The organism is Streptomyces sp. NPDC048415, assembly GCF_040651675.1.
In the GTDB taxonomy this organism is placed as follows: domain Bacteria; phylum Actinomycetota; class Actinomycetes; order Streptomycetales; family Streptomycetaceae; genus Streptomyces.
In genome coordinates, this window is record NZ_JBEZKJ010000020.1 from 22,732 (window position 1) to 80,402 (window position 57,671).

Consider the following 57,671-nt stretch of genomic DNA (forward strand, 5'->3'; position numbering starts at 1 on the left):
GTCGCGCTGTCGCGCTGTCGCGCTGTCGCGCTGTCGCGCTGTCGCGCTGTCGCGCTGTCGCGCTGTCGCGCTGTCGCGCTGTCGCGCTGTCGCGCTGTCGCGCTCGTCCTCGAACTCCCCCACTCTCGGCTTCGCTCGAGCGGGGGCCCCACGACGGGCTGAGACGGCTCAGCTCACCGGCGCCTTCGCGCGCAGCACCGTGAGGAACTCGCGCATCCAGCGGGAGTGGTCCGGCCAGGCGCGGGCGGAGACCAGTGTGCCGTCCACCACCGTTTCCGCGTCCTGGAAGGTCGCGCCGGCCGCCTGCATGTCCAGTTCCAGGGCGGGGTACGCCGTGACGCGCCGGCCGCGCAGGGCGTCCACCGCCGCCGTGAGGAGGGGGCCGTGGCAGATCTGGGCCACCGGCTTGTCCGTGTCGAAGAAGGACTTGAGGATCTTGCGGAGTTCGGGGTCGTTGCGGAGGTACTCCGGGGCCCGTCCGCCGGGGATGACGAGGGCGGCGTACTGGCCGGGATCGACCTCCGCGAAGGCGAGGTCGGCGGGCCAGGTGTAGCCGGGCTTCTCCGTGTACGTGTCGAAGCCGGGTTCGAAGTCGTGGACGACGAAGCGGAGTTTCTTGCGGGAGGGGGCGGCGATGTGGACCTCGTAGCCTTCCTCGCGCAAGCGCTGGTAGGGGTACAGGACCTCCAGGGATTCCGCCGCGTCGCCGGTGACGATCAGGATCTTCGCTGTCATGTCGCTGATGCTCCTGTCAGGCGGGGGTGCGCTTGTGTGGGCCGTCCTCGTCAACGTGCCTCCCCGGGGAGGTCTTGCCAAGGGGGCCTACGCCTTTCGGGCACCGGGCGTGCGGGGAGGCACGATCGCCCACGCTACGTACGCGACTCCCGTCCCTTTCGTCCCTGTGCATACTGTCAAAGTTCCACCCCCGGTTTTGTACACATACGGCTCATGACGGGCCCCGGGTGGGGAGCGATAGCCTTGTGGCGTGATCAGCGCGATATCTCGCGGGGGCATCGTCGCCCCTGCCCTGCGCCCGGTGAGCACGGACGACATCCGTGACCGGGCGGCGATCGCTGATCTTCGCGGGCGGGCCGGGGTGGCGGCAAACGCCCTCCCTACGCCGAGGACTCTCCGGGAACGGACGTCGCCGAGAGCAGCGTCACAGTCCCCGGGGGTGCCGAGAATGGCCGATAACCCCCCGCTCATCTCACCTTGCGGCATAGCGTCGGAGCAGACCGGACACCCCGCGTCACGGCGTTACGTCGGAAGCGACGAGACCGTATTTCCTTCAACGTCACGCAACGGCGCGCGACAGGAGCCAGAGGACAATGCAGACCAAGCTGGACGAAGCCAAGGCCGAGCTGCTCGAGAGGGCCGCCCGGGTAGCTGAGAACAGCCCGGTCGGGGGGCACCTACCGACTGGGACGACGGGCGAGGGCACACCCGACCGGGACACCGTGCTCGCGTTCCTCCAGCGCTACTACCTGCACACCGCCCCGGAGGACCTCACCGACCGCGACCCGGTCGATATCTTCGGTGCCGCCTTCTCCCACTACCGACTGGCCGAGAACCGCCCCCAGGGCACGGCCAATGTGCGGGTCCACACGCCGACCGTCGAGGAGAACGGCTGGACCTGCAGCCACTCCGTCGTCGAGGTCGTCACCGACGACATGCCCTTCCTCGTCGACTCGGTCACGAACGAGCTGTCGCGCCAGGGCCGCGGTATCCACGTCGTCATCCACCCGCAGTTCGTCGTACGGCGTGATGTGACCGGCAAGCTCATCGAGGTGCTGCCGGGACGGCCCACCGCCGACGAGCTGCCGCACGACGCGCACGTCGAGTCCTGGATCCACGTCGAGATCGACCGCGAGACCGACCGCGCCGATCTGAAGCAGATCACCGCCGACCTGCTGCGTGTCCTGTCCGATGTCCGTGAGGCCGTCGAGGACTGGGAGAAGATGCGCGATTCGGCGCTGCGCATCGCCGACGAGCTGCCCAAGGAACCGACCGCGGACGACCTGCGCGACCAGGAGGTCGAGGAGGCCCGGGAGCTGCTGCGCTGGCTCGCGGACGACCACTTCACCTTCCTGGGCTACCGGGAGTACGAGCTGCGCGAGGACGACTCGCTCGCGGCCGTCCCCGGCACCGGACTGGGCATCCTGCGCTCCGACCCGCACCACAGCGGCGTCGACGACACCCACCCCGTCAGCCCGTCCTTCGAGCGGCTGCCCGCCGACGCCCGCGCCAAGGCCCGCGAGCACAAGCTCCTCGTGCTGACCAAGGCCAACAGCCGCGCGACCGTGCACCGGCCGTCGTACCTCGACTACGTCGGTGTGAAGAAGTTCGACGAGCACGGGAACGTCGTCGGTGAGCGGCGCTTCCTCGGCCTCTTCTCCTCCGCCGCGTACACCGAGTCGGTGCGCCGGGTGCCCGTCGTCCGCCGCAAGGTCGAGGAGGTCCTGCGCGGCGCCGGGTTCTCGCCCAACAGCCACGACGGGCGCGACCTGCTCCAGATCCTGGAGACGTACCCGCGCGACGAGCTGTTCCAGACCCCCGCAGACGAGCTCCGCTCGATCGTCACGTCCGTCCTGTACCTGCAGGAGCGGCGTCGGCTGCGGCTGTACCTGCGCCAGGACGAGTACGGGCGCTACTACTCGGCCCTCGTCTACCTGCCGCGCGACCGCTACACCACCGGCGTGCGCCTGCGGATCATCGACATCCTCAAGGAGGAGCTGGGCGGCACCAGCGTCGACTTCACGGCCTGGAACACCGAGTCGATCCTGTCCCGGCTGCACTTCGTGGTCCGCGTCCCGCCGGGCACCGAGCTGCCGCAGCTGTCCGACGCCGACAAGGAGCGCATCGAGGCGCGGCTCGTGGAGGCCGCCCGTTCCTGGGCCGACGGTTTCGCGGAGGCGCTGACCGCCGAGTGCGGCGAGGAGCATGCCGCCGAGCTGCTGCGCCGCTACGGCAACGCCTTCCCCGAGGGCTACAAGGCCGACCACACCCCGCGCGCCGCCGTCTCCGACCTGGTCCACCTGGAGCAGCTCACGCTCGACCAGCGCGAACACAGCAAGGACTTCGCGCTCAGCCTGTACGAGCCGGTGGGCGCCGCGCCCAGCGAGCGCCGCTTCAAGATCTACCGTACCGGCGCACAGGTCTCGCTCTCCGCGGTGCTGCCCGCCCTGAACCGCATGGGCGTCGAGGTCACCGACGAGCGGCCGTACGAGCTGCGCTGCTCGGACCGTACGACCGCCTGGATCTACGACTTCGGGCTGCGCCTGCCCAAGTCCCTGGCCGGCAACGGCGACTACCTCGGCGACGACGGCCGCGAGCGGTTCCAGGAGGCCTTCGCCGCCACCTGGACCGGACAGGCCGAGAACGACGGCTTCAACGCCCTCGTGCTGAGCGCCGGGCTGAACTGGAGGCAGGCGGTGGTGCTGCGCGCGTACGCCAAGTACCTGCGCCAGGCCGGTTCCACCTTCAGCCAGGACTACATGGAGGACACCCTCCGCAACAACGTCCACACCACCCGGCTGCTCGTCTCGCTGTTCGAGGCGCGGATGTCGCCGGATCGCCAGCGCGCCGGTGTCGAGCTGACCGACGCCCTGCTGGAGGAGCTGGACGCCGCCCTCGACCAGGTCGCCTCGCTCGACGAGGACCGGATCCTGCGGTCCTTCCTGCACCTCATCAAGGCGACGCTGCGCACCAACTTCTTCCAGGAGGCGCTGGGCGGCAAGCCGCACGAGTACGTCTCCATGAAGTTCGACCCGACGGCCATCCCGGATCTTCCGGCGCCGCGACCGGCGTACGAGATCTGGGTGTACTCGCCGCGTGTCGAGGGTGTGCACCTGCGGTTCGGGAAGGTCGCGCGCGGCGGTCTGCGCTGGTCCGACCGAAGGGAAGACTTCCGCACCGAGATCCTCGGTCTGGTCAAGGCGCAGATGGTGAAGAACACCGTCATCGTGCCCGTCGGCGCCAAGGGCGGCTTCGTCGCCAAGCAGTTGCCCGATCCGTCCGTGGACCGCGACGCCTGGATGGCCGAGGGCATCCGCAGCTACCGGACCTTCATCTCCGCGCTGCTCGACATCACCGACAACATGGTCGGCGGGGAAGTCGTGCCCCCGTTCGACGTCGTCCGCCACGACGAGGACGACACGTACCTCGTCGTTGCCGCCGACAAGGGCACCGCGACCTTCTCGGACATCGCCAACCAGGTCGCGGAGAGCTACAACTTCTGGCTCGGCGACGCCTTCGCCTCCGGCGGCTCGGCCGGTTACGACCACAAGAAGATGGGCATCACCGCCCGCGGCGCCTGGGAGTCCGTGAAGCGGCACTTCCGGGAGCTGGGCGTCAACACCCAGACGCAGGACTTCACCGTGGTCGGCGTCGGCGACATGTCCGGCGACGTGTTCGGCAACGGCATGCTGCTCTCCGAGCACATCCGCCTGGTCGCCGCCTTCGACCACCGGCACATCTTCATCGACCCGGAGCCGGTCGCGGCGACGTCGTACGCGGAGCGCCGCCGCCTCTTCGAGCTGCCGCGCTCCTCCTGGGCCGACTACGACACCGCGCTGATCTCGTCCGGCGGCGGCGTCTTCCCCCGTACCGCCAAGGCCATCCCGATCAACGCGCACATCCGCGAGGCCCTCGGCATCGAGGCCGCTGTCGCCAAGATGACCCCGGCCGATCTGATGAAGGCGATCCTCAAGGCGCCGGTCGACCTGCTGTGGAACGGCGGCATCGGTACGTATGTGAAGTCGTCCGTCGAATCGCACGCGGACGTCGGCGACAAGGCCAACGACGCGATCCGGGTGGACGGCGCCGATCTGCGCGTCCGGGTCGTCGGCGAGGGCGGCAACCTGGGCCTGACCCAGCTCGGCCGGATCGAGTTCGCCCAGCACGGCGGCAAGATCAACACCGACGCGATCGACAACAGCGCCGGCGTGGACACCTCCGACCACGAGGTGAACATCAAGATCCTGCTCAACGCGGTGGTGGCCAACGGCGATCTGACCGTCAAGCAGCGCAACAAACTGCTCGCCGAGATGACCGACGAGGTCGGCCAGCTGGTCCTGCGCAACAACTACGCGCAGAACGTGGCGATCGCCAACGCGCTCGCCCAGTCGCCGAGCATGCTCCACGCCCAGCAGCGGTTCATCCGCCACCTGGTCAGGGAAGGGCACCTCGACCGCGCTCTGGAGTTCCTGCCGACCGAGCGGCAGATCCGTGAGCGGCTCAACTCCGGGCAGGGCCTGACCGGCCCCGAGACGGCCGTCCTCCTCGCCTACACGAAGATCACGGTCGCCGAGGAGCTGCTCGCCACCTCGCTGCCCGACGACCTGTATCTGCAGGGCCTGCTGCACGCGTACTTCCCGACGGCGCTGCGCGAGAAGTTCCGCGAGCAGATCGACGCGCACGCGCTGCGCCGCGAGATCGTGACGACCGTCCTGGTCAACGACACGGTCAACACGGGCGGTACGAGCTTCCTGCACCGCCTCCGGGAGGAAACCGGCGCCTCGCTCGAGGAGATCGTCCGGGCGCAGACCGCGGCCCGCACGATCTTCAACTCCAGCGCTGTGTGGGACGCGGTGGAGGCGCTCGACAATGTCGTCGCCGCCGACGTGCAGACCCGGATCCGGCTGCACTCGCGCCGCCTCGTCGAGCGTGGCACGCGCTGGCTGCTCAACAACCGGCCGCAGCCGCTCCAGCTCGCCGAGACGATCACCTTCTTCAGCGAGGGTGTCGAGCAGGTCTGGTCGCAGCTGCCCAAGCTGCTGCGCGGCACGGATCTGGAGTGGTACCAGCAGATCTACGACGAGCTGTCGGGCGCCGGCGTACCGGACGAACTCGCCACTCGGGTGGCCGGGTTCTCATCCGCCTTCCCGGCGCTGGACATCGTCTCGGTGGCCGACCGCACGGGCAAGGACCCGATGGACGTCGCCGAGGTCTACTACGACATCGCCGACCGCCTCGGCATCACCCAGCTGATGGACCGGATCATCGAGCTCCCGCGCGCCGACCGCTGGCAGTCCATGGCCCGCGCCTCGATCCGCGAGGACCTGTACGCGGCCCACGCGGCGCTCACGGCAGACGTCCTGGCGGTGGGCAACGGCACCTCGACTCCCGAGCAGCGCTTCAAGGCCTGGGAGGAGAAGAACGCGGCGATCCTGGGCCGGGCCCGCACCACCCTGGACGAGATCAAGGGCTCCGACTCGTTCGACCTGGCGAACCTGTCGGTCGCGATGCGGACGATGCGCACACTGCTGCGGACGCATTCGTAAGAGGTACGACCATGGGGGCGCCCCGGGCCGAAACGGCTCGGGGCGCCCCCGCTCACGTACGCGGCCTACTCGCTGATCTTCCAGAGGGTCATCGTGCCCGTGACGGAGGGCACTTCCCAGCTGTAGTCGCCCGGCGTCAGACCGGTGATCTCGTACATGGCGAGGTTGCCGTCCTTGGTGACGGTGCACAGCCGGGTGCCCTCGCTGATGAGCCGCTTCTCGCCGAACTCGGTGGAGGCCACGGTGTTGGGCAGCACATCCGTCTTCGCGCCCTCATGGCACTGCTCGGCCGAGGCGCCCGCGCTCTTGCCCATCGTCGTCTCGAAGTCCCACTGCGCGTTCTCGACGGTCATGTCCCGCAGATCGGAGGCCATGGTGGACTCGGTGTCGACCTTCGGCTCGTCGAAGTCGACGTAGTTGGTGTTCGGACTCTCGGGCCTGCGGATGGTGAATGCCTTGCCCGCGAAGACCTGCTCATACGTCGCGGCGGCAAGCACCGATTCGGACTCCTCCGGGGACGGTGAACCGCCTTCGCCCTGCTGCGACTTGGTCGGAGCGGGCGCCGAAGTCGTCTGCCTGCCCTGGCCCTTGGACTCGTTCGCGCTGCCGCCCTTGTCCTTGCCCAGCAGCCACACGGCCGTGCCCGCGCCCGCGCCGACGGCGACGACGAGGGCGGCGGCGATCAGGGCCGTACGGACCCGGCGGCGCGACGGAGCGGCGGGGGCCGGGGCGAGGTGGTAGGTGTGGGGATCGGACGGCGGCGGGCCGTAGCCGGTCGCGGGGCGCGGCGCCGACGGGCCGAAGCCGGTGGACGGTGACGGTGTCGGCGGGCCGAAGCCGGTGGACGGCGGGGGAGTGGCCGGAGGCACGGACGGCGGTGCGGACGGCATCTGTGGGGCCGTCGGCTGGGGCGGGGCCTGGGCCGCCTGCTCGCGGCGCGCGATCTCCGCGGTCAGCGGTGCCGGCAGCCAGCCGTTGAAGTCGCTCAGGCCACGGCCCGCCAACTCCTGGCACAGCGCGGCCAGTTCCTCGGTGCCGACGCGCTGGGCGGGGTCGGCCGTGAGGCAGCGTTCGAGGAGGGGTCGCAACCGCTCGTCGTAGGAGGACAGTTGCGGGGGGCGCTGGGCCGTGTTGGCGATCTGCGCGGCGATGGTGATGGCGCCGCCGTCGCCGTACGGGTGGCGTCCGGTGGCCGCGACCGCCGCGATCAGGCCGAGCGAGAACACATCCGTGGCCGGTCCGACCGGCTCGCCCAGCGCGTGCTCGGGCGACATGTACTGCGGGGTGCCGATCAGCCCGCCGGACTGGGTGAGCTGGGTGGCGTCGGCGGCGCGGGCGATACCGAAGTCGATGACGTACGGGCCTTTCGCGCCCAGCAGGATGTTGCTGGGCTTGAGGTCGCGGTGGACGACTCCCGCCGCGTGGATCGCGGACAGCGCGCGGGCCGTGCAGCCGACCAGCTGGAAGACGGCGGCGGGCGGCAGCGGGCCGAACGCCACGAGCGCTTCGTGCAGCGGGATGCCGGGGATGAACACCGAGGCCAGCCACGGCAGTTCGCCGCTCGTGTCGTGGTCGACCACCGGCACGATGTGGTAGCCCTGCACGCGCCGGGCCGCCTGGACCTCCTGTTCGAAACGGCGCCGGAAGTCCGGGTCCTGGCCGTACTCGCGACGGATCACCTTCAGGGCGACGGGCTGGCCGCCCCGGGTGTGCGAGAGGTAGACGGTGCCCATGCCGCCCTCGCCGATCCTGGCCGCCAGCCGGTAGCCGGCCGTCTCGCGCGGATCCTGGGGACCCAGCGGGCTCAGGATGTCGCCGGTGTGCGTGGTGATGGGAGCCTCCCCGTATCGTGCCAACTCCTGTGCCACTGCTGCCCCTTCCGAGGCGGGACAGAGCTTATACGGCACCCGGCGTCGGTGGCTGTGCCCACCCGTTCGGCGGTAACGGCCGGACCCTCAGCGCTCCCCGCGCACCCGCCTGCGCCACTCCTCGTCCCGCACCGTCAGCGGGGCTGTCGGCGGCAGTGCGCGTACCGTCGGGGCCTCCGCGAGGGAGCCGAACCCTTCCACGGCGGTCACCTCGGCCGCGAGCGGGCCCGGCAGCCAGCCCGCGAAGTCGCGGACGTCGCGGCGGGCCGCTCCCGCGCAGTGCTCGGCGAGCGCGGCGGCGGAGGGGCGTGCCGCGGGGTCGGCGGTGAGGCAGCGCCGCAGGACATCGAGGAGGGGCCGCTGTAGGCCGTCCAGCGTGGGCGGCTCGTGGTCCGTGCCCGCGATGCGTGCGGCGATCGCGAGGCCGTTGCCGTGGCCGTAGGGGTGGCGGCCGGTGGCCGCCTCGGCGGCGACCAGGCCGAGGGTGAAGACGTCGCCCGCGGCGGTGACGGGGCGCCCGAGGGCGTGTTCCGGGGACATGTAGCGCGGGGTGCCGATCAGCCGGCCCACGGTGGTGAGCGTGGTGACGCCCGCGGCCCGAGCGATGCCGAAGTCGAGCAGCCAGGGGCCGTCGGCGGCCAGCAGCAGGTTGCCGGGCTTCACATCGCGGTGGATCACCCCGGCCGTGTGCACGGCGTGCAGCGCGGACGCGGCGCAGGCGAGCAGCTGGAGCACGGTGGGGGCGGGGAGCGGGCCGTGCGTCTTGAGGGCCTGGTCGAGGGGGACGCCGGGCACGTACCGGGTGGCGAGCCAGGGGCGCTCGGCGGTCGCGTCGTGGTCGACGACGGGGACCAGGTGGTAGCCGGAGACCCGGCGGGTGGCGGCCACCTCGCGGGCGAAGCGCTCGCGGAAGACGGGGTCGTCCGCGTACTCGCGGCGCACCAGCTTCAGGGCGACGGGCTGGCCGCCCCGGGTGCGGGAGAGGTAGACGGTGCCCATGCCGCCCTCGCCGATCCGCGCGTGCAGCGGGTATCCCGCGATCTCCCGTGGATCCTCGGCCCGCAGCGGCTTCGGTACCGCGCCCGGCATAAGTCGGCCCCCGCTCTGTCGGTGCGGGGGGAGCGTATCGCGCGGGCGTACGGGGTAGCGGGCGGCTTTCTTTCCGATACCAACGGTTTCTTTCCGATCCCTAGGGAAAATCGCCTCTGGGACTTACCTATTGCTGCTAAAAGGGACATTTGGGCTAGGGTTGGCCCGATTGTCGGACAGACGTGTGGAGGACTTGGACCCGTGACAGTGCACCTCTCCGAGGGGCGGGCGCCTGTGGCCACCCGGCCCGCCATCCGCCCCCGGGCGTTCACGAGGACCCGTCGGCTCGCTCTCGAATTGGCCCGGTTCTCGGTTGTCGGCGGCAGCGGAGTCGCGGTCAACATCCTCTTCTTCAACCTTCTGCTGCACGGTCTGAACTGGGCCCCGATGGCCGCCACGGTGATCGCCAGCTGCGTCGCCATAGGCACCAACTACGCCGGCTTCCGCTTCTTCGCCTACCGGGACCGGGCCTCGCGCACCCGGCGGCAGATCGCCCTCTTCTTCGGGTTCAGCGGCCTCGGCGTCGTCATGGAGAGTGCGCTGTTCTACGTCGGCTATCACGGCCTGGGTATGAGCGGCCCCTTCGGCTCGAACCTCGCCAAGGCACTGTCGATCGTCCTGGCCTCGGCATTCCGCTTCGTGGTGTACCGGACGTGGGTGTTCCAACACGCGAAGCACGGTCGATAACGCCGCGCAACCTGCCCCCATGTCTACGATTAATAGGATGAATGTGGATCAGCGCCATGCGCACGCCCTGTCCGAGGCCGTACCCGCCGTTTCCGTCGTCGTCATCGTCTACAACGACGCGGCCCGGCTGCCCACGGCCGTGCGCTCCGTTCTGGACCAGACGCTGCACGGCGTCGAGGTCGTCATCGTCGACGACCGCAGCACGGACGGCTCGTACGAGACGGCCCGGCGGCTGGCCGCCGAGCACCCCGACCGCGTACGCGCCTTCCAGCTGCCCGAGAACAGCGGCGGCTGCGGCGCCCCCCGCAACCGCGGCGTCGCCGAGGCGCGGGGCGACTATGTCGTCTTCCTCGACAGCGACGACGTTCTGGAGCGCAACGCCTGCCGCAACATGCTGGAGGCCGCCGAGAACACCGGCGCCGACCTCGTCTCGGGGCTGTGCGTGCGCGTGCACGTCGACTCGCGCACGGGCAAGGAAGTCAAGTGGTACCCCTGGCTGTACGAGCGCACCCGCACCCTGGAGTCGATCTCCGAGCTGCCGGACCTGCTGGTCTTCGACACCCTGTCGACGAACAAGTGCTACCGCCGGCGGTTCCTGCTCGATGAGGGGCTCCAGTTCCCCGTCGGCATCCACTACGAGGACCTGCTCTTCTCCGCCCAGGCGTATGTGGCCGCCCGCCGCATCGCCCTCATCCCCAACCGGGTCTACGACTGGCGCGTCGTCGAGAAGACGGCGGCGAAGTCCATCAGTAACCGCCGCGACGAGATCGCCAACTTCACGCACCGCATGGAGATCCACCGCCGGGTCGACCAACTCCTCGCGGACAATGGCCTGTTGGGGCTGAAGTTCGCCAAGGACGTCAAGTGGCTCAAGCATGACCTCGTGCTGCATCTGCGGGAGCTGCCCTTCCGGGACGCGTCCTACCGGCAGGAGTTCGCCGCGATCGCCCGCCAGTACCTGGAGTCGATCGACCGGGCCGCCTTCGACGAGACCGAGCCCATCCACGCCATCTGCGCCTATCTCCTCCAGCTGGGCGACTGGGACAACCTGCTGCCCGCCGTGGACACGCTCACCAACCGCGACAAGATCTCCTCGCCGCTCGTCGAGCGCGACGGGCGCGTGTACTGGTGTGCCGAGCACCTCGACGATCCCTTCGGCCGCCACGTCCTCGACGTCACCGAACTGGGCTATCACGCCAAGCCGGTCGAGAGGATGTTCCTGCGCAACGTGCTGAGCTCGTACGAGCTCAGCGGCGGCACCGTCCGGCTCGCCGGGCGCGTCACCAACCCGCTCGGCGTGATCCCGCCCGGCGCCCGGCTCGCCGGACAGCTGGAGTTCTACGCCCGCCGCCCGGGCGTGCGCTTCCAGACGTTCCGCTTCCCGGTGGCGAGCGTGCGGCACGAGGGCGAGACCCTCGCCTGGGAGGCCTCGACGGACCTGACGGCCGTACGGCCGCTGGGCATCGTGGACGCCGTGTGGGACGTACGACTCCATCTCGAGGTGGACGGCGTACGCACCACGACCCGGCTCACGGCCGCCGAACCCGGCCTGGTCGCGGGCCGCTCGCCCGTCCGGCCCCGCCTCACCCGTCTGGTCGCCGACCGTATCGAGCCGGTGGTCTCCTCGCGCGGCCATCTCTCCTTCCGGCTGGTCCCGGACAAGAAGGCGAACGAACTCCTTCAGCGCGGGGTGCACGGCCGGGCCGGTGTCCTCGCCAAGTCCGGCTACCGCAAGGCCAAGCGGCTGCGCAAGGAGCTCACCTCCGGGGACAGCAAAGTCAGGCTGTACCACGAGGTGTTCAGCCGGCTGCCGGTCAAGAAGGGCCTCGTCGTCTTCGAGAGCCATCTGGGCAGGCAGTACAGCGACAGCCCGAAGGCGATCTACGAGGAGATGCGGCGCCAGGGCCTGGAGTTCGAGGCGGTGTGGGCGTACGCGGGCAGTGCGGACGGGTTCCCCGCCGACGCCACCCTCGTACGCCGCTGGTCGCTGCCCTATCTGAGGGCCCTCGCCCAGGCCGAGTTCTGGGTCGACAACCAGAGCTACCCGCTGAAGCTCACCAAGCGGCCCGAGACCACGTACATCCAGACCTGGCACGGTTCGGCGCTCAAGCGGATGGGCTTCGACGAACCGGAGTGGAAGCTCAAGTCCCGCGAGGAGCAGGCCGAGCAGCAGCGCACCCTTGACCGGTTCGACCGGTTCCTGATCCGCTCCGAGCACGATGTGCGCACCCTCGCGCGGGCGTTCCGGCTCCAGGAGCGCACGCTGCTGCGGGTGGGCTACCCGCGCAACGACGAGCTGGTGGCGGCCAAGGAGCGGGAGGCGGCCACGGGGGGCCGTGAACGAGGGCCGCTAGCAGCCGAGTTGGGGATCCCCGAGGACCGGCAGGTTCTGCTCTACGCCCCGACCTTCCGGCAACGCGGCGGCGGGCAGGGGCAACGGCGGTTCGAGCTGCCCTTCGACGTGGAGCGCTTCGCCGACACCTTCGGCGACCGCTATGTCCTCCTGGTCCGCTCCCACTACCTCAACCACGTCGTGCTGCCGCCCTCGGTGCGCGGCCGCGTCATCGACGTCACCGCGCACCACGACATGACCCCGCTGCTGGCGCTCGCCGACGGACTGATCACCGACTACTCGTCGGTGATGTTCGACTACGCGCTCCTGGACCGGCCGATGTTCTTCTTCGCCTACGACTACGACGAGTACGTGCACGAAGGCCGCGGAACCTACTTCGACCTCTTGGAGCGGGCGCCAGGACCCGTCGTCCGCACCGAGGACGAACTGCACGCGGTCCTCGGCTCGTTGGAGGAACAGATGACCAAGTACTCGGCCAGACGGGAGCAGTTCACCGCCGAGTTCGGTGAGTACGACAGGGGCACGGCGGCCCGCAGCATCGTCGACGAGTTCTTCGCGCAGTGGAGGCGTGGATGATCGACCATCCCCAGCGGGACGTCTTCTTCGTCTCCAACAGTGTCAACGAACTGGGCGGGGTGACCAGTTGGTCGCACCAGATGGCCCGCCTGTTCACCGAGCGCGGCCACCGCGTGCACGTCGTCGGCATCACCGAGCCGGCCGTCGCGCAGGAGCTGGGCGAGGTGCCGTACCCCACCACGACGTTGTACGACGTCCACCCGCCGCGCGTCGCACCGGTGCGCGGGCTGAGGGGGCGGCTCGACGTCGCCGAGCGCAGGCTGCGCGCCGAGCGGGCGGCGGGCATGCGGGAGCGCGCCGCCAAGCTGACGGCGCTGCTGCGTGCCGCGCGCCCCGGCGCCGTCGTGATCGTCACGCAGGTGTGGGCCATGGAGTGGGTGGAGCTCGCCGACACGACCGGTCTGACCGTCATCGGCATGAGCCACGAGTCCTTCGAGTACTCCAAGGCGACCTCGCGCTTCGGGCGGGTGCAGAGGCACTACAAGGACGTCGACCGGATGCTGGCGCTCACCCGTGAGGACGCCGACCGGTGGATCGGACAGGGGATGAACAACGCCTCCTTCATGCCGAACCCGCTCCCGTTCATGCCCGACGTGCCGTCGCCGCGCACCGAGAACGTCGTCGTCAGCGTCGGCCGGCTGCACGACCAGAAGGGCATCGACATGCTCCTCGACACCTGGGCCGAGGTCGCGCCGCACCACCCCGAGTGGCGACTGCGGATCTACGGCTCCGGCGAGGACGAGGAGATCCTGAAGAAGCAGTGCACGGCGCTCGGACTCGACGCCTCCGTCGAGTGGATGGGCCGGACGAGCGACGTACCCGGCGCGCTGCGCGGCGGCTCCGTCTTCGTGCTCTCCTCCCGCGGCGAGGGCTTCCCGCTCGCCCTCATGGAGGCCATGGCGACCGGCCTCCCGTGCGCCGCCTTCGACTGCGCGCCCGGCGTCCACGAGATCGTCCACGACGGCGAGGACGGCCTCCTCGCCGCCCTCGGCAACACCGGCGAACTCGCCCGCAGACTCGACACGTTGATGTCCGACAAGGAGCTGCGGGACACCATGGGCGAGGCGGCGCGGGCGAACATCCAGCGCTATACGACGGAGGAGATCGTACGGCGCTGGGAGGAGCTGTTCGCGTTCCTGGAGCGGTGACGCACCGCGGGGCCTGAGGGGAGGCCCCGCGGTGCGCCCGACCTATTTGCCCGTGAACTTCTCGTACTCCTTGAGTACTTCCTCGGTGGGCCCGTCCATGCGCAGCTCGCCGCGCTCCAGCCACAGCACCCGGTCGCAGGTGTCCCGGATCGACTTGTTGTTGTGGCTGACCAGGAAGACGGTGCCCGCGCTCTTGCGCAGCTCCCGGATGCGGGCCTCGGAGCGCTTCTGGAAGGAGCGGTCGCCGGTCGCCAGGGCCTCGTCGATCATCAGGACGTCGTGGTCCTTGGCGGCGGCGATGGAGAAGCGCAGCCGGGCGGCCATGCCGGAGGAGTACGTCCGCATGGGGAGCGTGATGAAGTCGCCCTTCTCGTTGATGCCGGAGAAGTCGACGATCTCCTGGTAGCGCTCGCGGACCTGCTCGCGGGACATGCCCATCGCGAGGCCGCCGAGGTAGACGTTGCGCTCGCCGGTGAGGTCGTTCATCAGGGCCGCGTTGACGCCGAGGAGCGAGGGCTGGCCGTCGGTGTAGATCTTGCCGTTCTCCACCGGGAGCAGGCCCGCGACCGCCTTGAGCAGGGTCGACTTGCCCGAGCCGTTGGTGCCGATCAGGCCGATGGCCTCGCCGCGGTAGGCCGTGAAGGAGACGCTCTTGACGGCGTGCACCTTGCGGACGCCCGCCGCCTGCTCGGCCTTCCCGCGGCGCAGGATGCGGTTGAGGGCGGCGGTGGCGCTGCCCCGGCCGGCGCCGGTGCCGTTGACCCGGTAGACGATGTCGACGCGGTCGGCGATGACGGTGGGGACGCGGGGGTCGGCGGTGCCCGCCGGGGCGTCTTCGTACGTCTTGGTGATGATGTCAGCCACGGCCGTACGTCTCCTCAGCCTTCCAGAAGTAGATGAAACCGCCGACGCCGGCGACCAGCGCCCAGCCCGTGGCCAGCACCCACACGTGCGGCGGCAGCTGGTGCGCGTGGAAGCTGTCGATCAGCGCGAACCGCATCAGGTCGATGTAGACGGCGGCCGGGTTGCACTGGAGCGAGAGCAGGACGGCGTGCGGCAGGTGCTGGTGCTTCAGCATCTTCTCGATGCTCCACATGACACCCGATACATACATCCAGGTGCGCAGCAGGAACGGCATCAGCTGCGCGATGTCCGGCGTCTTGGCGCCCATTCGGGCCATGACCATCGCCACGCCCGCGTTGAACGTGAACTGGAGGGTGAGCGCGGGGACGACGAGCAGCCAGGACATCGTGACCGGCACCCCGAAGCAGAGCAGGATCACGACCAGTGCGGCCATCGAGAACAGCAGTTGCTGAAGCTGCTGGATGGCGTACGACACCGGCAGCGCGGCGCGTGGGAAGTGCAGGGCGCGGACGAGCCCCAGGCTTCCGGAGATCGCGCGGGTGCCCGCCATGATCGAGCTCTGCGTGAAGGTCCACACGAAGACGCCGGTGACCAGGAACGGGATGAAGTCCGGCACGCCCTTGCTGGTGCCCATCAGGATGCCGAAGATGAAGTAGTAGACCGCCGCGTTCAGCAGCGGGGTCATCACCTGCCAGACCTGGCCGAGCTTCGCCTGGCTGTACTGAGCGGTGAGCTTGGCCGTGGCGAAGGCGGTGATGAAGTGGCGCCGCGCCCACAGCTGGCGGACGTACGCGGGCAGGGTCGGCCGGGCGCCGCTGACGGTGAGGCCGTACCGGGCGGCGAGCGCCGCGGAGTCATCGGCGGGGGAGACCGACGTGGGGGGCGGTGTGTGGAGGACCTGGCTCACATCCGCTGCTTTCGCTCGGGGGTGGAGTGCGCGGGGTCCGTCCTTGACGTTTCTTACGTCGCTTTTGCCGTCTTCTTACGTCGGGACGGGACCGTATCGTCGCAACGGGAGCGTAGGCCTTCTCAACGTCGGAACGCAACCGTTTCGTCGTAACGGCCTATGCTGGGCGGTATGACGACGAACGCCGATGCCCCCAAGACGCGGCCGCGCCGAAGGGCCCCCGCCGGGGCGGCTGTCCTGCGGGAGGATGTGACCGAAGCCATCCGTGCCGCCGTCTTCGAGGAACTCGCCGCCGTCGGCTATGCCCGGATGTCCATCGAGGGCATCGCGCGCCGCGCGGGTGTCGGCAAGACCGCCGTCTACCGGCGCTGGCGCTCCAAGCTCCACCTGGTCCTCGACCTGGTCTCCGCCGTCGCGGTCCAGGGACTGCCCGCCCCTGACACGGGCTCCCTGGAAGGCGACCTGCGGCTGCTGTACGAGGTCACCTCACGCGCCCTGCGCCACCCCGTCGCCGGCCAGATCATCCCCGACCTCCAGGCCGAGGCGGCCCGCAACCCCGAGATCGCCGATGCCATGCAGAAGGCGCTGCGCGAGGGCCAGCAGAGTGTGGCGAGCGGGATCGTCGCGGCGGCGGCCGCGCGGGGTGAGGTCCGCGAGGACATCGACCAGGAACTCGCGCTCGACCTGATGTCCGGCCCGCTGTACTGGCGGGCGGTCGTGGTCCGCGGCCCCAAGCTGCCCAAGGGATACCTGGCGAGTCTGGCCCGGGCGACGGCGGCCGCGCTCGCGGCGCTGTGATCAGGCGTTCGCCCGGCGGCCCTTGAGGACGCGGCACGCAGGCCCGCCTGGTCTCCCTCTCGATGCGCATCGGTCTCGCGAAACGGGCGTACGACCGCGACCCGGAGGCCGCGCGCAAACTCCTCGACGACGCTCGGGGCCAGGGCCGAGGCGGCCCTCACGCAGCTGCGGCACGTGGTGCGCGGCATCCACCCTCCGATCCTCACCGACCGGAGCCTCGCGGGCGCGGTACGGGCGCTCGCGGCAAGCGCCGTAAGCGAACACATCGGCAATGTCTTCCAGAAACTCGGCCTGCCGTCCACGCGCAGCGGACATCGCAGGATGCTGGCGGTGTTGGCGTACCTCAACAGGGAGTGGTGAGGGCAGCAGGAGCCGACGCCCTCAGCGAACATCCCCCGCCCCCTCGGGCGCCGTACCTAGCCTCGACGGCATGGGAGCCGAGAGGGCAGGGACGACAGCGACGTACGACGAACACGCCGACTGGTACAACGAGTTCATGTCGCCGACGGCGGGCGGCGAGTACATCCGGCGAGTGCACGCCACGCTCGAGGAGCTGCTGGGACCGGGTGAGGGGACGTGCCTGGACATCTGCTGCGGCACCGGTGCCCACGCGGCAGCGCTGGCCGGACTGGGATGGACCCCGGTGGGCGTCGACCTGTCGGTAGGTCAACTGCGGCATGCGGTACGGCGGCTGCCGGTCGCCGTGGCCGACGCGACCGCCCTGCCGTTCGCCGACGCTTCCGTGCCCGCCGCCGCGTGCGTGCTGGCCCACACCGATGTGCCCGACTACGCCGCCGTCCTGCGTGAGATCGCCCGGGTGCTGCGACCCGGCGGACGGTTGCTGCACCTCGGCGTGCACCCGTGTTTCATCGGCGCGTTCGCCGACTGGAGCGACCGGCCGAGGGTCCTGCTCGACGAGCGGTACGACGACCGGTCCCGCACCTTCGACGCGTGGAACCCGGCGGGCGTCCGGGCCCGAGTCGGCGCCTGGCATCTCCCGCTCGCGGACCTCCTCAACGCGGCTGCGGAAGCCGGCCTGCGGCTGGTGTGCACGGCCGAGGCGGGCCCGGGCGGCGTTGCGGACCTGTTCGGGTTCCTCGCCGTGAAGGACTAGACGCGCGGCGGTTGGGGCACGTCCGGGGCGCAGCCCCGGAGCGTGTGGGCGATGACGTACTCCAGCGCCGTGGCCAGCGTCCCGGCGGGCAGTGTGCCGCTGACGGCGAGGGTGGCGAAGCCGTGGAGGGTGGTGAAGACCGGGGTGCCGATGCTCTCCACGGGCCCCTCGCGGACCTCGCCCCGGCGCTGGCCGTCCTCGATCACGCGTAGTGCCAGTACGGACATGCCCTGGGAAGCCTTGACCAGGGCATCGGAGGCGGCCGGGTCGTGCTTGATCGAGAACATCAGGTCGAGCAGTTCCGCGTTGGCGGTGGCGAAGCCGATGTAGGCGCGGACCAGGGCGCCGAGCCGGTCGGCGAAGGACTCGCCCACCGTTTCCTGGGAGGCCGCCAGGGCTTCGCCGAGGCGGTCGAAGCCGCCTAGGGCGAGCGCGTCCAGCAGGGCCTGTTTGTCCTTGAAGTGGCGGCTCGGCGCGGCGTGGCTGACGCCGAGGTCGCGGGCCAGTTCGCGCAGGGACAGGGCGGCCGGGCCCTTCTCCTTGAGTGTCTCCTCGGCGCGACTCAGCAGCGCGGCGCGCAGGTCTCCGTGGTGGTAGCGGCGAGGGCGGGTGTGCATGGCCGCAGTCTAGCCGCGATGTGACCGATGGCTACATAGTTGTCGATGCCATCATTGTTGTCATTGACAGCATTGTGGGCGGCGCCTACATTGCTGCCATGGCCAAGCCTCAGAAGTGGAACGCAAGCGACATCGCCGACCAGACCGGCCGCACCGCCGTCGTCACCGGCGCCAACAGCGGCCTGGGCATCGCCACCGTCGACGCCCTGGCCCGGGCGGGCGCCCATGTCGTCCTCGCCGTACGGGACCCAAAGCGCGGCGAGGCCGCCGCGCGCACCGTCGAGGGCAGCGTCGAGGTGCGCCGGCTGGACCTGGCGGATCTCACGTCGGTGCGGGAGTTCGCCGGCTCCTGGCACGGCGATCTCGACCTGCTGATCAACAACGCCGGCGTCATGAACATCCCCGAGGCCCGCACCAAGGACGGCTTCGAGATGCAGTTCGGGACGAATCACCTGGGGCACTTCGCCCTGACCAACCTGCTGCTGCCCCATGTCACCGACCGGGTGGTCACGGTGGCCTCCGGGGCCCACAGGATTCCCCGCACCAACCACATCCACTTCGACAATCTGAACCTGGCGGGCGAGTACGCGCCCATGACGGCCTACAGCCAGTCCAAGCTCGCCAATCTGCTGTTCACCCTGGAACTGCAGAGCCGCCTCGCCGCCGCGGGGTCGTCCGTACGAGCCCTCGCCGCGCACCCCGGCTGGGCCGCCACCAACCTGCAGGGCGGTGACGCCAGCGTGGTGCGACGCACCCTGATGGCGGTGGGCAACCGGTTCATCGCCCAGGACAACAAGGCCGGCGCCCTGCCCACGCTGTACGCCGCGACGCAGGATCTGCCCGGCGCGAGCTATGCGGGACCGGACGGGCTGGGCGAGCTGCGCGGCGGACCGACGCTCGTCGGCCGCTCGGCCGCCGCCAGTGACCCGGTCTCCGCGGTCCGCCTGTGGCAGGCCTCCGAGGAGCTGACCGGCGTCACGTTCCCCCAGCTGAGCGGGGCGAAGGCGAGGGTCTAACCGCGCGCCGCCCCCGGATGCAGCCGTACCCACCCCTCCCACGCCGACGTGATCATGTCCTGGACGTCGTACTTGGCGTTCCAGCCCAGTTCGGTGGCGATGCGGTCGGCGGAGGCGACGACGCGGGCCGGGTCGCCGGGGCGGCGGGGAGTGGTCACCGGTGGGCGGTCGTAGCCGGTAAGGGCGTTGATGTGGTCGATCATCTCGCGGACCGAGACGCCTTCGCCGCGGCCGATGTTGAGGGTCAGGCCGGTGCCGGGAGACTCCCGCAGGGCGCGGGCCGCGGCCACGTGGGCCTCGGCGAGGTCGACCACGTGGATGTAGTCGCGGACGCATGTCCCGTCGGGGGTGGTGTAGTCGTCGCCGAAGATGCGCGGGGGCGCGTTCTCCGTGAGCTTCTCGAAGACCATGGGGATCAGGTTGAAGACGCCCACATCGGCGAGTTCCGGTGTGGCCGCTCCCGCCACGTTGAAGTACCGCAGGCAGGCGGTGGACAGGCCGGTGGCGCGGCCCGTCGCGCGGACCAGCCACTCGCCCGCCAGCTTCGTCTCGCCGTACGGGCTCATCGGCACGCACGGTGTCTCCTCCGTCACGAGGTCGACGTCCGGCATGCCGTACACGGCGGCGGAGGAGGAGAAGACGAAGGAGGGGACCCCGGCGTCGGTCACCGCGGACAGCAGGACACGCAGGCCCTCGACGTTTTCCCGGTAGTAGTGCAGGGGAAGGTCGACCGATTCGCCGACCTGCTTCTTCGCGGCCAGGTGGACGACGCCGGTGACGGAGTGGTCCCGCAGCACGCCTGCCACCCGCTCGCCGTTCAGAGTCGAGCCGACCACCAGCGGGACGTCCGACGGCACCCGCTCCGCGATACCCGTGGACAGGTCGTCGTAGACCACGGCCCGCTCGCCCGCGTCGAGCATCGCGCGGACGACATGCGCCCCGATGTAGCCGGCGCCGCCGGTGATCAGCCAGGTCATGTGCGGACGTCCCCTTGTCAGTGAGCTCGTGGTGGTGCGGGTGTCGTTCGGTCGCGTGTCGGGGTCTGCGTCCGGATCCGGCCGGGTGGACCGGGGCGGACACAGGGTCTCAGTGAAGCAGGCGGCCGAGCCGACGGCGTACCACTTCGGTCATTCCTCGCCATCCGGGCGCCGTACGCAGGGCCAGCGCGCCCGCGTGCGTGCGGTACGGCTGCACCAGCAGGACGCCGCGGCGGACGTCCGGGACCGCGCTGCGGCGCAGCAAACCGGGACCCGCGAGCGCGTGCGCGGTGACCTCCCGGCTCGTGCCCTCACGGAAGCGGACCATGACACTGAGGTCCCATGTGCCCGCCCCCAGCGCCGACAGGTCCACCGAAGTGGTGGCCGACCACAGGTCGCCATACCGGTCCGGGACGAGCACCGCCTCGAGGTGCAGCCCCACACGGCCCTCCTCCCGGTGCACGAACTCCACCTCCACCGAGGCCGGACCCGCCTCGGCCACCCGCCCGTACAGCTCGTGCAGACGCACCTGCAGCCGGGCGCCACGCGCGCGTGGCCGCAGTTCCGCGTCGACGGCGAGGGGCAGCAGATGCGCGGGGCGCGTCAGGAAGTGGTCCACCGGGACCTGGGGAAGGTCGGTCGACCAGATGGGGGTGGAGTCGGAGGCGCGGGCGTACGGCGGGAGCAGCCGGGCCGGGCGGGCCGCGAGTTCCTTGAGGCGGGGCAGGTCGCGGGGTGCCGGCGAGGCGAGCACGACGCGGGCGACGAGGCGGCCGGGAGCGGTCGGATTGACGGCGAAGTCGGCCGCGTCGAACGTCGACAGGTACGCGCGCGTGAGGTCCCACCACGCGCGGCGGTACTCGGGAGTGCGCTGCTCCAGTTCGCGCGTGTACATCCGCAGCTCGTGGTCGAGGAACTTGGCGTGCACCGCCCGCGCGAGCCCCTTCTCACCCGCGCCGAGGAGGATCTCGTAGGCGGCCTGGTTCGCCTCGGTCCGCGCCCGCCAGTTGTCGACGTCCGCGCGGTCGAGCGAGATGGACAGCCGGGCGGCCGTGCGCCGCACGTGCCAGACGTACACCGTGTCGGGGATGAGCGCGATGCGCGGTCCCGCGGCCAGTACGCGCGCGGTGAAGACGAAGTCCTCGTAAGGGAAGCGGCCCTCGGGGAAGTGGATGCCGTGCTCGCGCAGGAAGTCGGTGCGGTACAGCTTGTTGACGCAGAGCGTGTCGTGCACCAGGCGGGTGCGCCGCGCGGGGTGGGAGACGAGGGCGGGCTTCGCGTAGAGCGCGCGCTCCCAGGGGATCTCGCGGCCCGAGGGCAGCTCACGGCGCACGCACAGTCCGGCCGCGACCTGCGCGCGCTGCCCGGTCGCCGCCGCGAGCAGCGCGTCCACCGCGCCGGGCGGCAGCACGTCGTCGCTGTCCAGGAACATCACGTACGGCGCCGCCGCGGCGTCGATCCCGTCGTTGCGGGGGCTGCCGCAGCCGCCGCTGTTGACCGGCCGGTGGATCACTCTCAGCCGTGGCTCCTCGGCGGCGAGGCCGTCGAGGAGGGCCGCGCTGCCGTCCGTCGAACAGTCGTCCACGGCGATCACCTCGCGGACGGCCGGGCCCTGCGCGAGCGCAGAGCGCACGGCGTCGGCCACATGGGGGGCATCGTCATACCCGATGACGACGACACTGACCTGCGAGGAGTGAGGGTTCATGGGATCCACGGGCCGGAATCGTAGGTGTTGCGAGTAATTTTCCGTTAAGAGCTGCTTAGGGTCTCGTGCGGAAGACGGCAGGAATCGGGTGCGGGTTCCGTGAGAGCCCGCCGGTTTGCGCCCGGTCTGTGGCGGTCTTGGAGGTCCCCGACCGCCACAACCGGGTAAAGGACAGCCCCGCGGCCGTCGCCAGCAGCCCGTTGCGTACGAGCATCAGCAGGCACCCCGTCCAGGTGCTGTGGACGACTTCCCCGTACTGGGCGGGGTACGCGACCGAGCTGATCGCCGTCGCCACCACGATCAGCGCGGCCACCGGGCGCTGGGTGGTGTGCCGCGAGGTCAGACAGACGGCGGACAGGCCGAGCAGCCACACCATGTACTGAGGGCTGATCACCCGGCTCGTCACCGTGAACAGCAGCACGGCGGCGAGCGCCGCGTCGTACGGGGTCGCCGCCGTCCAGTGCCGTGCCCGCACCCGCCACAGCAGCAGCAGCCCGAACGCGGCGACCGTCAGGGCCAGCGAGGCGGCGGCGACCTCGGAGACGTACGGGCCCACGAACTCCATCGCGCCGTACTGGTAGCGCACCCTCCCGGGCCACCCCGCGCGGCGCGCGAAACCCAGCACCGTGCCTCCGAGCGACTCGATCTGCACGCCCCGGCCGCCCTGCTGGCGCAGGAAGTCGAAGGGGCTGCCGAAGACAGCCGCCAGGACCACGAGCAGCGCGGCCGCCGTGACCGCCGCCGACGTCCAGATCTCCCGGGTCGTGCGACCCCTGGGGGTGCCGATCAGGATCAGCGCGGGCCAGACCTTCACCAGGGCCCCCATCGCGGCGAACGCGCCGCACGCGCGCGTGGAGCGCGACAACGTCAACAAGGAGATGACGGCGAACGCGGTGACCTGGACGTCGTACCGGGCGAGCGGGACATGCAGGAGGAGCGGCAGGGCCAGGATCCACAGGGCGGCGCCGCGCAGGCTGCGGCCCGGGCGTCCGCCCGCGCGGGCCAGCGCCCAGGTGATGACGGCGTCCGTGGCGAGGGTGAGGACCACGAAGGCCGTGAAGTACGTCAGCGCCGGCAGCAGCCCGGGCGCCAGCAGCACCGGGCCCGCGCCCGGCGGGTACTGCCACAGCCGGTCGCCCGCCGGGAAGGTGCCGTGCGACAGGACGCCGTACCAGCGGAAGTACAGGTGGCCCACCTCGCGCGAGACCCCGCCCCGGCCGAGCAGGACGAGGTCGTCGTGGGCGAGCAGCCACAGCATCAGGGCGCGGGTGGCCAGCCAGGCGAGGGCGAGCAGGCTGTGTTGTTTCTTCGAGGCGCTCATCAAGGCCGGATCGTAAACCGCATGTATGGATCGTGAGGCCTGATACGCCATCAATACCCAACAGAGGTTGGCTAATCGCACAAAATCACGCTCATGGTAAGTGCGCGCATGAGCCGGTGGCGGGTCAGACATGCCGGGGTCGCGGCCGTCCTCGCGCCCGTCCTCGTCATGCTCGGACTCGGGCTGTGGAGGCTCGACCGCGGTGGCATGTGGCGCGACGAGGCCGTCACCTTCCAGGTCGCGCGGCGCTCGGTGCCGCAGATCTGGCAGCTGCTGCACACCGTCGACGCGGTGCACGGCCTGTACTACCTCCTGATGCACGCCGTGCTCGCCCCGCACCCCGGCGAGTTCGCGCTCCGCCTCCCGTCCGTCTGCGGCGCGGCCACGACCGCGGGCCTGGTCGCCGCCCTCGGCGTCCGCCTGTCCCGCCCCCGGGTCGGCCTGTGGGCTGGCCTGCTGTACGCCGTCACGCCGATGGCCGGGCACTTCGCGCAGGAGGGCCGGTCCTACGCGCTTGTCGCGGCCGGGGCGGCGGGGGCGACGCTGCTTCTGGTGCGGGCGGTGAGCTCGGCGCCTCGGTGGTGGGCGTACGGGGCTACGGTCGCCGTCACCTGCCTGCTGCACGAACTGGCGGTGCTGTTGCTGCTCGCGCACGCCGGCACGTTGGCGCTCGCGCGGATGCCGCGACGGGTGTGGCGGGGGTGGGGGTGTGCGGCGGGGGCCGTGGTGCTTGTGCTGCTGCCGCTCGTCCTGGTCTCGCGGGGGCAGTCCGCGCAGGTCGCCTGGCTGGCGCCGCCCGGGGCCGGGAGCGTGGGGCGGCTGCTGGGCGCGTTCGCGGGGCCGGTGCAGTTGGTTGTCGTGCCGTACGTCGTCCTCATGGTGCTCGCTGTGCCGGCGCTCTTCCCGTGGCGCGGGGGGCTCACTCTTGCGGCGGTTGCTCTGCCCCTGTTGCTGGTTCCGCCCGCGGTGTTGATGACGGTGTCCCGGTTCTCGCCGCTGTACGACGAGCGGTATGTGCTGTATGCGCTTGCGGGGGCGCCGTTGCTTGCTTCCGCCGGGGGCGAGCGACTGGCTGGGGTCGTGGAGCGTCTGCGGGCCGGTGGCGGCCGTGTGCCCACCCTCCCCCACTCTCGGCTCATGAGGCGCCCCCGGCCACACTTGCCCTACACCACCGCCCTGGTCGGCGTTCTGGCCATCACCGTCGCCCTCGTGGTCCAGCTCCCCCTCCTCCGCCAGGACCGCACCCCCGATCACGGTGCCGACAACCTCGCCGTCGTCTCCGCCGCCGCCGCGCGTGAACTGCGGCCCGGGGATCCGGTGTTGTTCCTGCCGTCGATCGTGCGGCGGTCGGCGCTGGCGTATCCGCAGGGGTTTCGCGGCGTGCGGGATGTCGCGCTCGGTGCGCCGGGGCCGGTGTCGGGCACGCTGTACGGGCTGGAGGCGGGACCGGGGGAGCTGCGGCGGCGGCTGGCCCGGCTGGACCGGGTGTGGTTGGTGGCCGAGCCGTTCGCGCTGCGGCCCACCTGGTACCCGGCCCACCCGACCGAACGGCTCAAACTCACCCTGGTCGACGAGGAGTTCGTACGCCTGCGACAGGTCGTACGCAAAGGCGTGACCCTGCGCCTTTACGTCCGCCGCCCGGCCATGCCCTAGACGCAGCCGGGCGTCTCGTCCAGTGCCGCCGCGTCCAGTGCCGTCGTCAGGCGGTCGAGGCGGGCCCGGAGATCGCGGATCTCCTCGAGGTCGGCGCCCGTCGCCGCGGCGATCCGGCGCGGGACGGACCGGGCGCGCTGGCGCAGGGCCGCGCCCTCGTCGGTGAGGTGGACGCGCACGGAGCGCTCGTCGCGGGTGCTGCGCTCACGCCGTACGAGACCGGCCGCCTCCAGCCGCTTCAGCAGCGGCGACAGCGTGCCTGAGTCGAGCCGCAGATGTTCGCCGAGCTTCTTCACGGGCAGCTCGCCGTGCTCCCACAGCACCAGCATCACCAGGTACTGGGGATAGGTGAGCGCGAGGTCCTTGAGGATCACGCGGTAGACGCCGCCGAAGGCGCGCGAGGCGGCGTTCAGGGAGAAGCAGATCTGCTGGTCGAGACGGAGGTAGTCCTCGTCGGACGGGGCCTCCGGGCTCGGGGTGGGCGTGGCGGTCATGTCCCCAGGATAGCTCTTTCGGGCCATTAAATTGTGCACAACTGAATTGCGTGCTCTAATTGTGGACATGAGGCGGTCGGACCGGCCGCCCCGGCAAGACTTCGACCTGAGAGGGATGGTCCCCATGGACGCGCTCTACACCGCTGTCGCCACCGCCACCCACGGCCGCGAGGGCCGCGCCGTCAGCTCCGACGGCAAGCTCGACCTCCAGCTGGCCCCGCCGGTGGAGCTGGGCGGCAATGGTCAGGGCACGAACCCCGAGCAGCTGTTCGCCGCCGGTTACGCCGCCTGTTTCGCCAGCGCCCTCGGTCTCGTCGGCCGCGCGGCGAAGGTCGACGTCAGTGAGGCCGCGGTGACCGGCGAGGTCGGCATCGGCAAGCAGGGCGAGGGCTTCGGGCTGGCCGTCACCCTCCGCGTCGAGCTGCCCGACTCCGTCGACGAGGCCACCGGCCGCAAGCTGGTCGAGCAGGCCCACCAGGTCTGCCCGTACTCCAACGCCACCCGCGGCAACATCCCGGTCGAGCTCGTCGTCGAGTAGTCCTCGGGCGGTTCCCGGCAGGGATCAGCGCCCGACCCGCGCCAGCACCTCGCCCGTCTGCCGGCTCCACGCCACCACCGTCGCCTCCTCGGGCACCCGCCGCCAGCGCGTCAGCAGCAGCCAGCGGACGTGGTACCGGCGGGCGACGGCGGTGCGTTCGGCGCGGCTCGACGCCGGGTCGAGGTAGGAGCGGACCGCCGCGAGCCGCCGCAGCCGCTCGCTCTCGTCGAGGGCGGGGTCGGGCCAGGCGGGCGCGGCGAGGTCGAGGCCGTAGCCCGCGATCAGGTGGACCGAGTGGTACCCGTCGGCGATCACTGCCTCCCCGGGCCCGATGTGCCGCGCCGCCCAGGTGTACGTCGGCCAGCGCGGCGGCTGGTCGAAGCCGACCGGGTCGAGTGAACGCGGCACCACGGCCCCGGCCTGCACGGTGAGGAAGCCGACGCAGGCGCCGAGGGCCGCGGCCCAGCCCAGAAGGCGCCGCCGGTATTCCCACGGCCGCGGTGCCGCCAGCTCCACCCCGAGCGCGAACTGCAGCGGCACCAGGGTGAGTCCCAGGACCCTGCCGTAGGTGTAGTGCCCGCTGACCCAGCCGTACGCCACCGCCGCGCACTCCAGCGCGAACATCAGCACCAGCGGGTCGCGCGGCGAACGCCGTGCCCGCAGCCACAGCGCGGGAACCCCGATCAGCGCCAGCCAGAAGTGCCCGGTCATCCCCTCGTAGAGCCGCTCGTGCATCGCGTCCACGCTGCGGTTCCCAGTCAGCGCGAAGACGTCGAAGTACGGCCAGCGGTAGGCGATCAAGAGGGCTGTCGCCCCCGCCAGCAGCCACCGGCCCGCGACCGCCGCCCGCCAGTCGCGCTGCCACCCCGCCACGAACGCCACCGCGCCGAGCGCCGCCGCGATGAAGGTGATCGGGTGGACGAGCAGGATCAGCCCGTACAGCGCGCCCACCCCCGCGTACCCCCAAAAGCTCCTGAGTCCGCTCGGGCCGACGTACCGGACGGCGCCGCCGGTCCTTCCCGCGCGTGTGCCCGTCAACGCCCAGGCCCAGAAGGTCAGTCCGATGGCGAACGTCGACGGATATCCGAGGTTGCCGGTCATCGACATCAGCCCGAGGTAGCCGCTCCACCATGCCCGCTCGGTGCCCCACAGCAGCACCATCGCGAACAGCCCAAGGACCGGCGCCCATTGACGGCCCGTCAGTACGCGTACGAAGCGCCCGATGCCGGTCAGCAGCACCAGCAGGTTGAACGGACCGGAGAGCCGTACGACCTCCCAGCCGCCCAGGCCGGTCAGCCGGGCGAAGGCTCCCTGCGCCACGGCGTACGGGGAGTAGTACGGGCTGCCCGCGCCGGGCAGGTCCGCCATCGGGTGGAGGGGGTGGAGGAGATGCGCCTTGAGCCGTTCGACGACCGCCGCGTGCTGGCCGGCGTCGCAGCACGGCGGGACACGCCAGTACGCGAGCGACATCACCAGCCAGAACAGCGCGCCGAAGACCTGGTACGGCGTCGGACGCCAGGCGGCCCCGCCCCGCAGCGCCGTCGCGCCGCGCACGGCCCGCCGCACGAGGACGTCGGCGCTCACCGGAAGGAGGCGGGACGATGGGGCAGGGTGGAGAGGGCTGGGCGTGGGGCGGAGGAGGCTCGGCGCGGGGCGGATTGCGGCATTTGTCGTATATTCCCACCAGGGCAACGGGCTAGCCGGGTGTCACCTCATCGGGCGATCTCGGCGTTCCTGCGCGACGGCCCCGGCACCACGGCGCCCGGGGCCCGCACGCGTGGCCCTGCGACCTCCTCAAGGAGCAGCGGAAGCCCCACCACCGGCAGCAGCCACACCAGCACGATCAGCCGGTCGCCCCAGATGTTGATGTCGGGGTGCCCGGCCTGGTTGAGGACCCCGGTGAACGCGGCGGCGAGCAGAAAGCCGGCGAAGGCCGGGCGCCGCCGGAGCGCCCCCCAGGCGGCGCTCACCAGGGCCGTCGGCAGCAGTGGCTCCCAGAGCTGGCGGCGCAGCCACTCCACCCAGAAGTTGAACTCCAGGCGGAGAAACTCCGGCCACACCCGGGCGCGGTCGGGGCGCGAGAAGTGAGCCGTGAGCAAGTCCTGGAGGCTCTCCGACTCGGACGGATAGCGCAGCACCCGCGCAAGGAGGACCGTGGCCACGGTCGCGCCGCCGGCCACCACCGCCAGCGCCCGAAGAGGCCCCGCCCACCGCCCCCGTCGCACGCGGATCACCGTGCACGCGCCGGCCAGGCACAGCCCGAGGAAAAGCGCCTGTGAGTGCTTCACCGTGAAGAGCAGGACCAGGGACGAGCCGACCAGCCAGGTTCCCGCCCGCGCGCGGCCCTCGAGCACCAGCGCGCACCCCCACAGCGCCGCCAGGGTCAGCGTCATCAGCAGGCCCTCGGTCATCGGGCGCATGGCCGTCGTACCGCATGGCAGGACATAGAAGAGGGCCTGCCCGGTCAGGGCGGCGCGGGTGGAGGCGCGCAAGGTGCGCAGCACGAGGAAGGCGAGGACGCCCCCGGCGACCGTGATGACGACACTCGACGTCCACAGACCCCACTTCACGCCCAGCACCGTGATGAACGGCACCAGCAGCGCGGGATATCCCGGCCGCACCTCGAAGATCCGCATGAAGCGGGGCGGCATGAACGGCACGGTGTGCCCCGTCGTCTCGCCGGCCCGCAGCCGCTTCGCCACCCCCGACCACTGGTCGCGCCGGCACTCCTCCATGACCCGCTTGGTGGGACTCGGATCGTGGAAGCGCAGCACGTCGACGCTCTGGTCGCGGCGTGCGCTGGACGCGTTGCCCGCGCAGGCGTAGTCGATGGTGAGCGTGGCGGCATCCCGCTTGCTCTCACCGCGCAGACTCAGCGCGTACGACAGGTAGTTCTTGGTGTCGGGGGTGTCCCGCCCGGTGATGTTGGCCAGCTGGAGGACGGCGAAGACGGCGGCGATCACGACCACCCAGGTGCGTGGCCTCACGACGACGCGAGGACGTCGTGTCCCGCCTGCGCCGGCAGCGGGACGGCGGGGGCCGGCTCCTCGACCTTCTCCCCGAGCATCACCGTCCGCACCACCCGCTCGGCGGCCCGCCCGTCGTCGAATGCGCAAAACCGCGCCCGGAACCCGGCCCGCAGCCGCGCCGACTCGCCGTCCCGCCACGCCCCGGATGCGAACAGCCACGCCAACTCCCGGTAGGAGCTCGCCACATGGCCGGGCGCGTCGGCCGTGATGTCGAAGTAGGCGCCCCGGCTCGCCGCGTACGCCCCCCAGTCGTCCGTGTAGAGCACGATCGGCCGGTTGAGGTTGGCGTAGTCGAACATGAGGGCCGAGTAGTCGGTGACGAGGACGTCGGAGGCGAGCATCAGATCCTCGACGTGCGGTTCGTCCGTCGCGTCGACCACGACGTTGCGGCGGTGCAGTTCGGACAGGCCCATTCCGCGTGCGGGACCGTCCGCGAGCGACGGATGCAGCCGTACGACGAGGGTGTGATCCTCGCCGAGGTCGTCGGCGAACCGGGCCAGGTCGATGCGGTCGACATGGCCGCCCCGGATGTAGTCGCGGCGCGTCGGCGCGTACAGCACCACCCGGTGCTCGGCCGGGATGCCGAGACGGGCGCGGACCGCCGTGCCGTCCTCGGGCCGCGCGCGGACGAGGACGTCGTTGCGGGGGCTGCCGGTGCGCAGCGAGGTGAAGTGGCAGGGATAGGCGCGGTCCCAGACCAGCTCGGAGTGGCGGTTGGCGACCAGGCTGTAGTCCCAGCGGTCGGCGCGGCGCAGCATCTGCGGCACGTCGAGGCCGTGCCGGGCGCCCGGCTTGTCGAGCAGATCGGCCGCCATGTACTTCAGCGGGGTGCCCTGATGGGTGTGGATGTGGATACTGCCGGGGCGTTTGACGAGCGTGCCGGGCCAGTTGACGTTGTTGACGAAGTACGTGGCCCGCGCGGTGACCCGGCGGTAGGGCAAGGAGTCGAGGAGCACGTGCTCGACCCCTGGAGGCAGCTGCGCCGCCTCCTCCTCGTCGCGCACCACCCACACTCCGCGGACGTGCGGGGCGATCTCCCGCGCCTTGTGGTACACGGCCGCCGGGTCGCCGAGCGCCCCCCGGTGCGAGAACGCCGAGTACACCGCCAGGTTCGGGTCGAGTGACCGGTGTTCGTGCAGGACGGACCAGCCGCGCTTGACCCGGGCGGCGGCCGCCTTGCGTACCTGCATCCCGCGCCGGCCGAGCTCCCGGCCGGCGCGTTCCGTCTGCCGCCACGCCTGGTACAGCGGGAATCCACCTTCCAGGACGCGCAGTTCGCGCGGCACGGGACCGCTCTTGTGCTTGCGGAAGAGCGCGGCCGTCAGCCGGAAGAACTCGGCCTTGTCCTGCTCGGGCAGCCGGTCCGGCTTGGAGAGGATGTCCAGACAGTGTTCACCCATCTTGCGGTGCAGATAGGGACGCCAACTCGCGAGGGCGGGGCGGGAATCGAGGAAGGCGAATACCCGCTCGTACTGGTCGTGGATGTCGAAGTGCTTGCGGCTGGTGGTGGACAGGATGTTGCCCTGGCGGCGCTGGCGGTAGGCCAGACAGATCCGGTCCAGCGTGGCGATCCGCTCCGCGCTGAGCATCACCGGGAAGGTCCAGGGCGTGTCCTCGTAGTACCCGGGAGGGAAGGTGAAGCCCTCTCGCTCGACGAACTCGCGGCGGTAGACCTTGTTCCACACCACCATCAACAGCTCGAGGATCTCCGGGTGTTCGGCGGCCGTGAAGGTGCCGTCACCCGCCTCGGCGAGCACCTTGGCGAGGACGTTCCTGCGGGTGCCGCCCCACCAGTAGGTGCGCGCGTAGTCGAAGACCAGCACATCCGGGTCGGCGGTCTCGTCCAGCCGGTCGGCGACGGCGCGCAGGGCGCCGGGCGTGAGCGTGTCGTCGCTGTCGAGGAAGAAGAGGAAGTCACCGGTGGCGTAGGGCATTCCGGCGTTGCGGGCCCGGCCGAGCCCCACGTTCTCGGGCAGGTGCAGCACCCGTACGCGCGGATCGCGGGCCGCGTACTCGTCGAGGATCGCGCCGCAGCCGTCCGGCGAGCGGTCGTCGATGGCGATGACCTCGAGGTCCGTGTACGACTGCTCCAGGACCGAGTCGAGACACTCGCGCAGAAAGCCCTGCACCTTGAAGACGGGGACGATGATGCTGAAGCGGGGCACGTCAGCTCCTTACGAGGGTCGCGGCGGGGGCCGGGGTGCGCTCGGCGAGCGGCACGATGGGCGCGATCGCCTCGGGGGGCTCGCCCAGGAGCACTCTTCGGACGACCCGTTCGGCGGCCCTTCCGTCGTCGAACTGGCAGAAGCGCTCACGGAATTGAGCCCTCAGATCACGCGATTGCGCGTAGGAGCCGTCGCGGAAGACACGGGCCAGCTCCTGCGGAGTACGCGCCACCGGCCCCGGCGGCGCCTTTGTCACGTCGAAGTAGACGCCGCGCGTCTCCCGGTAGACCTCCCAGTCGTCCGCGTACACGACGATCGGGCGGTCGAGGTTGGCGTAGTCGAACATGATCGACGAGTAGTCCGTGATCAGCGCGTCGGCGGCCAGGCAGACGTCCTCCGAGGAGCGGTGCCCGGTCACATCGATGATCCGGCCGCTGCTCCTGGCAGAGCCCTGGTCGTAGAAGTAGTGGGCGCGCAGCAGGACGACGAAGCCGTCGCCGATCTCCTCGCAGAACGCCTCCAGGTCGAGGCGGGAGTCGAAGCCGGTGCTGTAGTCGCGGTGCGTGGGCGCGTACAGCAGGGCCGTCTTGCCCTCGGGAACACCCAACCGCCGTCGTACATCGGCGACGTCCGAGGCGGTCGCCGTGTAGTAGACGTCGTTGCGCGGATAGCCGTACTCCAGGGCCTCGTACGTCGCCGGGAAGGCCCGCTCCCACATCTCCGTGGAGTGCCGGTTGGAGGAGAGGTTGTAGTCCCAGCGGTCCACCCGGGTCAGCAGCTTGGTGAAGCTGCCGGTCGCGGCGGCCACCACCGGGTACGTCGACTGGTCGACTCCCATCTTCTTCAGCGGGGTTCCGTGCTGCGTCTGCAGGTGCACGCTGCCGGGGCGCTTGACGACCTCGTCCGCGAAGTTGGCGTTGTTGATCAGGTACTTGGCGCGGGCCAGCATCTCCCAGGAGCGGCGACTGCCGATCACCGCGTAGTCCAGGCCGTTCGGCAGCGCGTCCACCGCGTCCGGCTCGACCAGGAACACCGAGCGGATGTGCGGGGCGAGTTCACGGGCCTTGGCGTGGATGGCGGCCGGGTTGCAGGCGTAACCGCGGCCCCAGTAGGCGCAGTAGACGGCGAGGTTCTCGTCGAGGGGGCGGCGCAGCTGGGCCGCGTAGAGAGCGCGCGTACGCAGCATGGTCGGGCGCGGCACCAGGGCCGCCGCCTTCGCCGCCGCCTGGTTGGCGCCGCGCAGCGCCCGGAACGCGCTGTAGGCGCCGGTGGCGAGCAGCCGGTGCTGCACTCCGAGACTGCCCGCCGGGGGCCGGAAGCCGGCCGGGCGGTGGCGCCGGTAGAGCCTGCCGGCGCGGCGGAAGAAGGCCCGGCGGCGGCGCGCGGGCACCCGCGTCGGATGGGCCGCCGTCTTCAGCACGAGGGCGAAGAGCCGGTCGAACAGCGCCCGCGCGCGGGCCGCCGACACCGTCTGTTCGGCCGCGTGGGTGAGGACCAGTTCGACCTGGTCAAGAAGCTCGAACTGGTGCTCGCCCGGTGTGTTGAGCCGGCTGCCCTGACGGCGCAGGTGATGCCGTACGCACACCGCGTCCAGTGCCGCCACGCGTCCGGTCGCCAGGGTCACCAGACCGCCCCAGCCGGCGTCCGTGAAGTGGCCGTCCGGAAAGGTGAGCCGGTGCTCGATGAGGAAGGCGCGACGGTAGGCCGCGCTCCACGCCGGGACGTGTACGCCGATGACGTCCGGGTCCTTGTCCAGCGGGGGCGTGCTCGACTCGCCCTCCCACCAGTGCACCCGCTCGTGCCCGAAGCAGAGGACGTCCACCTCGGTCCGCAGCCCGGCGTCCAGATTCGCCAGCGCGCCCGGCACCAGATCGTCGTCGCCGTCCAGGAAGATCAGATACGTCCCGGTCGCCGCCGCCATCCCGGCGTTGCGCGCCGCGCTCAGCCCGCCCGACGGCGGCGAGTGGACCGGAGCGACCCGGGAGTCCCGCGCGGCGTACGCGGCGGCGACCGTCCCGGCCGGGGAATCGGGCGCGTCGCAGACCGGGATCAGCTCGAAGTCGCCGTAGGACTGGGTGAGGACCGAGTCCAGCGCATGGGCCAGTCGCCCGGCGACTCCATGGGTGGGCACGATCACGCTGAAGCGGGGCATTCTGCTCTTTCTCTCAAGGGCGCCTCGTTCTCTCCAGGGGCGCCGAGGTGGGGTCTCATCGCCCCGGTCGTCCGGCGGGCCGCCAGGTGGCGGGCCGGGTGGGCGTGGGCCGCGACGGGCTCGAGGGCACGCGGACTCCGGTTCAGAGGGCCTCGGTGACGGGGACCGCTCCGCCCGGGGACGGCACGGTCGCGACCGGAGCGGTGGGGCGGGCGGCGGCGGCCGAGGGGACCGGGTGGCGGTCGGCGAGCGGGGTGAACGACGGCAGACCGGCGCTCTCGCCGAGCACCACCCGGCGCACCACGCGCTCGGCGGCGCGCCCGTCGTCGTACGGGCAGAACCGCTCGCGGAACGCGGCCCGCAGCTGCGTGGAGCGGGAGCCGCGCCAGTGCCCGGTCGCGAAGATGTCGATCAGCTCGTCCTCATTGCGCGCGACCGCGCCCGGAGGGAAGGCGCGCAGGTCGAAGTAGGTGCCGCGGGCCGCCTCGTACGCCTCCCAGTCGTCCGCGTGGATGACGATCGGCCGGTCCAGGCCCGCGTAGTCGAACATCAGGGACGAGTAGTCCGTGATCAGCGCGTCCGAGGCGAGACACAGGGACTCGATGCTCGGATGGTCGGACACATCGATGACACGGCCGCCCGCGGCCTGTGTGAGCGGCGCCTCGTAGGAGTGGTGGGCGCGGGTCAACACAACGAAACGCGGGCCGAGTTGGCGCAGGAGGCGTTCCAGGTCGAGGGTGCGGCGCTGGGTGCGGCGGTAGTCGCGGTACGTCGGCGCGTACAGCACGGCTACCGCGCCCGCGGGAATGCCGAGCGACTCGCGCAGCCGGGACACGTCCGCCGAAGTCGCACGCTGGAACACGTCGTTGCGGGGGAGGCCGTACTCCAGCGTGGTGTACCCGGAAGGGAAGACGCGCTCCCAGACCAGGGTGGAGTGGCGGTTGGCGGACAGGCAGTAGTCCCACTTGTCGGCGTTGCGCAGCAGCTCCGCGAAGTCGGTGCCGCGCGCCGCCGCCGGGCGGTCCTGGAGGTCGAGGCCCATGTGCTTGAGCGGAGTCCCGTGCTGCGTCTGGATCATGATCTGGCCGCGGCGCTTGACCAGCCGCCGGTCGAAGTTGACGTTGTTCACCAGGTATTTGGAGCGGGCGAGCGCCGTCCAGTACGCCGCCGTACCGGGCCGCAGCCGGCGCGTGGAGGCGGGGATCGTGTGCTGGTGCTCGGGGTGCGCGATCCACGCGGTGCGGATGTGCGGCGCGACATCACGGAACGCGGACTCCAGGGCGCCCGGGTTGCAGCCGTGGCCGCGGCCCCAGTAGCTGGAGAAGACGGCGCGGTCGGCGCGCAGCGGGAGACGCAGCTGAACGCGGTAGTGCAGCTGGAGCGCGGCGCCGCGCGCGGTGCGGAGCACCTGGGAAGTCAGGTGATGGCCACGTCTGTTGAGGGACGCCGCCGCGGACAGCAGCCGGTACGCGCGATGGGCGCCCAGCCTGACCAGCGCGTGCCGCAGCCGGGTGCGGAGGCGGACGGGGGCGCCCGGCACGCGGTATCGGCGGTAGTGCGCGCGCGCCGCCCGCAGAAACGCGGCGCGCGCGCCGCGCGGAAGCCGGCCGCGCTTGACGAACACCGTCGAGAAGTGGTCGACCATGCGGCGGAACAGGACGGGGCGCCATCGGGCCAGCTCCGGGTGCGCGTCGATGTGCGCGAAGACACGGTCGTACTGCCCGAAGATGTCGAAGTGCTTACGGCTGCTGGTGCCCAGGATGCTGCCGTGGCGCCGCTGGCGGTAGTGGACGCAGACCCGGTCGAGGGTGGCGATCGTCTCCGCGGACATCAGCACCGGGTAGGTCCAGGGCGTGTCCTCGTAGTAGCCCGGCGGGAAGGTGAACCCCTCGCGCTCGACGAACTCCCGGCGGTAGGCCTTGTTCCACACCACCATCAGCACCCTGAGCAGCCCCGGCCGGTCATCCAGCCGGAACGGCGCCGGGCCCTGCTGCGAAAGCTGCGCCGCGAACTGATTGCGGACGGCCTCGCCCGACCAGTACGTGCGCGCGTAGTCGTAGACCAGGACGTCCGGTTCGGCGGTCTCCTTCAGCCGGTCGGCGATGGCGCGCAGTGCGTCCGGGGTGAGGCTGTCGTCGCTGTCCAGGAAGATCAGGTAGTCGCCGGTGGCGTGTTCGAGACCCGCGTTGCGGGCGCGGCCCAGGCCCACGTTCTCCGTCAGATGTACGGGGCGCACGCGGGCGTCGCGGGCCGCGAACTCGTCGATGATCGCGCCGCACGCGTCGGGCGAACAGTCGTTGACCGCGATCAGCTCGAGATCCGGATAGGACTGCCCCAGGACGGATTCCAGGCACTCGTGCAGGTACGCCTGAACCTTGTACGCGGGGACGATGACACTGAACCTGGGCAAGGGACATCCATGGGTCGGCGCGGGCATACCTGCCCGGAAACGGCCGAAGGGGTGAGTTGGTTACGCCAGATGTGGCATACGGGGGACCCCGCGTGAACGCGAAGGGGCGGGCCGGTGTCCGGCCCGCCCCTCAAACGCCGTCGACCGGCGGTTATTTCACCGCGCCCGCCATCACGCCGGACACGAACTGCCGCTGGAACGCGAAGAACACGGCCAGCGGGATCACCATCGAGATGAACGCGCCCGGCGCGAGCACATCGATGTTGTTGCCGAACTGGCGTACCTGTGTCTGCAGCGCGACCGTGATCGGCTGGCTCCCGGAGTTGGAGAACACCAGCGCGACCAGCATGTCGTTCCACACCCACAGGAACTGGAAGATGCCGAGCGAGGCGATCGCGGGACCGCCGAGCGGCATCACGACCCGTACGAACAGGCGAAGTTCACCCGCGCCGTCGAGGCGGGCCGCCTCCAGCAGTTCTCGCGGGATCTCCGCGAAGAAGTTCCGCAGCAGGAACACCGCGAAGGGCAGACCGAAGCCCACGTGGAAGAGGACCACGCCGATGATCGTCCCGAAGATGCCGATCTTGCCGAAGAGTTCGGCGATCGGGATCAGCGCGACCTGAACCGGAACGACCAGCAAGCCGACCACGCCGAGGAACCACCAGTCTCGGCCGGGGAACTCCATCCAGGCGAAGGCGTAGCCCGCAAGCGAGCCGATGGCGACGACGAGGAGAGTCGCGGGGACGGTGATCAACACCGTGTTCACCAGCGAGTTGGTGATGTCGCTGTTCTCCAGGAGCTTCTGGTAGCTGTCCACGGTGAGCTGCGAGGGCTCGGTGAAGACCTTCCACCAGCCGGACGCGCTCATGTCCGCCGGCTTGCGCAGCGAGGACAGCAGCAGCCCGATGGTCGGCACCAGCCAGAACAGGCCGACCAGGAGCAGGAACACGCGCAGGATGCCACCGCTGACCCCACTGGCCAGGCGTGAGCCGAGCGATGGCTTGGCCTTGCTCAGGGCGGTCGTGGGCGCGCTCTTCGTGACACTTCCGGCGTGCGTGGTCATCGCCGCACCTCCCGCCTGAGCCGTCGGACGTTGCTGCGTTTTCCCGGGGGCGCTGACATCAGCGGCTGCCGCCGCGGGCCCCCGGACCCCCAGCCGAAAGACGGGCGCGCTGTCATCGCCGCACCTCCCGCCTGAGCCGTCGGACGTTGAACAGCATCACCGGGATCACCAGCAGCAGCAAGAACACCGCGATGGCGCTCGCGATGCCCGGCTGGTCCTCGGAGAAGCCCTTGCGGTACAGCTCCAGGGCCAGCACGTTGGCGTCGTCCTGGGACGAGCCGGGCGCGATGATGAAGACCAGGTCGAAGACCTTCAGGACGTTGATCATCAGGGTGACGGTGACGACCGCGAGGACGGGCGCGAGCAGCGGCACCGTGACCCTGCGGAACACCTGCCACTCGTTCGCGCCGTCGACCCGGGCCGCCTCCAGCAGCTCGCGCGGCACACCCGCGAGCCCCGCCGCGATCAGCACCATCGCGAAACCCGCCCACATCCAGATGTACGAGCCGATGATGGCCGGCGTGACCAGGGACGGGCCGAGCCAGTCCAGGCCGTTGTACGGCTCCTTGAAGTTGCTTGCCGGAAGCCGGAGTCGGGCTCCGTCGGCCATGTCCGACAGCGTGAACGTACCGTCGTCGCGGACCTTCGTGGAGTCGACGACCTTGCCGTCCTTGACGGCCTCGATCCGCATGCCCGCGTAGCCCAGTTCACCCGCGTCCACCTGCCCGAGCTTCCCGACGCCCTTGCCGCGGGTGAAGTCCTGCCAGGCCGTGCCGGTGACCTTGCCCGGCTCGGTCCTGGCCTGCACGGCCTTCTTGGCACTGTCGGGCATCTGGTCCGGGGCGACACCGACGAGCGGGAGGGTGACGGACTGCCCGGCGTGGACGGGGTTCTTGGTGAGGAACCCGCCGCTTCGAGGTTCGAGCGGCGACTGCCGTCCGGGGTGGGCTTTCGGGAACGCCGACGACTGGGCGAAGGTGTCGTGGACCCCGACCCACACCGCGTTGGCGACCCCCTTGTGCGGGTCCTGGTCGTACACCAGCCGGAAGATGATGCCCGCCGCGAGCATCGAGATCGCCATCGGCATGAAGACGACCAGCTTGAACGCCGTGCCCCAGCGCACCCGTTCGGTGAGCACCGCGAAGATCAGACCGAGCGCGGTCGCGACCGTCGGCGCGAACACCACCCAGATGATGTTGTTCTTGAGCGCGGTACGGATGCCGTCATCGGTGAACAGGGACTTGTAGTTGTCGATTCCGGCGAAGCCGTCGCCGGACTGGTCGTAGAAGCTGCGGACGACCGAGTACCCGATCGGGTAGACCACGAGCGCGCCGAGCAGCACCAGGGCGGGCAGCAGGAAGAGGACCGCCACGGTCCTGCGGGTGCCGGTCACGCTCTTGCGTGTACGGGCCGGAGGCACCGGTGCGGTGCCTCCGGCCGTTGCCGACGTCATCGCCGGATCAGCCCTTGTAGGCCGCGGCGGCGTCCGATTCGAGCTTCGCCTGTGTCCCCGCCACGTCCTTCGGGTTCTTCAGGAAGTCCTGCAGGTCCTTCCACTCGCCCTTGCCCGGCGTGCCGCCGAAGGCCTGCGGGGCCTGGTCGGACATGTCGAAGCGGAAGTCGTCGCCGGCCGCGATCAGGGCCTTGGCCATCTTCTGCTGCACCGCGTTCGGGTACGCGGACAGCGCGACGCCCTTGTTGGGCGAGAGGTAGCCGCCGAGCTTCGCCTGGATGGTCGCCGCGTCCGGAGAGGCCAGGAAGGTGGCCAGTGCCTGGGCCGCCTTGGAGTCCTTCAGGATGACGGCCGCGTCACCACCGCTGACCACGGGCGCCTTGTCGCTGACCGCCGGGAACGGGAACACCTTGGCGTCCGTTCCCACCTTGGACTTGGTCTCCGCGATGTTGACCTGCGCGAAGTCGCCCTCGAAGACCATGCCCGCCTTCGGCTGCTCGCCGCCGGTGAACGTCTGCGTCACCGACGCCGGGAACTCCGTCTGCAGCGCGCCGTCCGCACCGCCCGCGATGTAGTTCTTGTTGCCCCACATCTGGGCGAGCGTGGTCAGCGCGTCCTTCACGGACGGGTCCGTCCACTTGATCTTGTGCTGGGCGAGCTGGTCGTACTTCTCCGGGCCGGCCTGGGAGAGGTAGATGTTCTCGAACCAGTCGGTGAGGGTCCACCCGTCCGCGCCTCCGACGGACACCGGTGTGACTCCGGAGTCGTAAATCGTCTGCGCGGTGGTGAGGAACTCCTTCCAGGTCTTCGGCTCCTTGGCCCCCGCGTTCTCGAAGACCTTGTTGTTGTACCAGACCAGGGACTTGTTGGCGGCCTTGTAGTAGACGCCGTACTGCTTGCCGTCGACCTTGCCGAGGTCCTGCCAGCCCTGGGAGTAGTTCTTCGCGAGCTGGGCCTGCGCGTCCGCGCCGACGGGCTTGGCCCATTTCTTCGCGACGGCCTGCTTGATGGCGCCGACCTGAGGGAGCATCGCGATGTCCGGTGGCGCACCGCCCGCGATCTTCGAACCGAGGAAGTTGATGATCGGGTCCTGCGCGGGTACGAAGGTGACCTTCGCGCCCGTGCGCTTCTCGAACTCCGCCAGCACCTTCTTGAAGTTGGCCTGTTCCGGGCCGGTCCATACGGCGGCGACTTCCAGACTGGCGCCATTGAGCTTGGGAAGGGTGACGGTGTCGGCACTGGTGCCGCCGCTCGCCGTGCTGTTGCCGCTGCTGCCCTTGTCCTTGTTGTCGCCGCCGCACGCGGTGAGCGTGAGCGCGCCGGCGACGACGGCGGCCGCGGCGGCCTGTGCGGCTCTGCGTGACCTGTGCGTGGAGTGACTGGGCGACCTGTGTACACGAAGATTGCTGCGCATCACTGCCCCGTTCTTCGTTCCTCGTCGAACGTCCTGCGCTGTCCCGTGCGGTCTGGTCTACGCCCGGTCCCACGAACGCGGCAAGAGCGCCAGCGCTGTCAAGAGAGCGATCGTAATTGGGTCGTGACGTGGGGTCTCGTACGCGGGACTCCGGCGAGCCTTGGCCGAGAATTCAGCCCCGCCGGCAAAAGGTCAGCCCCTGAAGCGAGAATTCAGCCCCTTCGGCGCAAAATCAGCCCCTCCGGCGTTTGGGGAGCGGGGTCTGGGCGGAGTCCAGGACGGGGCGGAGTCCAGGACGGGGCGGGTAGGGGCGGTGGGGGCGGAACGCATCACCCGCCCCCACCCATCCCATCCGCGCCGGGGCTAAAGCAGCGACGGCACCTCGACCGCGGCAACGGAGCGGGCCGCGCGCTCCAGGGCGCTGGCGAGCAGCGCCAAGTCGGTGGGCCCGTTGCCGAGCTCGCGCACGGGCCGCCGGGCCGGCGGATCACCCATGCGGTGCCACTCCAGGGGAACGACCGTCGGGCGGAGCGTGGCCGTACGGGGAATGCGCCCCGTGACCCGGCCGCCCTGGAAGGGCGTGACCCGCCCGTCGGGGCAAAGCAGCCGCCCCCGCCCGGGAGCAGGTTCATCCGGCCCCGGCGACGGCGCGTCGAGCGTCACCCGCAACGCGGCGGAACGCGCCAGCTCCGACCCCGCCGTACGCCCGTCGACACCGGCCGCGGCCACGAGGTGCACCCCGAGCCGGTCCCCCTCACGGGCAACGGCCTCCAGCGCCCGTATCACCGACCCGGCCGCGGGCCGCCCCGGAGACCCCAACGCGGGGGACAGCAACGCGTCCAGATCGTCGACGACCACGACGAGGCGGGCCAGCGGCGGCCCCGGCTCCGCACGCTCCCGCGCGGCGGCAGGGCGCAGCCGCATTGTGGAACTGGGCGCCGCGTCGAGATCCGCGGCGCCGGACGACGCCCCTGACGCCGTCCCGGACGACGACCTGGCGGAGCGCTGCGACACGATCCGGCCCGACACCTCGCGCCCGGTGTGCCACTCCACGAAGCCGAGCCGTCCGAGCAGCTCGGCCCGCCGCTTCAGTTCGGCGCTGAGGGACTGGGCGAACTCCCGCATGCGTACCGGGTCGTTGGCGGTGAGGTGGGTGGTGACGTGGGGCAGGTCCGTGCAGACCTGGAGCCCTTCGCCGCGTTGTTCCGCGCCATGGCCCCCCGTGCTGTCCCGCCCGTCCATCAGGACGATCCCGAGGCGGTCGGGCCGCTCGGCGGCGGCGAGGGACGCGGCGACGGAGCGCAGCAGTTCCGTACGGCCACTGCCCGACGGGCCCTCGATCAGCAGATGCGGGCCCTCCTCGGGGAGGTCCACGGTGACGGGGCCGCGTGGTCCGGCGCCGAGCACGACCCGGGCGCGCCCGCCGAGGGACTCCGTGTCGTCCGCCGCGTCCGCCCAACGCGTCATCAGTGAGGCGGGGGTGGCGCGGGCAAGCCCCAACTCGTCGAGTAGCCGCGCCGCTTGAGGCAGGGGAGCGGACACGCGCGCGTGCCGCTCGCCGTGCGCGCCGTCCGTCCGCAACGGCGCGAGCGCCCGTGCGAACCGCTCGGCCCACGCCACCGACACCGCGTCGACCGCGGCGACGGTGCCGTGCCCCACGGGACCCCGGGGCGCGTGCGCGGACCATCCGACGTGCGTGGAGGGCCCTACGGAGGCGCCGCGCGTGGAGGGCACGACGGACCCGTCACCCGTCGTGCGCCCGCTGGAGCCGCCACGTGTCGCCGATCCGGTGCCTTCGGGGTGCGGTGTAACGGGCCCGCCGCCCCGCGTCGTGTGCCCGCTGGAGCCGCCACCCGTCGCCGGGCCGGTGCCTTCGGAGTGCGGTGCGAGGGGCCCGCCGCCTCGCGTAGCCGGGCCAGTACCTCCGCCGTGCGGTGTCACCGGCCCAGCGGCTCCGCCCTGCCCGCGCGCCGTGGGCCCTCCTTGGGCGGCGCCGCCGGTCTCGCCCCGCGCGCGCCCCGTGGGCTCGCCTTGCGCGGTGCTGCCATTCGCGCCCCGCGCAGGCTGCTCAGCCGCCCCCCGCGCAACCCCCGCGGGGCCGCCCGGTGCGACCCGCAGCAGTCGCAGTGCCGTGGCCACGTCGCCGCTGAGGAGGGCGACCGCACCGCACTCCCGGAATGCCGGTGACGCCTCGCACGCCGCCTCGTATGTCTCTGTCACCGGTGAGGCGGGCGACGCGGCGGCGGTCTCGGCGAGGCAGAGCATGTGGATACCGGCCCGCGCGCCCTGGTGCGTCAGCCGCACCACGGCCTCCCGTACATCGGCGCCCCCGGGATCCCCGTCCACGACGACCACGGTGTACGGCCCCTCGAAGCCGCGATCCGCCAGGTCCTCGTCGCGCGCCCAGGAGGGCCGCCGCGCTCCTCCCCGGAGGCCCGCACTGTCCGTGTCGACGGTTGGGCCGCCGATCGGACCGCCCGGGGCGTGGCCCGCTTCCGTCAGGTGGTCCTCCAGGCGGCGGAGGAGTTCGTCCGTGCGGGCCGTCGCCTGTTCGCGGTCGTAGGCCAGCAGGAGGCGGCAGTCCTGGCCGTGGGTGGGGCGCAGATGGGGGAGCCAGCCGAGCCAGGACCACTCGGCGGTGCGCTCGTCCACCGTGCGCGAGCGGTCCGTGCTGATCAGGACGATTTCGAGGGCGTCGGGCGAGTGCAACGCGGCGAGCTGGGCCACGACCGCGCGGGCCAGGCCCGCAAGGCGCGCCCGCGGTCCGGCAAGGCCCAGCGAGCCGACCTCCCGCAGACCGGCGGTCACCGGCACCGCGGGCAGCAGGCCCGAGCCGTCCGGCGCCGCCCGGTCGGCCGTGCCCAGCCGCACCGTCAGGGTCTCCGGGTGCCCGGGGCCGCGCTCCCACAGCCGAGGTCCCGGCCCGAGCGCGGTGAGCAGCAGCGTCGCGGGGTCGGGCCAGCGCTCCGGAGACTGCGGCACGTCGGGGAGGGCCTCCTCCGCCGTGGCCGCTTCGTCGTCGTACGCGGTCTGTCCGGCCGCCGTCGGCTCCCCGCGGCCTCCTCCGGTCAGCCGCCGTGCCCACGCGCCGATGCCGCCCCGCTTGCGGACGCCCGAGGGGACGTCCGTGCCGCGCAGAGGCGTGCCCTTGCGCGGAAGCGGAAGGGGAGTAGTCGCAACGGCGGACGCGCCCGCCGTTGCGACCGGGGCGCAATCGCCGTCCTCCTCGGTCCCACCGCCCGGCGTGTTCTCGATCCGGGGTGCCCCGCCCTGTTCCGGAACGACCGACGGCGCGCCGGGACCATGTCCCTGCGCCCCGGGAACACCGCCTCCGGAGGCACCCCACTCCGCCGATCCATAGGCGTGATGCGTCTCACCGCCGGGCGGGAGAGGACCGCCCCGCGTGCCGTGGTCGCCCTCCCCGCGCGCGTGGGGGACGAGGGGGACTGTCTTGAGCCGGGTGCCCGTGTCCTCCTCGCAGGCGCCGGTCCCGGCCGCCACCCGGACGTGCCCCTCCCCGTCCGGCGCCGTCCCCACGGCCTCCGTACCCACGGGTGGAGCAAGCCGCAGCGCGGATTCCCCGACCCTCAGCAGTGCGCCCGGTGCGAAGCGGACGGAGCGGGTGCCGACGCGGGTGCCGTCGAGTGTCGTGCCGTTCGTGGAGCCCAGGTCGGCGACCGAGACGCGGCCCTCGGGGGTGACGGTGACCGCGCAGTGCAGACGGGAGACGTCGGGGTCGTCCAGGGGCACGTCCGCGTCGGCGGAGCGGCCGATATGGATCTGGCCGCCGTGCAGGAGGTGGACGCCGCCCGCGTCGGGGCCCGCGACCACATGGAGCTGGGCGGCGACGTCGTCCACCTCGGGGCCGGGTTCGGCGGGCGGGCTCAGGGAGAGCACCGCTCCGTCCGTCAGCGGCGGCTCGCCGAGCGTGCAGCGGTGCGCGTCGAGCCGCTCCGTGCCCGCGTACAGCACGACCTGGCCGTCACCCGCGCCGACCGCCGAGGCCAGCCCCGACGCGACCGCGGCCAGCGCCGTCCCGGCGGGCGCGGTGACCAGCACATCGCAGGCCGCGGCACGCCCCCGCGGCTCCGAGGGCGGGCCCAGCGGGTCTACGACGGTCAGCCGGATCTGCATCGCCGTCAGCGGTCCCTTCAGCGCAGGTGTCCGCGACGAGGACGAGGCTGCGCTGCGGTCCCCCACCGCAGAATCCCCCACCGCACACGGGCACGTCGGCCAGTACTGGAGGCATCCTCGCACCTGCCACTGACAACACGCCCGCCACCCACCCGTAAGTGATCTTGATTGGTCGGCTCTGCCCGTAAAAGTGCCTGACCAGTGCCCGACCGGTGCCCGCTTGAGATCAGTCACGCCAAGCGTTCGGCAACCACGCGACCGGACCGAGCGTCTTTACTTCGAACATGGAACAGCAAGTGCCGTGTACGGCGGCACTACAGTGGGTCGGAACACCTCTACCACAGTGATCATGGTGGACGGACCAGGCAAGCAAGCAACAGGGAGCGCATGACGTGCGGCCGGTAGGGAGCAAGTACCTCCTTGAGGAGCCGCTGGGGCGCGGCGCCACAGGCACCGTCTGGCGAGCCCGCCAGCGGGAGACCGCGGGCGCCGAGGCGGCCGTCGCCGGGCAGCCCGGCGAGACCGTGGCGATCAAGGTGCTCAAGGAGGAGCTCGCCAGCGACGCGGACATCGTGATGCGGTTCCTGCGCGAGCGGTCGGTGCTGCTGCGGCTGACCCACCCGAACATCGTGCGCGTACGGGACCTCGTCGTCGAAGGCGATCTGCTCGCGCTCGTCATGGACCTGGTCGACGGCCCCGACCTGCACCGCTATCTGCGCGAGAACGGGCCCTTCAGCCCCGTCGCCGCCGCACTCCTCACCGCCCAGGTCGCCGACGCGCTCGCCGCCAGCCACGCCGACGGCGTCGTGCACCGCGATCTGAAGCCCGCGAACGTCCTGCTGAAGCAGGACGGCGGCCAGATGCACCCGATGCTGACCGACTTCGGCATCGCCCGGCTCGCCGACTCCCCGGGTCTCACCCGCACCCACGAGTTCGTCGGCACGCCCGCCTACGTCGCGCCCGAGTCCGCCGAGGGTCGTCCGCAGACGTCCGCCGTCGACATCTACGGGGCGGGCATCCTGCTGTACGAGCTGGTCACCGGGCGTCCGCCGTTTGCCGGCGGATCCGCCCTCGAGGTACTGCACCAGCACCTGAGCGCCGAACCGCGCCGCCCGTCGACCGTCCCGGACCCCTTGTGGACCGTCATAGAGCGCTGTCTTCGCAAGAGTCCGGACGAGCGGCCCAGCGCCGAGAACCTCGCGCGCGGGCTGCGGGCCGTCGCCGCGGGCGTCGGCGTGCACGCGAACGCCGCGCAGATCGCCGCGGCGGAGGGAGTGGGCGCGCTGCTCGCCCCCGACCCGGCCCCGGCGACCGTTCCCGGCGTGCCCGGGGCGGCCGATCCCACGCAGGTGCTGCCGCACGGCGCGGGCGCGTACGACCCGAACGGGGCGACCAGCGTGCTGCCGCACACCGGCGACGCCGACCCCACCTCCGTCCTGCCGCACCGCGGCGCGCCGGACCCGACCGCCGTCATGCCACCCGTGCCCCAGCACCAGCCCGGCGGGCAGGGTCCGCAGGACCCGCACCCCTGGCAGAACCAGCTGCGCGCGGCCCGCGACCGCAATGAGCAGACCCAGGTGCAGTACCTGGACCCGAACGAGGATCCACTGCGTCGGCGTCCGCAGCGGCAGGTCGCACGGCCCCAGCAGCGACCGCAGCAGCGGCCCCAGCAGCAGCGACCGCCGCAGGGCCAGCAGCCGCCGCCCGGATACGGGTATCCGCAACAGCAACAGCCGCACCAGTACGCGCCTCAGCAGCCCCAGCACCAGCAGCCGCAGCGGTACGCGCCCGCGCCTCAGCAGCCCCAGCAGCCCGCGCCGCGGCAGCCGCGTGAGCCCCGGCAGCGCAGCGCCAACCCGACGAAGATCCCGGGGCTCGGCTGCCTCAAGGGGTGCCTGTTCACGATCGTCATCCTGTTCGTCGCCGGCTGGCTGATCTGGGAGTTCAGTCCCCTTCAGCACTGGATCGGCAGCACGAGGGGCTACTGGTCCCAGCTGAGCCACTGGTACCACACGGTGACCGGCTGGATCAGCGACCTGGGCGGCGGCTCCGGGAACTGACTCTGGGGATTTGTCGACATCTGACGGGTGATTTCCGTCTCCGCAGTGAAGGTTGGCTCTTCGGACGCGTACTTTTAGCGACAACACGCGTCGGTAGGAGCAGTCTTGGCACGGAAGATCGGGAGCCGGTACACCGCGAACCAGATTCTGGGGCGGGGCAGCGCCGGCACGGTGTGGCTGGGTGAGGGACCCGAGGGGCCCGTCGCCATCAAGCTGCTGCGCGAGGACCTCGCGTCCGACCAGGAGCTCGTGGGGCGCTTCGTGCAGGAGCGCACGGCGCTGCTCGGTCTCGACGATCCGCACGTGGTCGCGGTGCGCGACCTGGTGGTGGACGGCAACGACCTCGCGCTCGTCATGGACCTCGTCCGGGGTACGGACCTGCGCACCCGGCTCGACCGGGAGCGCCGGCTCGCACCCGAGGCGGCGGTGGCGATCGTCGCCGACGTCGCTGACGGGCTCGCGGCCGCGCACGCCGCCGGGGTCGTCCACCGGGACGTGAAGCCCGAGAACGTGCTGCTCGACATGCAGGGCCCGCTCGGTCCGGGCGGATCCCACCCGGCTCTCCTGACCGACTTCGGTGTGGCCAAACTCATCGACTCGCCGCGGCGGACCCGGGCCACGAAGATCATCGGTACGCCGGACTATCTCGCTCCCGAGATCATCGAGGGGCTGCCGCCGCGCGCCGCCGTCGACATCTACGCGCTGGCGACCGTCCTGTACGAGCTGCTCGCCGGCTTCACGCCCTTCGGGGGCGGGCACCCCGGCGCTGTCCTGCGCCGTCACGTCACGGAGACGGTGGTGCCCTTGCCCGGCATCCCGGACGAGCTGTGGCAGCTGATCGTGCAGTGCCTGGCCAAGGCGCCGGCGTCGCGCTTGCGGGCGTCCGAGCTGGGGGTGCGGCTGCGGGAGCAGTTGCCGTTGCTGGCGGGGATGCCGCCGTTGGACGTGGACTCGCCGGACGCGGAGGGGGAGGACGAGGACGAGGGGTACGAGGAGGCGGCGGAGCCTTCCGCTCCCGTGTCCCGGGTCCGTCGTGGCGCCGTGCCGCTGGTGCCGGGGGCCGCGCCCGACTCCAACCGGGATACGCATACCTCGATGCGGGTGCCGGGGCCGGACGAGCTGGCGGGCGGGGCGCGGGGGACGGCCCGCGTGCCGCGTGCCTCGGGGGCTCCCCGGCCGGGGTCGGCCCGCCATCGGGCCTCCGCGCGGCGGCGGCGCGTGACGCTGGGGGCGGCGGCGCTCGCACTCGTCGCCGCGGTCGGCATCGGCACCTGGCTCGCCACCTCCGGCGACGACGCCGGCGCGACGCCCCAGGACACCAAGAATTCGGCCCCCGCGTCGCCCTGAGCCCGGAGCGGATTTCGCCCCCGCCACCCCTACCCTTCCCCACTCTCGGCTTCGCTCGAGCGGGGCCCCCATCGTCCCTGGGGGCTCCGCCCCCAGACCTCCGGATCGCGCTTCGGCTCGTCCTCAAACGCCGGACGGGCTGGAACCAGCCCCTCCGGCGTCGAAAAGCGCAGGCCCCCAGCCCCCGGGCCCCGAGGGGCGAGCCACGGTTGTCGTAGCCGTTACGCTGGAGGCGTGGCAGTCGTCGATGTATCCGAAGAGCTCAAGTCCCTCTCCTCGACCATGGAGTCGATCGAGGCCGTCCTGGACCTCGACAAGCTGAGGGCAGATGTCGCCGTGCTCGAGGAGCAGGCGGCCGCGCCGTCCCTGTGGGACGACCCGGACGAGGCGCAGAAGATCACCAGCAAGCTGAGCCACCTCCAGGCGGAGGTGAGGAAGGCCGAGGCGCTGCGCGGGCGTATCGACGATCTGAGCGTGCTCTTCGAGATGGCCGAGGAGGAGAACGACCCGGACACCCGCGCCGAGGCCGAGAACGAGCTCACAGCCGTCAAGAAGGCCCTGGACGAGATGGAGGTCCGGACTTTGCTCTCCGGGGAGTACGACTCCCGTGAGGCCGTCGTCACCATCCGCGCCGAGGCCGGAGGCGTCGACGCCTCCGACTTCGCCGAGAAGCTGCAGCGCATGTACCTGCGCTGGGCGGAGCGGCACGGCCACAAGACGGAGCTCTACGAGACCTCGTACGCGGAAGAGGCGGGCATCAAGTCCACCACCTTCGCGGTCCACGTTCCGTACGCGTACGGAACGCTCTCCGTGGAGCAGGGCACGCACCGGCTGGTGCGGATCTCCCCGTTCGACAACCAGGGGCGTCGGCAGACGTCGTTCGCCGGTGTCGAGATCCTGCCGGTGGTCGAGCAGACCGACCACATCGAGATCGACGAGTCCGAGCTGCGGGTGGACGTCTACCGCTCGTCCGGGCCCGGCGGTCAGGGCGTCAACACCACCGACTCCGCGGTGCGGCTGACCCACCTTCCCACCGGCATCGTCGTCTCCTGCCAGAACGAGCGGTCGCAGATCCAGAACAAGGCGTCCGCGATGAACGTTCTGCAGGCCAAGCTCCTCGAGCGGCGCCGGCAGGAGGAACAGGCCAAGATGGACGCCCTCAAGGGTGACGGCGGCAACTCCTGGGGCAACCAGATGCGTTCGTACGTCCTGCACCCGTACCAGATGGTCAAGGACCTGCGCACCGAGTACGAAGTCGGCAACCCCGAGGCCGTGTTCAGCGGGGAGATCGACGGCTTCCTCGAGGCCGGAATTCGCTGGCGCAAGCAGCAGGAGAAGTAAGCAGCCGCATTGGCGCCGATTTATCGACAAGGCAACTGCCGTCCATCGGACGGCAGTTGCCTTTTCTGAGGGGGTTGTCTGGGTTTTACGTCACAGTCACATGTCCTCACGGCAGGCAAATGATGTTGATCCGGACATCGCGTGCGCAACGACCTTGACGTTGCATTGAAAACTGGGAAGGGTAACGCGTGGCATGCGTATCTCTGGGGCGCATGTGAACCGGGAGGCTTGAGAGAAGCCGCCTGTGACGCCGTGGCCCCGGGCGCTGCTCCATTGACGATCAGCTACTGGGGGTAGCAGGCAGATGACCAAGAAGACGCGGATCCGTGTGGCGCGGATAGCCGCCGGTGCGGTGATTGCCGCCGGTGCTTCGCTGACCGCTGCGGGTGCCGCCTCGGCGCTCGACCTCAACGTCGGCATCGGTGTCAACGTCGGCGACGACCCGACCCCGACTCCGACCGAGACGGGCATCCCGACGACATTGCCCACGGACCCGGCGCCCACGGAGACGGCTCCCACCGAGCCGACGCCCACCGAGACGGCCCCGACCAGCCCGGAGCCCACGGCGACCACGCCCACCGACGACCCGACGGACCCCACCGAGGAGCCGACCGAGCCGACGGAGGACCCCACCGCCACGACCGAGCCCTCGGACGGCAGCACCAGCGGCTCCGGCTCCACCGGCGGCAACAAGACGGACCCCGACGGCGGCTCCTCCACCCAGGAGGAGGGCTCGTCGGCCCTCACCGACACCGGCTCGGACACCTCGGCGCAGGGTAAGAACGACGGCCAGCTGGCCGAGACGGGTGCCGGTCAGACCGCGTTCCTGCTGGTCGGCGCCGCCACGATGATCGCCGGTGGTATCGGCTTCCGCCTGCTGCCGCGCGTCATGGGCGGCCGCGGCGGTGCCGTCGCCTGACGGGCACATACCTGAAGAAGGGCCCGGAGCAGCTCGCTCCGGGCCCTTCTCGCGTCAAGAGGGGGGCACGCCCCCCGGGGGGTCTCACACCGTCTGGTGGGCCACCAGGGCCAGCGCCGCGATCAGGACGGCCAGCAGGGCGATCAGCGCCATGGGGTTCAGGCCGGTGAAGGGGCTCTCCTGCTGGAGCCGCTCACGGTTCGCGCGACAGACGGGGCAGCGACCCTCGCTGACGGGCGCCGCGCAGTTCGCGCACACCAATCGGTCGTACGTCATGCGCGCCTCCTTTGCGGCTGAACCGCCGCCGCTCTCGCGGACCTGGCCGGTCTCTGTGGGGGTGGTGCTCCGTCGATGCTGCCGGCCATCTGCTGCGGGCCTCAGTGCTACAACGCTCTCGGGGCCCGAACCGTTCCCTCTCCACTGTGCCAGGTTCCGCGGATTTCGGCGCGGCTCGCCTTATCCTGCCCCGCCCGAATGCTGTCCAGCCCTTCGGATTCGCGACAACAAGGCCTTCAGAACCGCGACAAAACGCGCAAGCCTCGCGCAACCGCGTACGCCGACTGCGCTCGCACACCCGCTTCGCGTATGGTCACGCACACCTACCCCCGGCGACCCGTGGTGCATCCGTGATCCGATTCGACAACGTCTCCAAGGTCTACCCCAAGCAGACCCGCCCCGCTCTCAGGGATGTCTCCCTGGAGGTCGAGCGCGGTGAGTTCGTGTTCCTCGTGGGGTCCTCCGGCTCCGGAAAGTCCACCTTCCTGCGGCTGGTCCTCCGCGAGGAGCGGTGCAGTCACGGTCAGGTGCACGTCCTGGGCAAGGACCTCGCGCGCATCTCCAACTGGAAGGTGCCGCAGATGCGGCGCCAGCTGGGCACCGTGTTCCAGGACTTCCGTCTCCTGCCCAACAAGACGGTCGCCGAGAACGTGGCCTTCGCGCAGGAGGTCATCGGCAAGTCCCGCGGCGAGATCCGCAAGTCCGTGCCCCAGGTGCTCGACCTCGTCGGCCTGGGCGGCAAGGAGGACCGGATGCCCGGCGAGCTCTCCGGTGGTGAGCAGCAGCGCGTGGCCATCGCGAGAGCCTTCGTGAACCGGCCCAAGCTCCTCATCGCCGACGAGCCGACCGGAAACCTCGACCCGCAGACCTCCGTCGGCATCATGAAACTGCTCGACCGCATCAACCGGACGGGCACGACCGTGGTGATGGCGACCCACGACCAGAACATCGTGGACCAGATGCGCAAGCGCGTCATCGAGCTGGAGCAGGGCCGTCTCGTCCGCGACCAGGCGCGCGGCGTCTACGGCTACCAGCACTGATCATCGTCCACGGAAAGGTCTGAAGAAGACGCCATGCGCGCGCAGTTCGTTCTGTCGGAGATCGGTGTCGGTCTCCGCCGCAATCTGACCATGACCTTCGCGGTCGTCGTCTCGGTCGCCCTCTCGCTCGCCCTGTTCGGCGGCTCGCTCCTGATGAGCGACCAGGTGAACACCATGAAGGGCTACTGGTACGACAAGGTCAACGTCTCGATCTTCCTCTGCAACAAGAGCGACGCGGAGTCCGATCCCCACTGCGCCAAGGGCGCGGTGACCGCCGACCAGAAGAAGCAGATCCTCGCCGACCTGGACAAGATGTCCACGGTCGTCCAGAAGGTCACCTACGAGTCCGCGGACCAGGCGTACAAGCACTACAAGGAGCAGTTCGGCGACTCCCCGCTGGCCAGCTCCCTCACGCCGGACCAGATGCAGGAGTCGTACCGGATCAAGCTGAAGGACCCGGAGAAGTACCAGGTCATCGCGACCGCCTTCGACGGGCGTGACGGCGTGCAGTCCGTGCAGGACCAGAAGGGCATCCTGGACAACCTCTTCGGGCTGCTCAACGGCATGAACTGGGCCGCGCGCGCGGTGATGGCGATGATGCTCGTCGTCGCGCTGATGCTGATCGTCAACACGGTGCGCGTCTCGGCGTTCAGCCGTCGCAGAGAGACCGGGATCATGCGTCTGGTGGGCGCCTCCGGGTTCTACATCCAGGCGCCGTTCATCATGGAGGCCGCGGTCGCCGGGCTCATCGGCGGCGGTGTCGCCTGTGGCTTCCTGCTGATCGCGCGGTACTTCATCATCGATCACGGTCTGGCCCTGTCCGAGAAGCTGAACCTGATCAACTTCATCGGCTGGGACGCCGTGTTGACGAAACTGCCGCTCATCCTCGCGACGAGCCTGCTGATGCCCGCGCTGGCCGCGTTCTTCGCGTTGCGCAAGTACCTGAAGGTGTGACGCATGCCAAGGGGGCCGTACCGTCAACCGGCGGTGCGGCCCTTCGCGTTGTCCTAGACTCACCGGCATGTCAGGCCGTGACCTGTTCTGTCAGCCCCGTCGCATCCGCCGCGGGGCCGCCCTGACATTGGTGTTCGCGAGTGTCCTCGTCGCCGGCGCGGCGACCGGTTCGTTCGACGAGCCCGGCCGGAAAACCACCCCCTCCTCCCGGTCTGTTCCGACCAGCCACCACGAGGACGTCACCGAGGCCGCCGCCGAGGCGATGGCCGACGGCACGTCCCCCATGGAGGCCGCCGAGCGCGCCGTCAGCCGCAGTGGCGACCGGTGGGGCGCGGTCTACTCCCAGGGTGAGTACGAGGAGTTCGAAGAAGCTCTCGACGGCCAGTACACCGGCGTCGGACTGTGGGCCAGGCGCGAGCGTGACGGACGTATCGAAGTGACCCGGGTGCAGACCGGCTCGCCCGCGGCCGCCGCCGGGGTCCGCAAGGGCGACCGGCTGCTCAGCGTCGATGGCGAGAAGGTCGACGGCCGGCCGGTCACCGACGTCGTCTCCTTACTGCGCGGGGACGCCGACGACGCCGCCGCCGGTACGGAGGTCTCCCTCGGGCTGGCACGCGGCACGCGCGCGTGGAGCGAGACAGTGCGCCGGGCCCGCCTGTCCACGGACTCCGTGACCGTCCACCGGCTCGCCGGCGGTGTCACCGTGATCAAGGTCGCCGCCTTCACCAAGGGCTCGGGCGATCGCGTGCGGGCCGCCGTCGCCCAGGCTCCCCGGCGGGCCGGTATCGTCCTCGACCTGCGCGGCAACTCCGGCGGCCTGGTCACCGAGGCCGTGGCCGCCGCCTCCGCCTTCCTCGACGGCGGCCTGGTCGCCACGTACGACGTGGACGGACAGCAGCGCGCCCTGCACGCCGACCCCGGCGGCGACACCACCAGACCCCTGGTCGCGCTCGTCGACGGCGGCACGATGAGCGCGGCCGAGCTGCTCACCGGCGCGCTCCAGGACCGTGGCCGGGCGGTCGTCGTGGGCTCCAGGACCTTCGGCAAGGGCTCGGTCCAGATGCCGAGCCGGCTGCCCGACGGCTCCGTCGCCGAGCTGACCGTCGGCCACTACCGCACCCCCGCCGGGCGCGGCGTCGACGGCCGGGGCATCACCCCCGACCTACAGGCGGACGAGGGCTCCCTGGAGCGGGCCGAGACGGTGTTGAGCGGCCTCGGGGACGCGTCGTAGCCCACCGTTCAAGGCCTTCGTAATCGGCTTTCCCCCTGACCCCCCTGTAGTGCGAAAATGGCCAGCACTATGAGCAAGGGAATGTACGTACCGAAGGAGTCCCAGCCGAAGCAGGGCGGGACTGGCACCGCCAAGGCCAAGGACGGCAAGCGCAAGATCGTCGCGCAGAACAAGAAGGCGCGGCACGACTACGCGATCATCGACACCTACGAGGCCGGGCTCGTCCTGACCGGCACCGAGGTGAAGTCGCTGCGCCAGGGACGCGCCTCGCTGACCGACGGCTTCGTCCAGATCGACGGGAACGAGGCGTGGCTGCACAACGCCCACATCCCCGAGTACAGCCAGGGCACCTGGACCAACCACTCCGTGCGCCGCAAGCGCAAGCTGCTCCTGCACCGCGAGGAGATCGACAAGCTGGCGTCGAAGTCCGAGGAGACGGGTCACACGATCGTGCCCCTCGCCCTGTACTTCAAGGACGGCCGCGCGAAGGCCGAGATCGCGCTCGCCCGCGGTAAGAAGGAGTACGACAAGCGGCAGACCCTCCGGGAGAAGCAGGACCGGCGCGAGTCGGACCGCGCGATCGCGGCAGCCAAGCGGAAGCAGCGGGGCGAGTAGGCCCCCCCCGGGGGAATACGCTGGCATGGTCGTGCGTTGTTCACGTACGATGGCATCTGCACCTCACAGCGGGTGTGTGGGTCGAAAGACCTGGGGTCGCGAGACCTCGCTTGAAAAATCAACATGGGGATGATCGGTTTCGACAGCGGCTGTCGAAGCAGGGGAAGCGAGCCGAGGAAGCGGCAATGATCTCGTAAACCATATGTCGCAACCAATAATCGCCAATTCCAAGAGCGATTCCCAGTCCTTCGCCCTCGCTGCCTAATAAGCAGTGAGTGAGGGACCCTAAATGGGTGTCAGCCCGGGGATGTTCCCGACCCGGACCCTGGCATAATCTAGGGGACTAAACCATCGAGCCCGGTCACGGGGTTCGATGGGAAATCAAACAGTGACTGGGCCCGTCGGCGACTTGTTCGCGTGATCGCCGGGGCCGAGAAAATCGCAGCGAACTGCGCTCGGAGAAGCCCTGATTCTGCACCGTTGGACGCGGGTTCGATTCCCGCCATCTCCACTCATCCCATGTGTGAACAGCCTCTGACCCGCCAAGACATCGGCGGGTCGGAGGCTGTTTCGCGTGGCAGGTTCCCCCTGCCCACCCTTGCCCGGGTGTCATGCCGTGGGCAGTCGCGTCAACTGGTCCATGACGGGCCGGAGCTCGCGTCTGACCAGGCGGCGCAATGTGACGGCGCTCGGCAGTCGCAGCGTCGTCGGATCGAACCGGATGAAGTCCCCCCGCCAGTCCGGCCCGAACACGACCAGGCCCTTGAGGACGAAGTCCCAGCGCAACCGTGACCGGCCGCCGTTCAGCCACACCTCCCAGCGAGGCCACTCCGGGCGGAAGGGCGGTGGGAAGTCCGGCAGCGCGGGCAGCGGCGGCCACCGGCCGGTGCCCGGGGCACCCGGTTCGGTACGTGAGCGCCGCGCGTACTCCTCGGCGACGGCCTCGCGGAAACGGTCGTAGCCGGCGCGATCGCAGTAGGCCAGCAGCACCAGTCGCGTGGGCGGCAGGACGCGCAGCGCCTCGGTGAACTCCCACACCGTCCCCGGGCCGGGGCCCGCCGACAGCATCACCACATGTGCGCCCCCGATCAGCCCGCTCACGGTGTCCTGCCAGTCGTCGAGCGGCAGATACGCGCGTGCCGCGCCGGGGAGCGGCAGGTTCTCGCCGGGCTTGCCGATCGGGACGACCCGGCCGAGGTTCCGGAAGCGCCGGACCAGGGTTTCCTCGTGCGTCAGTCCCGAGGCGAAGAACACGTTCTCATCGCTTCCGCCGCCCGCGATCTCGCTGGGTAGCGAGGCCATGTCCGCGTCCGTCGAGAACGGGCGCAGATACAGGAGGTAGCGGGTCCCGCGGAGCCCGTCGAAGGAATCGATGATGTCGGCGGTGTGCTGCTTGCCGCCCACGACGAAGTCGCGGCCGGCCCGGAAGACCCACGCGCCGATGAAGAGGGCCACCCCGCTCCCCAGCAGACGCAGCCACCACAGGGCCTGCGTGAGGCCGGCCGGCAACTGGTCACTGGTGAAGCCGGCCCGGAAGATCACGGCGCCCGCCAGGCCCAGCACCGTCCCCGCCACCCGCAGGGTCCACCCGACGGCGATCAGCACACGTCCCCGGGTCGTCTGCTGGGCACCGCGCGGGACAGCTCTCTGTCCCTCAAGAAGTACGGGTTCCCACTCATGGCCCATGCCCCCCGTTGTCCCTGCCGACCCCGTCAGGCGCCGGACCTGCGCGCGCCGGGCGGCCACACCAGGTCGACGGCCACACCGGACGAGCGGGCCACGGCCACGGTGTCCGCGGTGCCGCCGCGTGCCGTGGGCGCGCTGCCGTCCCACACGGCCGTGAGGCGGTCCGCTCCCTCAAGCAGGCGCAGGTTGGCAGCCTCGTAGGCGTCGGCCCCCGCGTGCTCGAACGGCATGATCACCACCTCGTCCGCGGCGTCGCACAGGGCGTCGAACCGGGAGATGTCCGCCGGGCGTACCACTGCTTCCCGGTAGTCCCGGGACGGGATGATCGCCGACAGGCGGCCGCCGAGGGCGAGGATCTCCTCGGCGAAGATGGTGTCGGCACCGCGGGCGAGGCACGAGCGCCCCGTGAGCGTGTCGTCACGCAGACCCGCCAGGAGTTCGCGGAGGGCCGCGCGCACGGAGTCGGCGGCCTCGGCGGTCAGGTCCATATGACCGGTGACGGCTACCGTGACCACGCGACAACACCCTTCCGGCCCCGGCGATTTGCCCGTCACCCTACCCGGTGCTCGCGACGCGACGCGTGAGCGGGAAGGCTTGTCCGTGTGCTTCACGCGAGGGCCGCGAATCCCACGACGTAACCACCGGCGAAGAGGAGAGGGATCCACCGCTCGACGTGATTCAGCGGCAGATAGACGCGCCAGTCCTGGCCCTCGGCGAGAGCACGCCACTCGGCGGCCACGAAGGCGCGGGCGGGCAGCCGTTCCTCGAGCGCGCCGATCACCGCGAACTTGCCCTTGTTCAGCTGGTGGTAGGACCGGACGGTGAACCACCAGGTGGCGCACATGCCGAGCAGGACCACTAACGCGGCGAGGAGCACCACGACCGGCACCCTGTCGTGGTGGTCCCCGGACAGCCATGCGCCGAGGAAGGCGAACAGACCGCTGTGGAGGGTCAGGAAGAAGGTGTTGGCCAGATTGCGGCGGGCGCTGACCCGGTCGGCCATCTCCACGCACAGTTTGTACTGCTCGAACACCGCCGCGTGATACGAGGCGGTCGTGTCGCGATAGTCGCTCTCGTCGACGTCCTCGTTCCAGAGCGAGTCGCTGATTCCGGCCATGGCAGCTTCTCCCCGTAGTCGTCACGCTGACCAAACTTTCGGAAAAGATACGTGCGTCGACAGTGCGGCGGGGGCGTAACCGCAGTTGAAGGAAGGCGAGTTGGGTGCACATGTGTCAGTGGAGGGTGAAGGTCGACAGGCGCAGGCCCCGGCTCAGCACCAGGTACACGTCCATGCGGTCCATGCGTTCGAAGCGCTTCGACGGGGGAAGGTATGTGGGGGCTGTGGGTACGTCAATGGGTTGCGCGGTTTTAGCCCGTCCGGCGTTTGGGGACGAGCGCTAAGCGCGATGAGGGGGGTCTGGGGGGCGGAGCCCAGGTGCGGGACGGGTAGGGGCGGAGGGGGCGACAACCCGGTCTGGGGGGAGCCCCCAGGTACGGGACGGGTAGAGGCGGAGGAGACGACAACCCGGTCTGGGGGGCGGAGCCCCAGGTACGGGACGCGCAGCGGCGGAGGGGGCGACAACCACGTCGACCACCGCGCTCAGCGTCGAACCGCGCGGCGCGCCGCGGCGCGGACCCCGCTCGCTGTCGCGAGGGCGAGCGCGACCCCCGCCGCCGCGACCGGAACCCCGTACCCCGCCACCGCCGACACGTGCTCCACCACCCACCCGCCGGACGCCGAACCGCACGCGATCCCCCCGAGCAGCCCGGTCACCGCGAGGGTCATGCCCTCGTTCAACCGACCCTCGGGTGTGCGCTGTTGCACCAGAGACATGCCGGTGACCATGGTCGGCGCGGTGGCCATACCGGCGACGAGCAGCGCGCCCGCCAGGACGAGGAGGGAGCCCGTCAGGGAGGCGGCGAGCAGGGGCAGCGCCAGCAGCACAGTCATGGCGGCGACGCACAGGGGAAAGCCCCGTTCGGCGGGACCGGCCGGCTTCACGGCGCCGTACAGCAGCCCCGCCGCGCACGAGCCCGCCGCCTGCAGGGCGAGCACCACCCCCGCGGCCGACTTGTGCCCCCGCCCGACCGCGAACGCGATCGTGACCACCTCCATCGCGCCGAAGACCGCGCCGATGGCGAGGAAGGCGAGCAGAAGAGCGGGCATTCCGGTCGCCAGAACAGGGGACTTGGACTTCGTACGAGGCTGCGGCGGCGGCTGCGTCGAACGCTGGGCGGCGAAGACCAGCACGCCGGTCATCATCAAGGCGCCCCCGATCAGCGTGCCCGCCTCCGGGAAGAACGTCCCGCACAGGAAGGCCGCGAAAACGGGGCCCAGCATGAAACACAGCTCGTCGGCGGCCTGTTCGAAGGAGT

41 protein-coding genes, 1 other RNA gene and 1 pseudogene (1 of these 43 running past the window's edge) are annotated in these 57,671 nt (G+C 70.9%); 19 read left to right on the plus strand and 24 right to left on the minus strand.

The genetic code is table 11. The annotated features are described in order from the left end of the window. Positions 1-168: 168 nt before the first annotated feature. On the minus strand, positions 169-735 hold the full coding sequence (locus AB0D27_RS16000) for a DJ-1/PfpI family protein (protein ID WP_362508003.1): 567 nt from the start codon (positions 733-735) through the stop codon (positions 169-171). A gap of 593 nt (positions 736-1,328) precedes the next feature. On the opposite strand from AB0D27_RS16000, the gene AB0D27_RS16005 reads away from it, so the two are divergent. Then, positions 1,329-6,281: an NAD-glutamate dehydrogenase gene (locus AB0D27_RS16005; protein ID WP_362508006.1), complete on the plus strand. Its 4,953-nt coding sequence runs from the start codon at positions 1,329-1,331 to the stop codon at positions 6,279-6,281. A 65-nt stretch (positions 6,282-6,346) separates the two neighbouring features. Here AB0D27_RS16005 and AB0D27_RS16010 read toward each other — a convergent pair whose 3' ends face one another. Together AB0D27_RS16010 and AB0D27_RS16015 are read right to left on the minus strand one after the other, a co-directional pair. Next, entirely contained in the window at positions 6,347-8,149 is a 1,803-nt protein-coding gene (locus tag AB0D27_RS16010) for a serine/threonine-protein kinase (RefSeq protein WP_362508008.1), read from the minus strand. Positions 8,150-8,236: 87 nt separating this feature from the next. Beyond that, the gene (locus tag AB0D27_RS16015) at positions 8,237-9,238 is read right to left on the minus strand and encodes a serine/threonine-protein kinase (RefSeq protein ID WP_362508011.1); all 1,002 of its coding nucleotides are present in this window, start codon (positions 9,236-9,238) and stop codon (positions 8,237-8,239) included. Positions 9,239-9,439: 201 nt separating this feature from the next. On the opposite strand from AB0D27_RS16015, the gene AB0D27_RS16020 reads away from it, so the two are divergent. The 3 genes from AB0D27_RS16020 to AB0D27_RS16030 are packed head-to-tail and all read left to right on the plus strand — an operon-like array spanning position 9,440 to position 14,002. Then, a complete protein-coding gene (locus tag AB0D27_RS16020) occupies positions 9,440-9,925 on the plus strand; it encodes a GtrA family protein (protein WP_362508014.1) in 486 nt (161 codons plus the stop codon). Between the two features lie 37 nt (positions 9,926-9,962). Beyond that, positions 9,963-12,854 (plus strand): CDP-glycerol glycerophosphotransferase family protein, encoded by a 2,892-nt coding sequence (locus AB0D27_RS16025; protein WP_362508017.1) that lies wholly within the window; start codon positions 9,963-9,965, stop codon positions 12,852-12,854. Continuing rightward, positions 12,851-14,002 carry a glycosyltransferase gene (locus tag AB0D27_RS16030; protein ID WP_362508020.1) on the plus strand — a complete coding sequence of 384 codons (1,152 nt, stop codon included), beginning with the start codon at positions 12,851-12,853 and terminating at the stop codon, positions 14,000-14,002. The genes AB0D27_RS16025 and AB0D27_RS16030 overlap by 4 nt, the downstream gene beginning before the upstream one ends. Before the next feature lie 42 nt (positions 14,003-14,044). On the opposite strand, the gene AB0D27_RS16035 is transcribed toward AB0D27_RS16030, so the two are convergent. After that, positions 14,045-14,866, minus strand: a complete 822-nt coding sequence (locus AB0D27_RS16035; protein WP_362508023.1) for an ABC transporter ATP-binding protein — start codon at positions 14,864-14,866, stop codon at positions 14,045-14,047. Beyond that, on the minus strand, positions 14,859-15,773 hold the full coding sequence (locus tag AB0D27_RS16040) for an ABC transporter permease (protein WP_362508026.1): 915 nt from the start codon (positions 15,771-15,773) through the stop codon (positions 14,859-14,861). The genes AB0D27_RS16035 and AB0D27_RS16040 overlap by 8 nt, the downstream gene beginning before the upstream one ends. A gap of 171 nt (positions 15,774-15,944) precedes the next feature. Between AB0D27_RS16040 and AB0D27_RS16045 the strand changes: the two genes are divergently transcribed. From AB0D27_RS16045 to AB0D27_RS16055, 3 genes and pseudogenes are all read left to right on the plus strand, one after another. Beyond that, on the plus strand, positions 15,945-16,571 hold the full coding sequence (locus tag AB0D27_RS16045) for a TetR/AcrR family transcriptional regulator (protein ID WP_362508029.1): 627 nt from the start codon (positions 15,945-15,947) through the stop codon (positions 16,569-16,571). Between the two features lie 32 nt (positions 16,572-16,603). Then, positions 16,604-16,823: pseudogene (locus tag AB0D27_RS16050) on the plus strand (histidine kinase); the annotation flags it as partial. Positions 16,824-17,001: 178 nt separating this feature from the next. Next, positions 17,002-17,685 carry a methyltransferase domain-containing protein gene (locus tag AB0D27_RS16055; protein WP_362508032.1) on the plus strand — a complete coding sequence of 228 codons (684 nt, stop codon included), beginning with the start codon at positions 17,002-17,004 and terminating at the stop codon, positions 17,683-17,685. Here AB0D27_RS16055 and AB0D27_RS16060 read toward each other — a convergent pair. Further along, positions 17,682-18,302, minus strand: coding sequence for a TetR/AcrR family transcriptional regulator (locus AB0D27_RS16060; protein WP_362508035.1), 621 nt, complete (start codon positions 18,300-18,302; stop codon positions 17,682-17,684). The genes AB0D27_RS16055 and AB0D27_RS16060 overlap by 4 nt on opposite strands. A gap of 98 nt (positions 18,303-18,400) precedes the next feature. Here AB0D27_RS16060 and AB0D27_RS16065 point away from each other — a divergent pair, with 98 nt between their 5' ends. Next, positions 18,401-19,318, plus strand: coding sequence for an oxidoreductase (locus AB0D27_RS16065; RefSeq protein WP_362508037.1), 918 nt, complete (start codon positions 18,401-18,403; stop codon positions 19,316-19,318). On the opposite strand, the gene galE is transcribed toward AB0D27_RS16065, so the two are convergent. The 3 genes from galE to AB0D27_RS16080 form a co-directional block, all read right to left on the minus strand. Beyond that, a complete protein-coding gene (galE, locus tag AB0D27_RS16070) occupies positions 19,315-20,295 on the minus strand; it encodes a UDP-glucose 4-epimerase GalE (protein WP_362508040.1) in 981 nt (326 codons plus the stop codon). The two genes, AB0D27_RS16065 and galE, sit on opposite strands and share 4 nt — an antisense overlap. 109 nt (positions 20,296-20,404) lie before the next feature. After that, positions 20,405-22,000, minus strand: a complete 1,596-nt coding sequence (locus tag AB0D27_RS16075) for a glycosyltransferase family 2 protein (RefSeq protein WP_362508197.1) — start codon at positions 21,998-22,000, stop codon at positions 20,405-20,407. A 55-nt stretch (positions 22,001-22,055) separates the two neighbouring features. Further along, a complete protein-coding gene (locus tag AB0D27_RS16080) occupies positions 22,056-23,321 on the minus strand; it encodes a glycosyltransferase 87 family protein (RefSeq protein WP_362508043.1) in 1,266 nt (421 codons plus the stop codon). Positions 23,322-23,429: 108 nt separating this feature from the next. Here AB0D27_RS16080 and AB0D27_RS16085 point away from each other — a divergent pair, with 108 nt between their 5' ends. Further along, complete coding sequence (locus AB0D27_RS16085; protein ID WP_362508046.1) at positions 23,430-24,974, plus strand: glycosyltransferase family 39 protein; 1,545 nt, start codon at positions 23,430-23,432, stop codon at positions 24,972-24,974. Here the strand turns inward: AB0D27_RS16085 and AB0D27_RS16090 are convergent. Next, positions 24,971-25,468 (minus strand): MarR family transcriptional regulator, encoded by a 498-nt coding sequence (locus AB0D27_RS16090; protein ID WP_362508049.1) that lies wholly within the window; start codon positions 25,466-25,468, stop codon positions 24,971-24,973. The genes AB0D27_RS16085 and AB0D27_RS16090 overlap by 4 nt on opposite strands. Before the next feature lie 124 nt (positions 25,469-25,592). Between AB0D27_RS16090 and AB0D27_RS16095 the strand changes: the two genes are divergently transcribed. Beyond that, positions 25,593-26,006, plus strand: coding sequence for an organic hydroperoxide resistance protein (locus tag AB0D27_RS16095; RefSeq protein WP_362508051.1), 414 nt, complete (start codon positions 25,593-25,595; stop codon positions 26,004-26,006). 24 nt (positions 26,007-26,030) lie between these two features. Here AB0D27_RS16095 and AB0D27_RS16100 read toward each other — a convergent pair whose 3' ends face one another. The 9 genes from AB0D27_RS16100 to AB0D27_RS16140 form a co-directional block, all read right to left on the minus strand. Beyond that, positions 26,031-27,590 (minus strand): hypothetical protein, encoded by a 1,560-nt coding sequence (locus AB0D27_RS16100; protein WP_362508054.1) that lies wholly within the window; start codon positions 27,588-27,590, stop codon positions 26,031-26,033. Between the two features lie 128 nt (positions 27,591-27,718). Continuing rightward, complete coding sequence (locus AB0D27_RS16105) at positions 27,719-28,993, minus strand: hypothetical protein (RefSeq protein ID WP_362508057.1); 1,275 nt, start codon at positions 28,991-28,993, stop codon at positions 27,719-27,721. Continuing rightward, entirely contained in the window at positions 28,990-31,200 is a 2,211-nt protein-coding gene (locus AB0D27_RS16110) for a CDP-glycerol glycerophosphotransferase family protein (protein WP_362508060.1), read from the minus strand. Before AB0D27_RS16110 ends, AB0D27_RS16105 begins: the two co-directional genes overlap by 4 nt. A gap of 1 nt (position 31,201) precedes the next feature. Beyond that, complete coding sequence (locus AB0D27_RS16115) at positions 31,202-33,352, minus strand: bifunctional glycosyltransferase family 2 protein/CDP-glycerol:glycerophosphate glycerophosphotransferase (protein ID WP_362508063.1); 2,151 nt, start codon at positions 33,350-33,352, stop codon at positions 31,202-31,204. Between the two features lie 142 nt (positions 33,353-33,494). Beyond that, positions 33,495-35,762: a bifunctional glycosyltransferase family 2 protein/CDP-glycerol:glycerophosphate glycerophosphotransferase gene (locus AB0D27_RS16120; RefSeq protein ID WP_362508066.1), complete on the minus strand. Its 2,268-nt coding sequence runs from the start codon at positions 35,760-35,762 to the stop codon at positions 33,495-33,497. Positions 35,763-35,913: 151 nt separating this feature from the next. Continuing rightward, positions 35,914-36,825 (minus strand): carbohydrate ABC transporter permease, encoded by a 912-nt coding sequence (locus tag AB0D27_RS16125; protein ID WP_362508068.1) that lies wholly within the window; start codon positions 36,823-36,825, stop codon positions 35,914-35,916. A gap of 112 nt (positions 36,826-36,937) precedes the next feature. Continuing rightward, positions 36,938-38,278 carry a sugar ABC transporter permease gene (locus tag AB0D27_RS16130; RefSeq protein WP_362508070.1) on the minus strand — a complete coding sequence of 447 codons (1,341 nt, stop codon included), beginning with the start codon at positions 38,276-38,278 and terminating at the stop codon, positions 36,938-36,940. A 7-nt stretch (positions 38,279-38,285) separates the two neighbouring features. After that, positions 38,286-39,692, minus strand: a complete 1,407-nt coding sequence (locus AB0D27_RS16135) for an extracellular solute-binding protein (RefSeq protein ID WP_362508073.1) — start codon at positions 39,690-39,692, stop codon at positions 38,286-38,288. A 363-nt stretch (positions 39,693-40,055) separates the two neighbouring features. Next, on the minus strand, positions 40,056-43,826 hold the full coding sequence (locus AB0D27_RS16140; protein ID WP_362508200.1) for an FHA domain-containing protein: 3,771 nt from the start codon (positions 43,824-43,826) through the stop codon (positions 40,056-40,058). Positions 43,827-44,218: 392 nt separating this feature from the next. On the opposite strand from AB0D27_RS16140, the gene AB0D27_RS16145 reads away from it, so the two are divergent. The 4 genes from AB0D27_RS16145 to AB0D27_RS16160 all read left to right on the plus strand — a co-directional run bounded on the left by AB0D27_RS16145 (position 44,219) and on the right by AB0D27_RS16160 (position 49,493). Continuing rightward, entirely contained in the window at positions 44,219-45,886 is a 1,668-nt protein-coding gene (locus tag AB0D27_RS16145; RefSeq protein ID WP_362508076.1) for a protein kinase, read from the plus strand. A gap of 105 nt (positions 45,887-45,991) precedes the next feature. Continuing rightward, positions 45,992-47,233, plus strand: coding sequence for a serine/threonine-protein kinase (locus tag AB0D27_RS16150; protein ID WP_362508079.1), 1,242 nt, complete (start codon positions 45,992-45,994; stop codon positions 47,231-47,233). A gap of 234 nt (positions 47,234-47,467) precedes the next feature. After that, positions 47,468-48,574: a peptide chain release factor 2 gene (prfB, locus tag AB0D27_RS16155; protein WP_362508082.1), complete on the plus strand. Its 1,107-nt coding sequence runs from the start codon at positions 47,468-47,470 to the stop codon at positions 48,572-48,574. A gap of 304 nt (positions 48,575-48,878) precedes the next feature. Continuing rightward, positions 48,879-49,493 (plus strand): hypothetical protein, encoded by a 615-nt coding sequence (locus tag AB0D27_RS16160; RefSeq protein ID WP_362508085.1) that lies wholly within the window; start codon positions 48,879-48,881, stop codon positions 49,491-49,493. Positions 49,494-49,577: 84 nt separating this feature from the next. Here AB0D27_RS16160 and AB0D27_RS16165 read toward each other — a convergent pair whose 3' ends face one another. Next, positions 49,578-49,769, minus strand: coding sequence for a hypothetical protein (locus AB0D27_RS16165; RefSeq protein WP_362508088.1), 192 nt, complete (start codon positions 49,767-49,769; stop codon positions 49,578-49,580). Positions 49,770-50,119: 350 nt separating this feature from the next. Here AB0D27_RS16165 and ftsE point away from each other — a divergent pair, with 350 nt between their 5' ends. The 5 genes from ftsE (at position 50,120) to ssrA (ending at position 54,123) form a co-directional block, all read left to right on the plus strand. Beyond that, complete coding sequence (ftsE, locus tag AB0D27_RS16170; protein WP_164374975.1) at positions 50,120-50,809, plus strand: cell division ATP-binding protein FtsE; 690 nt, start codon at positions 50,120-50,122, stop codon at positions 50,807-50,809. Positions 50,810-50,842: 33 nt separating this feature from the next. Further along, entirely contained in the window at positions 50,843-51,763 is a 921-nt protein-coding gene (gene ftsX / locus AB0D27_RS16175) for a permease-like cell division protein FtsX (protein ID WP_362508091.1), read from the plus strand. Between the two features lie 67 nt (positions 51,764-51,830). Beyond that, positions 51,831-52,994: a S41 family peptidase gene (locus AB0D27_RS16180; RefSeq protein WP_362508094.1), complete on the plus strand. Its 1,164-nt coding sequence runs from the start codon at positions 51,831-51,833 to the stop codon at positions 52,992-52,994. Between the two features lie 81 nt (positions 52,995-53,075). Continuing rightward, positions 53,076-53,609 carry an SsrA-binding protein SmpB gene (gene smpB, locus AB0D27_RS16185; RefSeq protein ID WP_362508202.1) on the plus strand — a complete coding sequence of 178 codons (534 nt, stop codon included), beginning with the start codon at positions 53,076-53,078 and terminating at the stop codon, positions 53,607-53,609. Between the two features lie 125 nt (positions 53,610-53,734). Continuing rightward, positions 53,735-54,123: a transfer-messenger RNA gene (ssrA, locus tag AB0D27_RS16190) on the plus strand. Between the two features lie 95 nt (positions 54,124-54,218). Here the strand turns inward: ssrA and AB0D27_RS16195 are convergent. The 4 genes from AB0D27_RS16195 to AB0D27_RS16210 all read right to left on the minus strand — a co-directional run. Continuing rightward, on the minus strand, positions 54,219-55,214 hold the full coding sequence (locus AB0D27_RS16195; RefSeq protein WP_362508097.1) for a hypothetical protein: 996 nt from the start codon (positions 55,212-55,214) through the stop codon (positions 54,219-54,221). Positions 55,215-55,321: 107 nt separating this feature from the next. Further along, positions 55,322-55,810: a hypothetical protein gene (locus AB0D27_RS16200; protein WP_362508100.1), complete on the minus strand. Its 489-nt coding sequence runs from the start codon at positions 55,808-55,810 to the stop codon at positions 55,322-55,324. A gap of 92 nt (positions 55,811-55,902) precedes the next feature. Next, positions 55,903-56,412, minus strand: a complete 510-nt coding sequence (locus AB0D27_RS16205; RefSeq protein WP_362508103.1) for a hypothetical protein — start codon at positions 56,410-56,412, stop codon at positions 55,903-55,905. Between the two features lie 483 nt (positions 56,413-56,895). Further along, on the minus strand, positions 56,896-57,671 hold the 3' portion of the coding sequence (locus AB0D27_RS16210) for an MFS transporter (protein ID WP_362508106.1). The gene runs 568 nt beyond the window's last position; 776 of the gene's 1,344 nt are visible here — the last part of the coding sequence; its start codon lies beyond the right edge, outside the window; the stop codon is at positions 56,896-56,898.

What these genes read in the sequence shown, in the direction of transcription:
- AB0D27_RS16025 (WP_362508017.1), top strand. Translation starts at nt 9,963, where the DNA reads ATGAATGTGGATCAGCGCCATGCGCACGCCCTGTCCGAGGCCGTACCC.
- AB0D27_RS16075 (WP_362508197.1), bottom strand. Translation starts at nt 22,000, where the DNA reads ATGAACCCTCACTCCTCGCAGGTCAGTGTCGTCGTCATCGGGTATGAC.
- AB0D27_RS16030 (WP_362508020.1), top strand. Translation starts at nt 12,851, where the DNA reads ATGATCGACCATCCCCAGCGGGACGTCTTCTTCGTCTCCAACAGTGTC.
- AB0D27_RS16055 (WP_362508032.1), top strand. Translation starts at nt 17,002, where the DNA reads ATGGGAGCCGAGAGGGCAGGGACGACAGCGACGTACGACGAACACGCC.
- AB0D27_RS16165 (WP_362508088.1), bottom strand. Translation starts at nt 49,769, where the DNA reads ATGACGTACGACCGATTGGTGTGCGCGAACTGCGCGGCGCCCGTCAGC.
- AB0D27_RS16060 (WP_362508035.1), bottom strand. Translation starts at nt 18,302, where the DNA reads ATGCACACCCGCCCTCGCCGCTACCACCACGGAGACCTGCGCGCCGCG.
- AB0D27_RS16140 (WP_362508200.1), bottom strand. Translation starts at nt 43,826, where the DNA reads ATGCAGATCCGGCTGACCGTCGTAGACCCGCTGGGCCCGCCCTCGGAG.
- AB0D27_RS16125 (WP_362508068.1), bottom strand. Translation starts at nt 36,825, where the DNA reads ATGACCACGCACGCCGGAAGTGTCACGAAGAGCGCGCCCACGACCGCC.
- AB0D27_RS16135 (WP_362508073.1), bottom strand. Translation starts at nt 39,692, where the DNA reads ATGCGCAGCAATCTTCGTGTACACAGGTCGCCCAGTCACTCCACGCAC.
- ftsX (WP_362508091.1), top strand. Translation starts at nt 50,843, where the DNA reads ATGCGCGCGCAGTTCGTTCTGTCGGAGATCGGTGTCGGTCTCCGCCGC.
- AB0D27_RS16045 (WP_362508029.1), top strand. Translation starts at nt 15,945, where the DNA reads ATGACGACGAACGCCGATGCCCCCAAGACGCGGCCGCGCCGAAGGGCC.
- AB0D27_RS16000 (WP_362508003.1), bottom strand. Translation starts at nt 735, where the DNA reads ATGACAGCGAAGATCCTGATCGTCACCGGCGACGCGGCGGAATCCCTG.
- AB0D27_RS16205 (WP_362508103.1), bottom strand. Translation starts at nt 56,412, where the DNA reads ATGGCCGGAATCAGCGACTCGCTCTGGAACGAGGACGTCGACGAGAGC.
- AB0D27_RS16090 (WP_362508049.1), bottom strand. Translation starts at nt 25,468, where the DNA reads ATGACCGCCACGCCCACCCCGAGCCCGGAGGCCCCGTCCGACGAGGAC.
- AB0D27_RS16065 (WP_362508037.1), top strand. Translation starts at nt 18,401, where the DNA reads ATGGCCAAGCCTCAGAAGTGGAACGCAAGCGACATCGCCGACCAGACC.
- galE (WP_362508040.1), bottom strand. Translation starts at nt 20,295, where the DNA reads ATGACCTGGCTGATCACCGGCGGCGCCGGCTACATCGGGGCGCATGTC.
- AB0D27_RS16080 (WP_362508043.1), bottom strand. Translation starts at nt 23,321, where the DNA reads ATGAGCGCCTCGAAGAAACAACACAGCCTGCTCGCCCTCGCCTGGCTG.
- AB0D27_RS16005 (WP_362508006.1), top strand. Translation starts at nt 1,329, where the DNA reads ATGCAGACCAAGCTGGACGAAGCCAAGGCCGAGCTGCTCGAGAGGGCC.
- AB0D27_RS16130 (WP_362508070.1), bottom strand. Translation starts at nt 38,278, where the DNA reads ATGACGTCGGCAACGGCCGGAGGCACCGCACCGGTGCCTCCGGCCCGT.
- AB0D27_RS16180 (WP_362508094.1), top strand. Translation starts at nt 51,831, where the DNA reads ATGTCAGGCCGTGACCTGTTCTGTCAGCCCCGTCGCATCCGCCGCGGG.
- AB0D27_RS16015 (WP_362508011.1), bottom strand. Translation starts at nt 9,238, where the DNA reads ATGCCGGGCGCGGTACCGAAGCCGCTGCGGGCCGAGGATCCACGGGAG.
- AB0D27_RS16085 (WP_362508046.1), top strand. Translation starts at nt 23,430, where the DNA reads ATGAGCCGGTGGCGGGTCAGACATGCCGGGGTCGCGGCCGTCCTCGCG.
- AB0D27_RS16095 (WP_362508051.1), top strand. Translation starts at nt 25,593, where the DNA reads ATGGACGCGCTCTACACCGCTGTCGCCACCGCCACCCACGGCCGCGAG.
- AB0D27_RS16115 (WP_362508063.1), bottom strand. Translation starts at nt 33,352, where the DNA reads ATGCCCCGCTTCAGCGTGATCGTGCCCACCCATGGAGTCGCCGGGCGA.
- AB0D27_RS16160 (WP_362508085.1), top strand. Translation starts at nt 48,879, where the DNA reads ATGACCAAGAAGACGCGGATCCGTGTGGCGCGGATAGCCGCCGGTGCG.
- smpB (WP_362508202.1), top strand. Translation starts at nt 53,076, where the DNA reads ATGTACGTACCGAAGGAGTCCCAGCCGAAGCAGGGCGGGACTGGCACC.